The 42182-nt window shown below is 54.8% G+C and carries 43 protein-coding genes; 3 read left to right on the top strand and 40 right to left on the bottom strand.

Annotated features, from left to right (window positions below):
• Window positions 1–1119: 1119 nt before the first annotated feature.
• Window positions 1120–1887 carry a TraX family protein gene (locus M987_RS23365; RefSeq protein WP_014063906.1) on the top strand — a complete coding sequence of 256 codons (768 nt, stop codon included), beginning with the start codon at window positions 1120–1122 and terminating at the stop codon, window positions 1885–1887.
• 20 nt (window positions 1888–1907) lie between these two features.
• On the opposite strand, the gene M987_RS25145 is transcribed toward M987_RS23365, so the two are convergent.
• From M987_RS25145 to M987_RS23185, 37 genes are all read right to left on the bottom strand, one after another.
• Window positions 1908–2303, bottom strand: coding sequence for a DUF2767 family protein (locus tag M987_RS25145; RefSeq protein ID WP_245551581.1), 396 nt, complete (start codon window positions 2301–2303; stop codon window positions 1908–1910).
• A gap of 675 nt (window positions 2304–2978) precedes the next feature.
• A complete protein-coding gene (gene repA / locus M987_RS23355; RefSeq protein WP_014063903.1) occupies window positions 2979–4019 on the bottom strand; it encodes a plasmid replication initiator RepA in 1041 nt (346 codons plus the stop codon).
• Window positions 4020–4569: 550 nt separating this feature from the next.
• Window positions 4570–5358, bottom strand: coding sequence for a DsbA family protein (locus tag M987_RS23350; RefSeq protein ID WP_014063902.1), 789 nt, complete (start codon window positions 5356–5358; stop codon window positions 4570–4572).
• A 27-nt stretch (window positions 5359–5385) separates the two neighbouring features.
• Window positions 5386–10893 (bottom strand): conjugative transfer relaxase/helicase TraI, encoded by a 5508-nt coding sequence (gene traI / locus M987_RS23345; protein WP_014063901.1) that lies wholly within the window; start codon window positions 10891–10893, stop codon window positions 5386–5388.
• Window positions 10890–13448, bottom strand: a complete 2559-nt coding sequence (traD, locus tag M987_RS23340; protein ID WP_014063900.1) for a type IV conjugative transfer system coupling protein TraD — start codon at window positions 13446–13448, stop codon at window positions 10890–10892. Before traD ends, traI begins: the two co-directional genes overlap by 4 nt.
• Before the next feature lie 113 nt (window positions 13449–13561).
• Window positions 13562–13870, bottom strand: a complete 309-nt coding sequence (locus M987_RS23335) for a hypothetical protein (RefSeq protein WP_014063899.1) — start codon at window positions 13868–13870, stop codon at window positions 13562–13564.
• 61 nt (window positions 13871–13931) lie between these two features.
• Window positions 13932–14231 (bottom strand): hypothetical protein, encoded by a 300-nt coding sequence (locus tag M987_RS23330; RefSeq protein ID WP_014063898.1) that lies wholly within the window; start codon window positions 14229–14231, stop codon window positions 13932–13934.
• Between the two features lie 188 nt (window positions 14232–14419).
• Complete coding sequence (traT, locus tag M987_RS23325) at window positions 14420–15151, bottom strand: conjugal transfer complement resistance protein TraT (protein ID WP_014063897.1); 732 nt, start codon at window positions 15149–15151, stop codon at window positions 14420–14422.
• 184 nt (window positions 15152–15335) lie between these two features.
• Window positions 15336–15932 carry a hypothetical protein gene (locus M987_RS23320; RefSeq protein WP_014063896.1) on the bottom strand — a complete coding sequence of 199 codons (597 nt, stop codon included), beginning with the start codon at window positions 15930–15932 and terminating at the stop codon, window positions 15336–15338.
• A gap of 12 nt (window positions 15933–15944) precedes the next feature.
• Entirely contained in the window at window positions 15945–19370 is a 3426-nt protein-coding gene (gene traG / locus M987_RS23315; protein WP_014063895.1) for a conjugal transfer mating-pair stabilization protein TraG, read from the bottom strand.
• Complete coding sequence (gene traH / locus M987_RS23310) at window positions 19370–20731, bottom strand: conjugal transfer pilus assembly protein TraH (RefSeq protein WP_014063894.1); 1362 nt, start codon at window positions 20729–20731, stop codon at window positions 19370–19372. Before traH ends, traG begins: the two co-directional genes overlap by 1 nt.
• Entirely contained in the window at window positions 20728–20991 is a 264-nt protein-coding gene (locus tag M987_RS23305) for a hypothetical protein (protein ID WP_014063893.1), read from the bottom strand. The genes traH and M987_RS23305 overlap by 4 nt, the downstream gene beginning before the upstream one ends.
• A gap of 17 nt (window positions 20992–21008) precedes the next feature.
• A complete protein-coding gene (gene trbB, locus M987_RS23300; RefSeq protein WP_014063892.1) occupies window positions 21009–21620 on the bottom strand; it encodes an F-type conjugal transfer protein TrbB in 612 nt (203 codons plus the stop codon).
• Complete coding sequence (locus M987_RS23295; protein WP_014063891.1) at window positions 21610–21828, bottom strand: hypothetical protein; 219 nt, start codon at window positions 21826–21828, stop codon at window positions 21610–21612. The genes trbB and M987_RS23295 overlap by 11 nt, the downstream gene beginning before the upstream one ends.
• The gene (locus M987_RS23290; RefSeq protein ID WP_014063890.1) at window positions 21825–22313 is read right to left on the bottom strand and encodes a hypothetical protein; all 489 of its coding nucleotides are present in this window, start codon (window positions 22311–22313) and stop codon (window positions 21825–21827) included. The genes M987_RS23295 and M987_RS23290 overlap by 4 nt, the downstream gene beginning before the upstream one ends.
• Window positions 22314–22322: 9 nt before the next feature.
• The gene (gene traF / locus M987_RS23285; protein WP_014063889.1) at window positions 22323–23111 is read right to left on the bottom strand and encodes a type-F conjugative transfer system pilin assembly protein TraF; all 789 of its coding nucleotides are present in this window, start codon (window positions 23109–23111) and stop codon (window positions 22323–22325) included.
• Window positions 23112–24968, bottom strand: a complete 1857-nt coding sequence (traN, locus tag M987_RS23280; RefSeq protein ID WP_014063888.1) for a type-F conjugative transfer system mating-pair stabilization protein TraN — start codon at window positions 24966–24968, stop codon at window positions 23112–23114.
• Window positions 24965–25588, bottom strand: a complete 624-nt coding sequence (gene trbC / locus M987_RS23275) for a type-F conjugative transfer system pilin assembly protein TrbC (protein ID WP_014063887.1) — start codon at window positions 25586–25588, stop codon at window positions 24965–24967. Before trbC ends, traN begins: the two co-directional genes overlap by 4 nt.
• 10 nt (window positions 25589–25598) lie before the next feature.
• A complete protein-coding gene (gene traU, locus M987_RS23270) occupies window positions 25599–26594 on the bottom strand; it encodes a conjugal transfer pilus assembly protein TraU (RefSeq protein ID WP_014063886.1) in 996 nt (331 codons plus the stop codon).
• Window positions 26591–26914: a hypothetical protein gene (locus tag M987_RS23265; RefSeq protein WP_014063885.1), complete on the bottom strand. Its 324-nt coding sequence runs from the start codon at window positions 26912–26914 to the stop codon at window positions 26591–26593. The genes traU and M987_RS23265 overlap by 4 nt, the downstream gene beginning before the upstream one ends.
• A gap of 55 nt (window positions 26915–26969) precedes the next feature.
• Window positions 26970–27191, bottom strand: a complete 222-nt coding sequence (locus M987_RS23260; protein WP_014063884.1) for a hypothetical protein — start codon at window positions 27189–27191, stop codon at window positions 26970–26972.
• A 103-nt stretch (window positions 27192–27294) separates the two neighbouring features.
• Window positions 27295–28305: a hypothetical protein gene (locus M987_RS23255; protein WP_014063883.1), complete on the bottom strand. Its 1011-nt coding sequence runs from the start codon at window positions 28303–28305 to the stop codon at window positions 27295–27297.
• Window positions 28296–28574, bottom strand: a complete 279-nt coding sequence (locus M987_RS23250; protein ID WP_014063882.1) for a hypothetical protein — start codon at window positions 28572–28574, stop codon at window positions 28296–28298. Before M987_RS23250 ends, M987_RS23255 begins: the two co-directional genes overlap by 10 nt.
• On the bottom strand, window positions 28565–28957 hold the full coding sequence (locus tag M987_RS23245) for a hypothetical protein (protein WP_041162318.1): 393 nt from the start codon (window positions 28955–28957) through the stop codon (window positions 28565–28567). Before M987_RS23245 ends, M987_RS23250 begins: the two co-directional genes overlap by 10 nt.
• A 446-nt stretch (window positions 28958–29403) precedes the next feature.
• A complete protein-coding gene (locus tag M987_RS23240) occupies window positions 29404–29754 on the bottom strand; it encodes a hypothetical protein (RefSeq protein ID WP_014063879.1) in 351 nt (116 codons plus the stop codon).
• Window positions 29751–30386, bottom strand: coding sequence for a type-F conjugative transfer system protein TraW (gene traW / locus M987_RS23235; protein WP_014063878.1), 636 nt, complete (start codon window positions 30384–30386; stop codon window positions 29751–29753). The genes M987_RS23240 and traW overlap by 4 nt, the downstream gene beginning before the upstream one ends.
• Window positions 30383–30796: a type-F conjugative transfer system protein TrbI gene (gene trbI / locus M987_RS23230; RefSeq protein ID WP_014063877.1), complete on the bottom strand. Its 414-nt coding sequence runs from the start codon at window positions 30794–30796 to the stop codon at window positions 30383–30385. Before trbI ends, traW begins: the two co-directional genes overlap by 4 nt.
• Entirely contained in the window at window positions 30793–33399 is a 2607-nt protein-coding gene (gene traC / locus M987_RS23225; protein ID WP_014063876.1) for a type IV secretion system protein TraC, read from the bottom strand. The genes trbI and traC overlap by 4 nt, the downstream gene beginning before the upstream one ends.
• Window positions 33396–33572 carry a hypothetical protein gene (locus tag M987_RS24820; protein WP_014063875.1) on the bottom strand — a complete coding sequence of 59 codons (177 nt, stop codon included), beginning with the start codon at window positions 33570–33572 and terminating at the stop codon, window positions 33396–33398. The genes traC and M987_RS24820 overlap by 4 nt, the downstream gene beginning before the upstream one ends.
• Window positions 33569–34129, bottom strand: coding sequence for a type IV conjugative transfer system lipoprotein TraV (traV, locus tag M987_RS23220; protein WP_014063874.1), 561 nt, complete (start codon window positions 34127–34129; stop codon window positions 33569–33571). Before traV ends, M987_RS24820 begins: the two co-directional genes overlap by 4 nt.
• 50 nt (window positions 34130–34179) lie before the next feature.
• Window positions 34180–34584 carry a hypothetical protein gene (locus M987_RS23215; RefSeq protein WP_014063873.1) on the bottom strand — a complete coding sequence of 135 codons (405 nt, stop codon included), beginning with the start codon at window positions 34582–34584 and terminating at the stop codon, window positions 34180–34182.
• 48 nt (window positions 34585–34632) lie between these two features.
• Window positions 34633–35088, bottom strand: coding sequence for a hypothetical protein (locus tag M987_RS23210; RefSeq protein ID WP_014063872.1), 456 nt, complete (start codon window positions 35086–35088; stop codon window positions 34633–34635).
• Window positions 35089–35101: 13 nt separating this feature from the next.
• Complete coding sequence (gene traB, locus M987_RS23205) at window positions 35102–36508, bottom strand: F-type conjugal transfer pilus assembly protein TraB (protein ID WP_014063871.1); 1407 nt, start codon at window positions 36506–36508, stop codon at window positions 35102–35104.
• Complete coding sequence (gene traK / locus M987_RS23200) at window positions 36505–37245, bottom strand: type-F conjugative transfer system secretin TraK (protein WP_014063870.1); 741 nt, start codon at window positions 37243–37245, stop codon at window positions 36505–36507. The genes traB and traK overlap by 4 nt, the downstream gene beginning before the upstream one ends.
• Before the next feature lie 11 nt (window positions 37246–37256).
• Entirely contained in the window at window positions 37257–37838 is a 582-nt protein-coding gene (locus tag M987_RS23195; protein WP_014063869.1) for a TraE/TraK family type IV conjugative transfer system protein, read from the bottom strand.
• Between the two features lie 5 nt (window positions 37839–37843).
• The gene (traL, locus tag M987_RS23190) at window positions 37844–38146 is read right to left on the bottom strand and encodes a type IV conjugative transfer system protein TraL (RefSeq protein ID WP_014063868.1); all 303 of its coding nucleotides are present in this window, start codon (window positions 38144–38146) and stop codon (window positions 37844–37846) included.
• A 2-nt stretch (window positions 38147–38148) separates the two neighbouring features.
• Window positions 38149–38502 carry a type IV conjugative transfer system pilin TraA gene (locus tag M987_RS23185; RefSeq protein WP_014063867.1) on the bottom strand — a complete coding sequence of 118 codons (354 nt, stop codon included), beginning with the start codon at window positions 38500–38502 and terminating at the stop codon, window positions 38149–38151.
• Between the two features lie 196 nt (window positions 38503–38698).
• On the opposite strand from M987_RS23185, the gene M987_RS23180 reads away from it, so the two are divergent.
• Window positions 38699–39340: an Arc family DNA-binding protein gene (locus M987_RS23180; protein ID WP_014063866.1), complete on the top strand. Its 642-nt coding sequence runs from the start codon at window positions 38699–38701 to the stop codon at window positions 39338–39340.
• A gap of 37 nt (window positions 39341–39377) precedes the next feature.
• Here the strand turns inward: M987_RS23180 and M987_RS23175 are convergent, their stop codons facing one another.
• Window positions 39378–39764, bottom strand: a complete 387-nt coding sequence (locus M987_RS23175) for a relaxosome protein TraM (protein WP_014063865.1) — start codon at window positions 39762–39764, stop codon at window positions 39378–39380.
• Window positions 39765–40385: 621 nt separating this feature from the next.
• Between M987_RS23175 and M987_RS23165 the strand changes: the two genes are divergently transcribed.
• Window positions 40386–40925, top strand: a complete 540-nt coding sequence (locus tag M987_RS23165) for a lytic transglycosylase domain-containing protein (RefSeq protein ID WP_014063864.1) — start codon at window positions 40386–40388, stop codon at window positions 40923–40925.
• 28 nt (window positions 40926–40953) lie between these two features.
• Here the strand turns inward: M987_RS23165 and M987_RS23160 are convergent, their stop codons facing one another.
• Together M987_RS23160 and M987_RS23155 are read right to left on the bottom strand one after the other, a co-directional pair.
• Window positions 40954–41775 (bottom strand): DUF932 domain-containing protein, encoded by an 822-nt coding sequence (locus M987_RS23160; protein ID WP_014063863.1) that lies wholly within the window; start codon window positions 41773–41775, stop codon window positions 40954–40956.
• Window positions 41776–41791: 16 nt separating this feature from the next.
• Entirely contained in the window at window positions 41792–42085 is a 294-nt protein-coding gene (locus M987_RS23155; RefSeq protein WP_014063862.1) for a hypothetical protein, read from the bottom strand.
• Between the last annotated feature and the right edge of the window lie 97 nt (window positions 42086–42182).

Genomic DNA, 42182 nt, shown 5'->3' with positions numbered 1-42182 from the left:
CATCATGCGGCGGGCGTTTCCCCTGAATTCTGCCCCCTGAACCGGCTGAATGCCGTCGGGAACAGCCAAAAAACCGTCAACTATACGCCTTAATTCGGGACGCACAATAAGCTTCCGGACAGGACAGCTTTCAGGGACAGAAGTCAGGTGGCATATCTGCCCTGGCGTCAGAAAGGGAAACCGGTGAACCCGTCCGGGGAGGTCTGTCTCCCGTGACATCGCTGCGCGCAGGCTCTGGCCTCCCGCCGGGGGGAGCGCCCGGAGCCGGGAAACGTCAGGGGACGTGTGCAACGAGGCTGCTATTTTGGAAGCCCTCTATTACCACTGTGAAGCGATATATGGTGGGAGTGACGCTGCTGATAGTAAAATAGATCAAAGACCTGAAGACAATAAGCTGCGACTAAGACAGATGTTTGTCGGCTTCAGTCTGGAATGGACGATTTAGATATGAGTGCCTGACGAGTAATGACTCAGTGACATTGTTCGCACTAGGAAAACGATTAACTAATAGCAGCATCACTATAACGAACTCCGTCAATATTCATATCTGGGTTAATCTCCTTTTCATTAAATTGGCAGTCATGTTTCAGTCGGAATAATATATATGAAAAAACCTCACGCAGACTCAAAATACTATACCCTTTGCAGGGCATTACAGTAATAAGCATAAGTACCATTATGTGGATTCAGGACGGAGTTATGGTGTACATACTTGGAGTGAATATTCTCCGTCGGAGCTCACCTGTATTCATGTTTGGCATATACTCGGAAGTCATAGGTAAGGACAGGGAAATCGTGATCAGATAGAAAATCATGACTTATTATATGAAATAAACTTTCACAAAGAACAACGTGCCTTAATCTAAATATATTGCGTCTGCTGCCGATAATAATATCCTTGAGAAGAGGATAGCATGAACGATTTTCATATTTTAAGTCTTTGTATTCAGAATAAGGATGTGGCAGGTGCCATGCGCGTGCTGCGTGATAAATCAGAATTTGCCACGCGCAAAATTCTGGAAAAATTAAAGGTTCGCGTAACGTTACAGACGGGCAGGGCATTCTGGCATCATGTTCAGGGCTGGCTGCTGATGGCGTGCCGTCAGGAGAGTACACGTAATGAATCAAGTGGTTTCCGACCTTCTTCACCCCCTTCAGACACCAGGGAAAATCAGTCCTGCCGCCCTGGATATGGTCAAAATGCTGGCGCTGGGTGCCATGCTCATCGACCACGTCAATACCCTGCTGCTGACGACACCGGAACCCCTGATGTATGCGCTTGGCCGGATGGCCTTCCCCCTGTTCACGCTTATCTGGGCGATGAACGTGCAGTGCACACCAGAACGGCTTCAGAAGAGGGCAAACCGGCTGTGGATATGGGCAGCGTTCACCCAGCCTGTCTTCAGCCTGGCTTTTGCCGGACATCAGCCCTGGTGGGCACTGAACATCCTGTTCGTGTTCGCGGGCGTCACGCAGCTGCTTGCCCTTCAGTACCGGTACGGGAAAAAAGGACTAATGGCAGGCATTCTGCTCCTGGGCATCCTGGTCTGGCCGCTGAGTCCGGCCAGCTACGGGCTGTCAGGCCTGATGCTGGCCGGCGGTCTGGTGATGGTGACGGGCGGGAAGACACCTGGCGTGCAGCGCACGGGAGTGATCGTGTCCGGGCTGTCGCTGTGCAGTCTGAACGGGGTGTCGCATCTGCTGGGTCTGCCTGCCGACACGCTGCTGTTCGCCATGCTTCCCACGCTGGTGCTCCCCCTGATGGCCGTTTCACTGAGCATTCAGCTGTGTCCGGATGGCTGTCCACGCTTTATGCCCCGGAATTTTTTCTACATCGCTTATGCCGGGCACCTGCTGATACTGCTCATCCTGATGCATGTCTGGTGAGAGGTGCACAGCCCCGGGGGTTATCGTTTCCCCGGGATGACGCGCCCCCGCCACCGCCCCAGTAAATCAATGGCCAGCTGGAGATACAGGACCTGGTCTGGCTCCCATTTACCGCTTTCTGCCAGCTCGTTTCGCAGCACAGTAACGATGTTTTCGCTTGTGGAGTCGTGCCCTGCTTCAACCAGCGAAAAAACGATACTGCCCACCACCTGGCACATCTCATCATGCTGGCGCATAAAGGTGTCTGAATAGTACATACGTTCCCCTCCGCAGTGTGTATTTTCGACATTATAGCTCCGGGCATTATGCCGCTTAGCGGCATGGAGACGCCAGCAGGTGCTGAACTGATTGCTGCCGGTAAGGGGCGTCGTGACCGGCGTCAGCCGTGACGGATTGATAGTTTCTGCCTTGCCCATCCCACTCCCTGCAAGACAACACCCGCTTACAGCTGCACAGTACCTGATTTGCGCGGCCGGAGTGAGGCCGCCTGCGGCCTGTATCTCCGCGTTAGCGCCGTCAGGCGCTTACGAGCGTGTACGCAGTTCTCACCGCCACTTTTCCCGCAGCCACACCGGATTCTAGTTACAACATCCCTCTTAAAGCGAGGGTGTTCCGGCCCTTCGGGCCGGGGCGGCGTCGCTTTAGCAGGGGTCAGGTTTGTGCACGATGCCGGATTCTGGCCAGAACGGGGCCCGGCGCGTGCGACGGGAGGAAAATCATGTCGTTTTCTGAGCGCGCGGCCGTGAGGCCGCTGCACGCGAAGGCATTATCGTTTATCCACAGCGTGGCGGAAGACAAAGATCCACTCTGGAATGAAATGAACAGAGCGATAAAAAAAGGGGGTTTAGATTATTTTGCGGGTTTGCGGTTAATCCTTTCCGGAAAAGGTAAGTTATTCCTTTGCGGATTTCTGTGGAAAAAAGAAAATGGCCGGCGTTCTGAGTCATCAGCATGGTTTTACTGGGTCTTAAACCTTGGGGTTCAGGGAGGGAAGGGTAAAAAATGCGCGGATTTGCCGGAAAAAACCAGCACCAGAAGCCCCGGTCAGGGGCAGATGAACAGAGGATCTGTGAGTGCGGTACGCCGGTCTATTACGGCGGTGAAAGTGCCAGGTCCAGCTGGTACAGGTTCTGAATCGCCAGCTGCGTTAGCCGTTCCGGCGTACACCAGTACGCCTCATCATGAGGAAGTGTTTTGTACACCCATTTTTTCATGATATGAAGACGTTCGTCTGCCGGCAGCTTAATCAGGTTATTGGCACGCTTACGCTCAGCCCCTTTCTTACGGCGGTAAGTCAGCGCGTCACGCCGTTTCTGACCGGACCAGCACTGGCGGGCCTTATGCGGAGTGATCTCATCATGCTCGCTCATCGCACCTTCACGGATCAGCTTTTCCCGTTCTGCGCTGAGCTGCAGTTTCTTCTCCTGCTCTTTTTGCAGCTTCTCCATATCGACCCCCAGCATCTGAAAACCGGCAGGGGTGATATAGACGTAAACCGGGAGCCAGGAGCGGGAATCACGATCCCACGTGCGTTCTTCGGCAAGACCGAGAACGCCAAACCGGACCTGTTCTTCAATGAGGCGAGAAAGCCGTGACACGGTCACTTCTGTTTCGGGAATAACATTGCCCTTAGCGTCTTTGGCGCTAAGTTCTTTCGCCAGGCGCGAGATACACATACCCACAGTGTGCTTACCGCCATCACAGAAGCTGATGAGCAGTGGCCAGAGAGCATCAAGCAGACGCTGGCGTTCCGGGCGGAAGCCATATTTACGCCCCGCCTTTCGGCGGCCGGTCACATAAAGGGGATGACGCGAGATGTGGATGCGCAGTCTGGGCTTTCCAGTCACCTTGTCAAACATCACAAGCCGGTTGTAGGCATGACCCAGTTCTCCGGAAAGCTTTTTATAGTGCGCCGGGCGACACCAGACTGGAAATTCGCACTTGGCTTTTGTGGAATGGTCCCCGCGCGTGCGGCGCGTCTGTTTTTTAACCGGTGCAACGAGGAAGTTGTCCTGTGTTCCGGCATCAATATCCTGCCAGAAACGGATCTGTTCATCTTCCGGCAGTTCAGACCAGTGGACGGATAATGGAATGTCACTCTCACCTTTCGGGTGTTGTTTTCTATGGTGCATGCGTTATAATCCTGCACAGGTTGCGTGCTCGCTTGCGCTTTGCACCGCACCTGCTTTTGGACCCCCTGAATCTGAACCGCCCGCCAAAGTGGATAGATTTCAGGGGGTTTTTGCATTCAGGCTCCGGGAAATCCCCGTCACCTGCTCCTGAGCGTTTTCCTGGATACGCCCCATCCCTGTATGTTCCCGGAAGTCCGCATTTCTCCCGGATAACGTTTTTTTTGCCACCCGCCTGCCTCACCACAAAGCAGTCAAACGTCAGTTTGAGTTAGGTAACAAAAGTAATCTGAATCAGCAACCTGTCCCACCACAAGACGATCGCCGACGATCCGAATATTACCTGTTAGTTACCGCTTTTTCCAGATGTAAGACCAGATATCGTTAGTAGGGTAACGATTGATTGTATGGCGCTTCTGACAGCAGCGCTCGCCGCAGCATCAGGCCGGCAGGCCTGATCGAGGAAGCGCAAAGGTGCGGGAAGATAAGGTGGCGGGTACGCGCAGAACCTGAAAGACAACCTCTGGCGGGAGATTGCCTTCAGGGAGCACACTCAGTGTGTCTGAGTGGCCTTACGGATGGCAGCCTGAAGCTGCCCGGCGGTAACAGCCTGCGGAAATACCGTTATGGTGTCTGGCGTGGCACCACTGAGCGGCATGACGATGATCCCGGGCGTACCGGTGAGTCCCAGCGACTCTGCCAGGTTGCTGTTTTTCTCCAGCAACGCCGTGTGGTCATTTTTCGCCGGCTCGCTGACGCCGGCTTTTACGGCCGCCTCCCGGATATCTTCTGTCGTCAGGGCACCTTCATCGTGTCCGGTGGCGTAGACCGCATTATGGTAGGTCACATACGCCTGTGCCCCTTTCTCTTTCCAGACCGACAGACCCAGCTGTGCAGCCTGCAGCGAGGTGTCCCAGCGGCTGCCAAAGATGGGCCACTCCTTGAAGAAATACCGCACGTCCGGCTGCGCCTTCATGACCTTCTCCAGCTCCGGGGCGAAGTGGCTGCAGAACACACACTGGTAATCAAAGAATTCGATCACCGCCACTTTCGCATCATCCGGTCCCGCCACCGGTGTGTCGGGGTCATGTAACAGGGCGGCCTGATTTTCCATCACGCTGAGTGCAAATATCTTCTGCTGTTGCTCCTGTTGTCGGGCCTGAAGTTTCTGGCTGACCGTGACCAGTATTGACGGGTGAGCCACCAGATACTCTGCGGCGATTTCTCCGATCCGGGCTTCCTGCTCCGGGCTGAATACCGGCTGAGGAGCCGAGGCGTGTGCAGTAAAACCAAAGCTAATGTATGTTGTAACTACTAATGCCGCTAATTTGTTTGCTTTCATTGCTGAATTCTCATGTTTAAAGGGGGATTAACGCTCTTTCTGAATGGTACGGCTTAGGGTCTGTTCGTCATGTTCCGGCATACGCCCACGTTCGCCGGCGTCCGGCTGACGAACAATATCCCGTTCACTGTTGGCAAGCTGATTAACAATCAGTGATGCTGCATTTTGTTCTTTGCCTGAACGGGCAGTTTCAGGCAGGCTCTCGTGACGAAGTTCCCTTCCAGCCTCACTGGCGGCGTTACTGTCACTGGCAGCAATTTGTTTCAATACCCGACTGTCAGGTTTTACGGATTCAATACCATCACTTTCCGTGAGCATATCAGGCCGAATGTGAATAACATCCGGATCTGTATACATGAATTTCTCCTCCACATCTTTTGTCGCATTCTCCTGTAACAGTGCCCTACTGATAAGAGGCTCCTGTTGCTGGCGTCTGGCTTCTTCCTGAGCCAGGGCAGCTTTAAGATCCACTGTTTCTGACGCGGTTTCATTACGTTCCGCTTTTGCCGTAAGCAGGATGTCACTCTCTTTGGCGTTGATACGCTGAGCAAGTCCTTCCTCCTCGCTCCTGACACTTCCACCACTGACTTTCAGAAGGTAGGCTGAAGGAGGTTCATCGCTGGTCTGCAAGACCACACCGTCCTTTGGATGGTTGCGGACAGTATCGAGCGCGGCAGTCAGGTCACTGACCACAATCGTGTTTCCGGACTGGCTTCGCTGTAACACGGCCCCCCGGGCCTGTTCTGTGGCTATCATGCGGGTGTCGCCCTGCGTCATACGACCTTCAGGACCGGGAACCAGAGAAACCAGGGCAAGACCGGCACTTTTGCCATTGTTGTCATACACCGGCAGCGCCAGTGCCGGCTCCGGGAATCGACGGGTTGCCGGGATAACTTTCGCCGTCAGGGACGCCTCCTGCATACCCTGATGTCGCACCCAGGCTCGTCCAATTGCGGTTTTACTGACCGGCTGTCCCATTGCCCAGATGGCTTTTGCCTGCTTACGCTGCGTTTCGGGTGCCAGCGCATCGTGGGCCGTTTTGATATCGCGCTCCGGTGATTTGACCGCTTTAACCCACTTCTCCTTCCCGTCGGTGTAAATCTGGACGTGCTCCTTCACACGTGAAGTGGAGATATAGAACGCACGGCGGGTGGCCAGCGCCTTACGCCCTTCCTCCGTGCCCTCAAGTGCGATGACGTAATCGGTGCTCGCCCCCTGTGCCCCGTAGCCGGTCACTGCCCAGCCGTAGTCGATATGCTGCTGCGCCCGGACATCCTGCGGGTTGATGGTGACGCGCCCGTTTTCGCCCCTGAGACGGATATGCCCCGTCTCACTGACCGATTCCACCGTGTAGCGCTGATTGGCCATCTGACCCAGCTCCTTGTCGGTCGCCGTGTATTTCAGCAGGTCGCCGGCGCGGACCTCCATCTCGCTGCGGCTGAACAGCTGCACATCGCCCGTAATGAGTTGTTTTGGCGAATACAGCCCGATTTTGCCCTCTTCGTCACGGACAGTGACCGTGTTGCCGTTGCGGTCAACTGCCAAAACATCCTGGTAGCGGTCGCCGCGTTTCACCACCATGCCGGTCTGCCATGCCGCTGTCTTGTTAAACTCATGGCGGGTATGGGTGATTTTGTTCAGCACCGGAACGGTGATGGCCTGCTCACCCAGTTCACCCCGGCTGGCCATCTGTGCATGGATACCGGCATTCACCGCCTGACGGTCGGCGTTCAGCTGGGTGATAATAAGCGTCTGCGCCCGGGCAGCCTGCGTGCGTCCAATCCAGTCCGCCACAATATCGGCCACAGGTGTTTCCGTTTCCTGAAAGGGGCTGTCTGGCAGCGTTGCCCCTTCCGTTCTGGCCACGCGGTCAGCCGGCTGCGCCTCAATACGCGTCAGGGCGGCATCGATACGGTTATCAATGATGTCATGGACGGCACCACGCAGCTGCACATCCTTCTGACGGACAATCTGTTTCATGATGGCCACGTCCATCGGGCTGCGCTCCTGCACCAGCTTAAAGGGCGCACCCACATCAACAGATTCGAACTGGTCGATGTCTCCCATTGATACTGCCCGGCCCCCGCCGTTCGCTATCGCCTGGAACAGGGCCGCCGTGTCCTGGTTACCTGCCATCGAGGACTCATCGATAAGAAACAGCTGTCCTCTGTAGTCGGGTTTCTCACCCGCAGCCGTTGCCTGATCATGCTCCACGATAAAGGATTTGATGGTCTGTGCCCGGACACCCACATCATTCATCTCTTTCACGGCCTGGTGCGTCGGGGCAAGCCCCGTCAGTTCCGGTCGCACATCAGAGGGCAGCGTCTCCAGCGCCCCCTTCACGGCCTTCATTTGCGTGGTTTTCCCCACCCCCGCGTATCCCTGAATCCCGATAAACTGGTCAGTGGTTCCCAGAACAAGGGTTGTGGCCGCTTTCTGGCCGCCGGTCAGACCGTTCAGCACCGCATCAGGGACCTGCTCCAGCAGTGGCTGCTGCGTGTTTTTCCCCTCGCTCACCACGCGCAGAATGGCCTTTTCCATCTCCCAGGTCGCGCGGGCGACCAGCATGGGTTCGCCCCCGGCCGATACCTGAAGCAGCTCCCCCGTTTTAATCATCGCGCTAATCTCATGCCCCACAGAATCCAGATCCGGGTGATATTTCTCCGCCTGGGCTGCCAGCTTCAGTTCGCTGAACACCACATCGCGCTGGTCGTTGATGGCACGCCATACCGCCAGTCCGGCCTCCGTTCTGACATTGTCATGCAGGGAGCCAACGGCTTCGCTGACATCCTCACGGCCACTCAGACTGCGGACCAGTTGCACGGGTGAGGTGCTGGTTTTCATGCGCTGAAGCCGCGCTTCTGCCCGGTCCTGTACCTCAGCAGTAAACACTTCCGCACGATGGCCACTCTGTGCCAGTGAGTTCATGGTCTGCGTCGAGATATCCCGGCTGTTCAGTGCAGCCAGCACCACGCCGGTATCATTGTCCCTGCCACCCGGTGCCGAAACATAGGCGTGAGAGAGGTAAAGTGGCTGGTCCACGGGAAGCGTCAGGGTGGTGTCCCCACGTCTGACTTCTATCCCTTTTTCGCTGATACTGGTGACCTCCAGGCGGTCCTTTGCCTTCAGGCTGTGTTCGCGGTCGCCCGCCACGGCCAGCAGTTTCTCACCGGTGGCCACATTCAGGGTTTCGCGGTTGAACAGCCGCCAGTCAGCACTGACATCCCCGATTTTCGTCCGGGTCAGCACGCCATCGCCGTCAATCAGGGAAAGCACCCGCGTGTCCTCATGCACCCGGTCAATCACATACGATTTACGCGCTTTCGCATCACTGCGATCCTCAAGCACCATACCTGCGCGGTATGAGCCGGACATGCGGCGGGTTTTACTGTCCAGCCAGACCGGCTGACGTGCCTCAATATCCACCCCATCCCGCCCCAGCTGGCCGGCGTTCTGTAACGCATCACGCACCAGTCCGGTCAGCTGCGCCTGTTCCCGTTTGCCGACCACGACAGCGGTGACGTTTTCACTGCCGCCGCTCAGCTCAGCAAAGCGGCTGGCCAGCGCCTCATAGCGGTCACGTTTGATCGGGATGCTGATAACCTCCGCCTCCAGCCCTGGCGCAGGCTCCGTGCGGCGGGAACGGGATACTCCGGCGGACTCCAGCACCGACATGGCGTTGCCGTTCGCCTGGCGTCCCGCGCTATCGAGGAAGACCAGCTGTGCATCCTGCGCACGGGCTTCGCCCAGCAGGACCAGCGTTTCTTTCAGCCCCAGACGCTCGGCCCCTTCAATAATCAGGGTGCTCTGCGGTTTAAGATGAAAATCGCCGCTCAGGACATGCTGGCGACTGATGATCCGCTCGCGCAGGTCATCGGTTCTGGCCAGCGAAATGGCCCGCTCCACAGAGCTGGCCAGCACCTGCACATCGCGCCCGAGCGCGGTGGAAATCCCGGTCAGCTGCGCGGTCAGGTCACGAATGCCGGCAACGCCGGACGGGGCGTTCATCAGCACCAGGGCGTCCGTCTCCACAACCGCCAGCGCCGGCGGGGCATACTGCTCCGGTCGGGTAAAACTGACGACCCGGGTGGATTTGAGATGTTCCTGGCTGAGAGCCTGGATGGAGAGTTCATCCAGCAGGTGAATACGGGAGGTGAACACGCCCTTTTCACTGTCCAGCGGCACAATCATGCCGTCTTTCAGTGAGGCATCGATGGCGTCACGAATGGCCTGGATAGCCGGCAGCTGTTCACTCAGTTCAGCGGTGCTCAGCATCAGTTCCCCGAAGGTGAAGCGGGTCTTGCTGTCACTCAGTTGTGAGATGGCCATCCTTACCGCTTCTGCCACGTCCGGCAGCGGGGCCTCAGCGGGCACCGACAACACCGGCGGCGACGTCCTGCCGGGTGAAAGATTTTGAGTGAGCGAGGGGGATGACTGACTCGCGCTGTCAGGCTGTTGTGGTTCTGGCTGGTGCGCCGGGGTATCCCGCACCGCCGGTGCGGCGTCCGCCTGCGGACTTTTCTCTGTCCGGGTGGCCTTTTCGGGTTGTGTTCCTGCTTCCTGTTCAGCACGGGCAGGCATGGCTGGTGATACCCGTTCCGGCTGTGGCGGCGTATCGCGCTGCCCGGCATCACGCGGCACCACACTCTCCTGATAGGCCTTCAGGTCAAAGCCTTTTTCCTTCATTTGCCCGAGCCAGCGCTCCATCATCCGCAGGCGGGACGGATCGACCTTTGCGCGTCGCGTGTCTTTCGCGGCCACATCCCGGCTGCGCAGTGTGGCCTCTGCCCCCACTGCCCCCTGAATTTCCCGGCCCCGGGAGGAATATTCGTCCCTGACTTCTTCCGGAACGCCCTTAATCTCCCACATCCCGTGCTTGCCCACTTCTTCCACTTCATGGCCGAGCGCTTCAACCCGCTCGCGCAGCGCGCTGCGATAGATTTTCCCGAGGGTGACCTGGTGCTTCATGACGGTTTCGATAAATCCGGCATTATGGATATAGTCCGTGGCCAGGGCTTTCCATTTACCCGCATACTCCGTCATATTGGCAATCAGGAGATGGGTGTGCAGCTGCGGATCAAGATTGCGCGAGGTATCATGCGTATAGGCGGCCGCCACCATCTTGCCGGTGTGTACGATGGACGTAACGCCGTCTTTCGTGTCGCGGGCCGAGATGAGCTTCTCCACATAGCCAGCCGCCACGCGGACGGCGTGGTTATGCGCCTCGACCATTTCTTTATCGTTGCCGATGAGTGCCAGAATGGAGACGCTTTTGGGCGCGGAAAAGGTCAGGTCGTGGCCTGGCCGGTGAACATGTTGTCCGTTAACCTCTTTTCCGAGGCGCGAACCATCCGGAAGACGGCCTTCGAGCACGGCCGTCAGGTCATCGCTACGGACATTGCCTTCAAGGCCCAGTTCTTTCGCACCTTCCCCCATCCAGAGGCTCTGGAGGCTGCCCAGAAAATAATAGTTATCGGAATTGCTGTAGTAGCCGGCGGCCTCGCCGGCTGATGCTACGGGGGCGACTGACATCATAATTCAGGCTCTCTGTCGTCATAACGCTGGTCGTTTTCGTCGTAACCCGGATCGCCCGCATCACGGTGAAGTAAAATGTTCTCTTCTTCCTGCGCCAGCTGGCGGTTAGTCCGGTGTTCGTCCGCAGGCGCGTCAGGTGGCAGGTTCTTTCCGGCCGTGGTCACGATCAGTGCCCCGTCAGGTTGTGTGGCCACCTTCATCTCCAGGTTCATCGTTTCTCCCCCGCCGTTGTCCTCCGCTTGCTGATCACTGTCACCCGATGCAGGACGCTGACGCGCCCTGTGCAACATGCCCAGTGGCGATGCAGCAGGTTGTTCTGGCACGGAGTGACGGTTACGCAGGGTTTTCAGGGCATCAGGCAGTGAAGCGGCAGAGTCAGCAGCAGGTGCTGACGTTGTCGTGTCGGGGGATGGTGCTGGCGGTGTTTTCACCACCACTGCCTCTTTCAGTGGGCCGGAGGGGCGCAGCGATACAACGTTATCTTTTCTCTCTTCTGTGACATGGCCTGTCAGGGTGTTGTGATTCTGCATCTCCGGCTTCTCTGCCACAGGCTCCCGTTCAGGCAGCTGCTCTTGTTCAGCCTGAACGACACTGAGCGGTTTCTGTCTGGTGACTGTGGGTTTACTTGCTGGTTCATCGTGGGGTTTACCCGCCGGTTCAGACGCAGGCACCGCTTTGGTTGCAGTGTCGCCACCCTTTTCCATCAGCTCATCACCGGTCGGGAACGTCAGCCCGGCCGCAGTCGCTTCGCGCTCGATCTGCTGAATGACCTTCTCCAGCTCCGGACTGAGTGCGTCACGGATGTTACGCTCGAGCAGTCCTGGATGATGTTTCTTCATTTCGCGGTATTTCAGCTTCAGCCGCACCACCGGGTATTCACCCGGCAGACGCACGTAAAAACTCAGGTTCGGCAGCCGCATGATCTGTTCATAATCGACGACAGGGTTGTTGACCTTGTCCTTGCCGAGCGACACCCCGTCACGCACCTGGTCCAGACCGTAGCTGTTCTGCTCGCGTATCTCGCGCTTACGCTGATTACCCAGCTCCTCTTCCACCACTTTGGCCATCTCCGCACTCGGGGAGCGGCCGTACATACGGGTGTTCATCAGGTCGAAGATACTTTTGGCCAGCTCGCGGCCGTAGACGTGAACCAGCTGCGCCATGTTCTGCATCCCCAGAACGAAACAGCCCCCGAACTTGCGTGCTTCCGCCAGTGTTTCGGCCAGCTCCGGGATACGTTGCAGACTCGGTGTTTCATCGATAATGAACCACACCCGGCGATCGCTGTTCTCACCCATGCTCTGTAACATCAGCGTGGCCAGTGAAACCCAGAGGGAGATCAGCGGTCGCACGCTCTTGCGGTGACGGGCCTGCGTGGAGATAAACAGCCAGCTGTTGTCATAGCGCTCCTGGGTCATCCACTCCCGGATGGTAAACGGGGGCTTTGTTCCGTCATCCAGCCCCTGCAAGTAGCGCAGTGCTTTGGCGTAGTTGGTCACCACGGAACGAATGGAGATGGCCGTTTTCTCGATTTTCTCCTCGACCAGGTTTGCTGACGGGGTATTCGCCAGATAACCCCGGAGGCTTTTCATGCTGAGTGACAGCAGGGTTTTGAGGAACTTTTCGATGCTGCGATCCGGGTCAACCGACATGCGAATGGCGAGGTCGGCAAAGATGGTGCGCGAACTGGATACCCAGAACGGATCAGACTCCCCTTCCACCGGGATGAGACTGGCGGCCAGGTTGTCGTAATCCACCGCATCAATACATTCCCCCCACATCTGCCAGTTAGCGCAGCGTTCGTCGTGGGAATTAAGAATGAAGTCGGTATCCGGGTTGTAGTGGGTTTCCGTGAAGGTACAGCCGGAGTCGTAGATGATGGCCCTGTCGCCACGTTTGCGGATGTGGTCCAGAAGCCAGCGGATCAGGGTCGATTTACCGACACCAATGGTGCCGTGCATCAGAAAGTTCAGCACTTCGGCCATCCTGACCATGTGCAGATCACCCACGCGTAAATCGGACAGCTCACCGTTCTTGCGCAGCAGCCTGTTCACCTCTGCGGGTTTATCCGTCAGCTGCATCCCGGAGATGTACTGGTCTTCACTCTCCTTGCGCCCGATATCAGCAATGAACCAGGTCACTGCCAGAAACACCACCATACTGAACAGACCACTGCCGCCTGCCGCCCACTGAAGCTCCGTCAGGCACTGAGCGCCCATTGCCTGCATGTACGGGTCGGTAAAAATCTGCGGCAGGGTCATTTTGAGGACCATTGCCGTCGCGGTGGGGGCATACCAGTAGTGAACGTCGTAGACCTTCGGTGTGCCCGTTGCCGGCATCAGATCGATAAAGCTGCTGTTGAGGCTGGCGAACCACCACAGCGAGCCGTTATCGAGGGTTTCCTGCGGAACACGCAAGAGAAAGATGGCAGCGGTCAGCACGGCAAACAGGATGAAAATCCAGAATCCTATCCAGTTGTTCACCTGAATGAACATGCGCCAGCGATAGGCGGTCATCTGCCCGCCCTGGGTGAGGTTTTTACCTGCAAAGCTCATAGAGATTTATCCAGCCGTTATCACATCACCGGTGCGGTGATGTGTGTGTTCAGGAAATAAGGAGGAAACGAGGGGGTGCAAAAATGCGGTGCTGTGAACGGGAAAGCGTCGGATTATTCCATCTGGCTCAGCTCATATCTGGCCTGCTGGCACCCGTCTTCCCAGTCCTGTTCATTAATGCCCGCAGCAACAGAGCGAACTGACGAGGCCACATCAGCATAAGCTGCTGAATGCCATTCACCGGGAGCCAACCCATAAAGGGTGTATTCATAACCGGCCCAGTATGCAATGAGGGTGATACCCACACCATCCGGAAGTGAACCGAATACCCGAAGGTATGCCACCGCCATCAATAGCTCACTTTCCAGATGGATAAGGTGCAATAAACCGGTAAGATCGCCTTCTGTACTTTCAAAACGCATGATGTCCTCCCGTTAACATGCCCCGGTGACAGGGCTTGTTTCAGTTCAATATTTCTTTGATTCACGAACGTTTGAGTTGACTCGAAAACAAAGCAATAACACCAAAAAAATAAGCCGTGAGCAGGGAAACCAGAAGGCCACCGCACAGGAAAATAAGAAGAACAACAATCGTGTTCAGCTCACTGGCCCACTCAAAACCTGCTGATGACAACGCTGAGGTGTAGGTCTGAAGTAATGAACTCCCAGCCCGCCATTTCAGAAGCTCGACGCCAAATCGCTCCAGCAAATAAATGGTGCTGACCAGCGTCAGAAAGGAAAAGAAAAGCACGTTTACGGTACGGGAGAAGAATGTTGTATTCATCGAGAGTTCCTTTTTTGTTGCGTATGCAACGCTCGCCGCAGACAGGGCTGCGCCTGGCGCAGTCATGCGAGGAAGCGTAATTTCAGGGGACTGACAGAAAGCACTGACGCACCCTGCTCAGGAATGAACACGGTGAAAATCAGGAAGAAAGGAAGAACAGCTGCGACGGTCGTCGCAGCCGCTGGATATTACATGATACCGGCGATAGATTTGGCCAGCTGCGCTTCCAGTACGGGTTGCGCCTCTTCAAACTTGAGGTTCACTTTGTTGGCGTTCGACACCACACGGGTCTGGTATTTGGCACGGTTACCCTGCTCAGAGCTGGTCTGTACCTTCACGCCTGACGTGCCCTGTTTCAGGGCGGCGATATTGTCCGTTGTGACGGTCGCTTTGCTGCGTTCGGAAATCTGCAGATCGGTCACCATCGTATAGTTGACGTCCTCGACCATCGCATCCGCAGCCATGCCAATCAGGCCGCTTGCCAGCCCCACCCCCAGGGTCGCCCCCGCTGATGTGGAGTTATATGCCGTGATACCCGCCCCCAGAGCCGCACCCATTGCAGCGCCCTCATAACCACTGCTCAGGAACCCCTGAGACTGGCGAAGGTCCATTTTTTCAGCCTTCAGGACATTGGCCTGAATCCAGTAGTAGGCAGTGTCCGGTGAGCTGGAGACGCGGTAGCCTTTCGCGGCAAGTTCATTGGTGATCTGGGTTTGCAGTCCGGACATGTCCTTGTCAGACGTGTTGCGGATCTGAAGATAAACGGTTTTCTCTGATGACGGCTCCAGCCAGATGGTTTCACTCATCTGGGTTTTCACATCGAGATTACGTTTTTTCACTGCGGTGGACATGGCTCCACAACCTGAAAGCGCCAGTGAAGACGCGACTAAGCCAACGACTGCTAATTGTTTTAATTTCATGATTTCGTCCTGTGCATAGAAATACATCCCCGTTAGCGAGATATAGCTAACAGGTTTGTTATCGGCTGATTTAAAGAGGAATTTACATTAAGTGCTAGAATAAAAAGTCCCGAACCAACAAGAGGTATCGGGACTATTTACTTTTCGGAATTAAATTTCACTGAAGTTAGGCTTTTAATAAGCCCTATCGACTAAGCATTTTGTTAGCTGTTGACATCAATGATCCAAGACCGTAACGGGCGCTCTGAATTCCAAGATATCCATTAATTATAAAGATTGAAATGAACAAAACAGCAGGAATGCTTCCGGCCAGCAAGATCATCCAATCAGACCACACTCCAACGAATGACAACAAGGTGGCCCCCAGCCATAGCATCAGAGATATCTTCTTTACTGTAGATTTCATGGTGGCAAGTATTTTAGAACGACGCCGAATGTCTTCAGGTATAGATAGATATAACAATGCAGTTGAATAATTAATGAGTATAAAGAATATTGCAACTACGGTTGTCACACCGATGGACACCCATCCTCCATACCCCATAATTAACTGAGCCGCTTCAAAATAAAAGCTAATTTTCTGCCCTGAATTATCCCCTGTCAGAACCATTATGGCATAGAAAACAAACCACATGAGAATGACTGTAAAGAGCATCAGAGTCGGGTATATAGCTATAATTTTGAAAGCTTCTTTGGTCGATGAAACAGGGCGTTCATCACTACCTATCCCAGAGATAATCTCTGCAATTTCTTTTTTTGCATCACCATTTGTATATGCCATATACCCTCCGAATTAGCCCGCTTTTCTTGATCTCAGCTCTGCTAATCTACGTTTCATATCTTCATCATTTTCAGAAGGAGAAGATTCCCCCTGATTTGCTTTCTCTTTATTTAAACCATCAGAGAATGAACTTTTTGAGTTATGTAGTTCTCCCTTCAATATATCACTGGATGTTTGAACAGTGGATTCTTTTTTTCCAATTTCCCCAGCAGATTCGTTGATTTTATGCTCATTTTCAGATCTTTGTTCCGCAACACGGCGCTGTATATCATTTTGCGGCTCAAAATTTCGTCCCGACTGTTCGTGCAGTTTTATCTGATTTCCTTTAAAGGCATCCTGCATTGTATTACCGGAGGTTCGACCGCTTTCTGCTGCACCGACAGAATTATCACTTTTCACCCCATGCGTCCGGATAGTATCGGATTCATGTTCCCGAATATTCGCGGAATGAGATTCGGCCTGATGGGTGCGCTCAACAGAACCTGAACTCTCTGCCTCATAACCGGCTTTTCCGTTCTGACCACCATTAGCAGAGCTGGTATAGGTATTCACGCCATTATGCGGAGCTACTGTTGATTCCTGATGACGTGTAACTCCCGAATGAATTTCTCCCTGAGCAGAGTCGCCATATGAGCCAGAACCGGTATTATCGACACGATTCTGTTTATCAGATGCGTACAGGGTGCGCCCTTCTGATGCTGATGACTGTTCAGTTCTGTATTCAGCTCCAGAGCCCTCAGTTGAATATCCTGTCTTCCGGCTCCCCTCCGGCCCGCCGGCAACATCGGCCATTCCGCCGGTGACCTGATGACTGCCTGAATCAGAGCGGCTGGCCATACCGGCACCGTCTGACTCTGTAGTCACTGCGCTGTAACTGACTCCTCCATCTCTCGGCGTGTTGCTTCGTTGCTGCGGCTGAGAGTCAGGCTGCACAACATGCTCACCACTGAATGCCGCATGTTCTGCTCCGCTGGCAAGGTCTGAACGCCCCTGCTGATAATCACCGGTAATTTCAGGTTTCAGTCGTTCGTTAACGAACTCCATCGCCGCTTCACGCGCCGTTGGTGCGCTGGTCAGCATGGACTGAGCCTTGTCACCGTACTTGTTACCCGCCCAGTCGACAAATTCCTGAGTGTAGTTCGTATCAAGGCTGGCACTCCGGTTCTGCGCCATCGTGGCCATCCGGCTGAACTCATTGCTCTGGGTTGAACTGGTGGTGTACTGATGGTACTGGCTTTGTGCGTCATTAAGCGTGGCTGCCAGTTGCTGAACATTACTGCTTGCTGCATTCTCCGTATGGTTTGAACCATCTGTCACACGACTACTGGTAACCATATCCATACCCTGACGGAAATCATTAACCGCCTGGCTGTTCTGGTCATGTCGCATATCCTGATTACTGGAATGCGTCTCCTGTGTGCCATGAGAGCTCCCACTTGCTCCCTTAACTTCTGCTCCGCCATGAGCTTCCAAACTAACACCTGTAGCCCATTTCCCAATCTTGCCAAACGCCTGGTCACCAGTATTAAATTTAGCGCTGGCACCTGCATTAACGCTGCCTTCGACGGATTTCGACATCAACTCATTGTATGCTTCCTGCGTCGATACGTTGTTCGCTTTCGCATAGCTCTCCGCTGCGGACATCATCATGCTGGCACCGCGAGAAGCATTCGTGGCCTGGCTGTTTTCGCTGCCTTTGCTGAGACTGTCACTGGTTCCCGTCTGGCTAGACACCTGCGAAAGCTGTGACCACCCGCTGGTAACGCTGTGGTTGTAACCGTCGAGTGCCGTCTGGGCCTGTACCTGCGACTGCCGCGCCGACTCCTGGAATCCGCTGCTCGCCAGCTGGCTGAGTTTCATGTTCACCGGCAGGTTTGACATCGCCCCGGAACCATCGATAACCGTATGGCCACCGGCGGTCTGGGTCTGTGTCGAACCGTTATCCGCCTGCCAGGTCTGCTGGCCCTGACGCTGCATCAGGTTCGTGTCCATCTTGTTCTGGCTGACGTTATCCATCGACATGTTATTAAACGACCAGTTGCCGTCTGCCGTCGTCGCCGACACTCCTGCGGAGGTGAACGCGGCCGAACTGAGCACACTGCCCGCCACCTGAGATCCCATCGCCGCCGCCCCTTTCGTCAGATAGAACGAAAGCAGAGGGATGGACAGCGACAGATACCCGGCCAGGTTCGCTACATCAGAATGCTGCAATGCCACCACATTGGTATTGGCCAGTACCAGGGCAGTACCGCCGGTTTTGGTCTGCAACCAGAAGTTAGCGGCAAAGTTCAGGATGGCAAACATGATGGGCCACATCTGGAAGTAGATAAAACCGCAGATATACAGCTTCAGCGTGTTCAGGCCAAAAAGACTGTGGTTGGACGCCGCCAGCGCGATCATCAGCGGGAACAGACACACCAGGATCAGCATCAGAAGCGACTGCGCAAACGGCAGTGTGCGGGTAGCCAGCTCATTACCGGCGGCCCAGCTGAGCCGTTGTTTCGTTGCCGCGTTCTCGGTCGCCAGATTGAGCAGGTTCGCGGTGTCAGAAGATCGTGCCGCAAACCCTTTCACCCCCTGCCGCACCGCGCTGTTGGTGATGTTGTTTTTCATGATTTGCGAAGCACTCAGCCCACCGGCATAAAAATATCCGTAGCTTTCGCCCATCGCATTCGCCAGAAGGGTCGCCCCGTTCACCTTGTTGCCGAAAATTTTATTGGTCAGCATGGTGAAGGTGGCACTGGCCGGATTTCCTTCTGCATTGGCCAGCGTCTTTATCTGCGCGGCCGCCTGCTGGCAGGTCAGAAACTGACGGGTGGCATCCGTGGTTTTGAATATCCCGCGCAGCGGACTCGGGTTACTGGTGATAAGCCCCAGCGGGTCGGTGGAGTTCAGCAGCTGGTTCACGGTGTACTTGTGATTCAGCAGAATGTCACCAATCACGCAGTTTTCCACGTAATCCGGCAGCATCTGCGCCAGCTCCGGGTTCTGCGTGGTGAAATCACTGGTTTCCGCCACAATCTGTGAACCAAACAACATCCCGCTTTTGCTGTAGGTGACCGAGTCCGGTCTGGCCATCAGCATGTCGTATGCGGAAGTCATTTTGTAACCGATACTGGTGGTCAGCGACGCAATTGCCGCCAGCCCCACCGACACGTTGTCGGTTTTCCAGACTGCCGCCGGATCTGACAGGTCGATAATCTGCACAGAACGCTTGGGAACCAGCAGGACAGAGGTCAGGATCATGAAGATGGCCAGCCAGTGCACCATGACCATCGGGTTACGCTGTTTGATGAAGGAAAACAGGGCGGCCAGCACCCCAAAGGTGCCGGCAATACGTAACAGTGTACTGAACGTGCTCATCCCCAGCAGGGTGACAATGGCGTCCAGCGCCGTTTTCCACATCCCCCCGCCATAGATAGTGTAAATTTCAAGCATTAGTCACCCCAGCGGTAATTGCTCTGATAAGAGCCGGAAACAATGGTGGATACCTGCTGTTGCAGGTACTGCATGTTGCGGTCAATGCCATCCAGCGCATTCTGGTCAGCGGCCGACTGGAGTTTCATGTCAGCCAGCAGCCCCTGGGCGTGTATGACGTTGTCGCGCAGTTTCGCAGCGGCTTCTTCCGGGAAGTTTTTGCCGGCAAGCGACAGGCTCGCCTGTTTAACCAGCTCCTGGAGGTACTGGATCATCAGGTCCTGCGCGATGAAGTCAGCCACCTGCAACAGGTAAGTGGCGCTCATCCCCATACTCTGGGCGTTGGTCAGGTATTTCAGAACAGGCACCGACGTGGTGTTCACAAACCCTTTTTCCTGATCGGACAGCGCATTGTCATCGACCAGTTTGTTCTGCATCGACAGCATCAGGTTTTTGACCAGCGTGACCAGCGCATTGGATTCGCTGATGGTCAGGTTCACAACAACCGGCGTAAGACAGAGTGTGGCTTCATCGCAGCCGTAGACCTTTGCCGTACCGCCGCGCATCAGCACTTTAATCAGATCCCGGTTATCAACCAGTGGCGTCAGAATGGTGACGTCTCCGTCCTTGTTGAAGATGATTGAGCCAACCGTACTCATCACCAGCTCCTTCAGCGCACGGTCGTTGCCCAGCAGGCCGTTTTTACTCAGCGTGTCCCAGATCAGGTTCTTGTTTTTCAGTACCTGGTCTTTTTCATCGTCCCCAGCCTTGCTGGTCACCTTGTCACTCTGTCCGCCTACGGTGCAGCCCTGACGGGATGCCGCCCAGTCGGCAAACATATTGGTTTCGCCCGAAATGTCCTGACAGATTTTCTGTTGCGATACCTGCGTGACCGGCCACAACCCGCCGATAATGCCCTGCGCCGCCTGACACGAACTCATGTTCATGCTGTACACATCGTTGGCCAGTTTTTGCAGGAAGTCTTTTGCCTGCTTAAGCTCGGGCACCATCGTCTGAAGCGCCAGGTCAAAGGCATAACCGGCGGCGTTACTCATGATTTGTTTTACAAATCGCTGAATTTCTTCCCCGCTGATCATACTGAACGACCCCAGATAGGCATCGATACCGCCGCAGCCGGCGTTCAGGGAAGGCAACTGCATGGAGATGAGCTGGACGTTTTTGACGGGGTTTCGCAAATAAACCGAACCGCCGGAAAAGTACCCGGCCGCCTGTCCCTGCCAGGCCTGTGCCTGAGACACGTTGCCGCTGTAGCCCAGACTGCCGAAGAACCCGTTCAGGTCGCCGTTAACGTCCGCCTGCGCCGGCAGTGCAACCAGCCCGGCCAGAAAGACAACGCCTGCCGTTATCAGTGTCTTAATCATGCGATCTCCTCACGGGGTTTTCGGGACAGGGTCAGACGGCAGACGTACAGCCCGGTGGCCGTAAAAAAGAAGCCGACACTCAGCGAAATGAGCAGCAGCACCGGCACGTCCTGAAGGTAAAGGGTCATATCCGGGCGGGACAGTGCGCTGACCACGCTATGGGCCAGCGTCCCGTAAAACGCGGCGGATGCCAGCAACGTCATGCTGAACAGCAGCCACACGCGCTCGGCACGCGATAATGCATACGATGTTGTAGTCATGTTGAAGTCCGGTAGTCTTACTGAGGGGTGACCTGCGCACTTGCCGGCATCGGCGGCAGCGTTTTCGGGTCGACGTTATCCAGGTCAGCCTGAATCAGGCTCGCCATACGGCTTTCCAGCGTGGGAATTTCCATCACGCCCTGCGTCAGCGGGTACGCCTTCAGGGTGTTGACGTTGACCACAAAGGCGGTCGGTGTGGCGATGGGCAGACCATTGCCGAAGAACGTGACGATTTCATCGGCTATGGGCGAGTTCGGGTCCGTCTTGCGGGGGATCATCGGCGTCGGGAAAGACCCGTCCCCGCCCCCGTCCAGGGTGTACGGGTACACCCTGATATCGTGCTGGTCAGCCCAGCCTTTCAGCAGCGGGTCGAACTTCGCACTGTACTGGCAGTGGGCCTGCATAAAGAGCACCACGGCATAATCCTTCATATTGGCCTTGCGCCCGTCCGGCAGCGACATCAGGTTTACTGGCGCAGGTGCCGGAACGGCAGACGCTGCCAGAGCCGTATCATGAACTGGCGTTGCTGTCTTGGCAGCCTCAAGCAACGCCAGCTCTTCCCGCGCCCCGGCCTGAGCCAGCAGCGGCATGGCAATCAGCAGGGCGGTGAGTCCGGATTTAATGTTCATGGTCGGCCTCCTTGTTGTCCTGCGTTCTGTCATGACGTAACCAGCGACACCCGGCGTAAATCAGTATCCCGGCTGCCCCCACCCACATCCCGTTACATAACCAGAGCAACCCCTGCTGGGTATGCTCAGGAGACAGGGTCATCAGCTCGCTCAGTACGCGCGCCATCGTGCCCCAGAAAATCAGTCCTGCGACAAGGGATGTGTTCATTCGTGTTTTTCCTTTTTTTGTAGTACCAAAGCCGAATGTTTGTCTGGTGAAATACGCTTTTGGGCGACACGGGACAGGTAACGGGAAAAAAACCACAGATAACTGCCAAATATCGCCGCCAGAATCCAGAGGTTCCACAACACGGAATCCGTTGAGCGAACCCATGAATCGCTGTCCACGGGGCCACGCTCACATAACACTTCAGGCGGCGCTTTCTCTAACGGAGGTACAGGCTTTAACTTCTCTCCGGGTTTCGGTAGTGAGGGGCGTATTGCCATCTCAGGCTCATTAACGCACCCCATCACCTTGCCGGGAGGCACACCGTCAGTCAGGCCATGAAAAGTCGTCAGGAACTGCCGGGAAAGTGAACTGTCAGAGGCCGCGAACATCACAAAGACATACATCAACAGGGCCGGGCCGAGGACAAAGGAATACAGGGCGAACCGCCCTGCATCACGGATGAGGGTGAAAAGTGTATTTAGCATAAGGCGCTCTCAGGAATTCGGTTTAAAGCCGGTGGCCACGTTCAGGAATCGCTTCGACAGGTCATCCTGGGTCATGAAGCCGTAGGACAGGGCACGGTAGTTTTTGCTGGCCGGGTCGACCAGGAAAAGGGCCGGGAAGTGGGTGATGTTCATCGACCGCGACTGCCCGGTGTCCGGGCGGCTCTGAGGCAGCGTCGCCGCCACCTGGCCATCCACCGACACCGGAATAAGTGATATTCCGTTCGTTTTGGCAAAGTCGGCCACCACCCCCGCCATCTGCACATCAATCGGGTCACTGCCCCGGTAGAAGTAAAACAGACCGTACTGGTGCGCCAGCTGCGTCACCGCGTTCTGCCGCGACTGCTGGTCACGCGTCTGCACAAACGGGGCCATGCTGTTGTAGTGCGGGTATTCCAGGTTGTAATCGAGATCCGGGTGGCTCAGCTGCGCCGCTGCAAAGGACTGGCTGAACATCGACCCCCGGTCAGTCCAGAACTTCTGCCAGCGCAGGAACGTTGCCGTATTCTCTTTTGTCGGGTACAGGATGGCGCGGTTAAGCGCCTCCATCGTGTACCCGCGCAACACTTTTGCCTGCTCCTGCGCGGACAGCTTACTCATATCCGGCACAGCCTGGGGCGCGGGCTGTGACGGTTTTTTGGGCGACTCAGCAGGTTTTTTCGGTTCGTTGTACCAGGCCCAGCCGGTAAACGGATCAGCCGGTGTCACTATCTCTTCAGCCAGGGCTGACTGACCGGCAAAGGCCAGCAACAGCCCCCAGAGGACACATTTTCGTTTCATTTACTTACCCCCCTGCTGGTTCACCTGGGCGGCGATACGATCCTTGATTTGTTTCACCTGCGTACTGGTGTCAGGCACTTTCTGGTTTTTCATCAAATCTTCGTAGAAGTCCGCGAAGTTGATTTTGTCGAAGTCGATACTCTGCAATTCCGGCACCGTGATCCCCCGGCAGTCAGGACTGCTGCCGCTGCCAAATTTCACGCCCAGCTGGTCACGACGCCCCTGCTCCTGGATGATGCGGGCGAGTTTGCCGTCAAAGACGCAGTAAACATGGCTGGTCTGGAGACATACGCCGGCAACCTGACGATCGCAGCGGTCACCCACACTGACGGTAATCTTCTTGGCTTTCGCTTTGCCGATGGCCATCTCATCATCGTTACAGGCCGATAATCCGGTGTCCTGGCCCCAGCCAGAGTCCTTACAACAGTTGGAGAATCCCGCGAACGCTTTACGACAGCTCATCGCCTTACCGGTAAAGGCTCTGACGTTAATGGTGGAGTTCTGGTCCCTGACGTCTTCAGCAGCAGAGGCCAGGCCAGCGAGTTTGGCCACGGCAGTGTCAAACCCGTTATCCCCCGCCCCGTTGGTGTCGTCGCAGTCCCCTGACTTGCAGATATACTGGCCACCGCAGACCAGGCCCGTGGACGAATGCACCGTCTGGCACTGATAGATGTAGTCTTTATGGGAACAGGTGCCGTCAATGTACTCAGAGCAGGTTTCACTCGCTTTGGTACAGGCAGCATTGCTGGTCAGTGAGGCGCAGGTGCCGGTCGTGTTTTCGCTGACCAGATAGGTATCGGTGTACTGCCAGCAGTCGCTGTGAACCGTCTGTGTGACGCCATCAACAACCACCTGCCGGTCACCGCCTTTGATGGTGCAGACCGAGCCGGTTTTCTTTCCTCCCGGGCTGTCCGGACAGACAGACGGGGTCGTCGTCGACGGGACCCAGACTTTCACCGTTGTCACGATAGTGATTGTCGCCGTGATTTTCGCAAGGCCATCACTATTGGGGTATTTTGCCGACATGACCGACGACATCATCTGGTCTATATAGTCAGAAACATCATTTGTCAGTGTCCCGCGCAGCATCCCGTCAGCCGGGACAACCTGCTGGGCCACATCCACATCAAACGTGTTATTCACATTTTTCAGCTTCTTTGAGGTGCCGTAGAACGTCAGTGTGGAGCTGAAAAACGGGTTTCCGCTGCTGCTTTTTTGCGACGTGGTGATTGAACCTTCCAGCATGGTGGCCCCGGGTTCATCCAGCGGCAGCGCAAACTCCAGCGTGTTGTCATTCATTTTCGTGAAAACCAGCGTCGCCGGTGAGATAACCACGGTTTTCGTGGACACCTGGGTTTCATAATGGCCATCTATCTGCGTGTCGCGGGTACAGGTTTTTGACACCGCCACATCGGCGCTACAGGAATAGTTATCAAACGTCGATTTTGACACGGTCGTCTGTGTACACTGCTGGCTGCTGCCATCCATGATCCCGTCAGCCGTACCCTCCGCGTTCTTGCCGATGGTGATAAAAGGGGCCTTCGGATCAATGACGGGCGCCGGGTTTGTGGTCCCGGAACTGATCACCGACTGTGCAGCATCATTTCCCTGAAGGGCCGCCTGCCCTTTGCTGGCCAGCCCACCGTCTCCGCCACTCACGCCACCGTAATACCCCTTCTCCGGCGGGTTCGCGGTATAGCCCGGAATGGCGCTGGTCACCGTACCGGGATTTTTCAGGGTGTCGGTCCCGCTGGATGCCGTGCCTTTGCCAAAACTTGCACCTGCATCAAAGGCCGGATCAGCAGCACCGGCCAGGAGCGAAAACAGCATCAGCAGGGTGAAAAGTGATTTTCTCATCGTGCAGCCTCCAGTAGCTGGCGGGCCGTTGCGGCACAGTCACCGCTTTCAGCCACCTTCTCCAGCGCCTTTTGCAACGGCAGACTGCCCCGGATGACGTCATAGTGGCCCGGGCAGGTCACCACCAGGGCGGGCACCGTAGTGATCTGGTACTGGCTGAACAGGGTCGGGTCAATTTGCACGCCGGCATCTTTGTCCTCCTTGTTCAGCTCAAACATGACGGCGGCAGTCTGGCGCATGTCGTTGTTGACCAGACCACGTAACGTGGGCGGGATGTTGTAGCGGCGCGCATCCTTCAGCATGGGGAGTAACCCTTCCCGGGGAATGCCGAGACTCACAAAATAGATGGCAGGAAAGGTGTCCTTGTCCCCCATCGTCGTGGTCTGCGCAGCAATATTGCCCTGCAACCGGTTAATCAGATCCTGCTGCGGCTGCGGTAAGACAGGCAGCCCTGCGCCCGGGTCAGGCATTCCTTCTTTCATCGCTGCCAGTGCGTCCTGCTGCCCTTTGATCCAGTTGTGGTCGGAGACGGAGATATCAGTCTGCGCACTGGCCAGAGCCTGCGGTGCGAGCGACACCATGACGCTGATCATCAGCGCCCGGAGATAAGCGGTATTCATTGGCATGTCCTTAGAGGAAGACGCAGTTACGTTTGCGCCAGAAGAGGTAACCAAAGTTCTTTTTGGAGGACGGGGAATTGTGTTTCATCCCCCAGGTCTGGGTGATAGCGCCGAACGGGTGGCAGTTGGTTGCCTCGGGGTACATATTCACCATCTGATATCGCCACCGGTCTTTCGGAATAATGGGTGACGGATACTGGTTACAGACCGCGTTGTCAGCCCCGACAGAATTCCAGACCAGCCCCTCGCGGTGCATCTTGAACGCCATTCTCTCCCCGACCAGTAACGAGGTTTCCAGGGGTGAAAATTCGCCACTGGTGTAACCGGTCAGCGGATACATTGTCCCCTGGCTTCCGGCACACCAGAAAAGAGGGGCGAGAGACATGCCCGCGGCACTGGCCACCGCATCCGCCGCACAGGCCGCCTGAGCCACCACGTTGCCGAACAATGCGGCTTCCGGGTTAATCAGCATCGAGAGCGTGCTGTCGTTCCACAGCGGATCGACTTCCGACAGATAGGCAATATCCATGTCACCGGTCTGTAAACAGCCCAGACTGGTGATGATATTGAGCCAGAAGATCAATGGGTATTTGTACCAGTGAACGTGATAGAACGCGCCGGCAGCGGGCCGGTCACTCTGTCCGGACGTTCCGGTTCCGGTTCGCCCCAGGTCGATTTTGAACCCACCCATGTTGACCATCACACCCGGTTCACGCGTCACGTCCACCATCGCCATCGGCTCCCAGAATCCGATAGCCAGACCAATACGGTAGAGCACACCAACGGGGCAAATCTGGATCGGCGATGACGGGTTGGCGGTGTCCTTCTGCGGACCGGAGGCCAGCTGGATGTTACCCAGCGTCATCGGGAACAGACATTTCCAGCAGACGTCCGTGATGGGGTTAACCCACCGGCCGTCACCGGCGTTACTGGCGGCGGAAGCCTGCACCGGTGTCCAGGACATCAGTACCAGCAGCAGACCGGCAAGCCATGTCAGTCGTTTCATTTCACCTCCCGCAGCCAGATACAGACCGGACCGTCTTCCGTGTCATGAATGGAGCCAATAAACCAGCCGTCACCGGCAGGCGCTGAGGGTTGCCAGTCACTGATGCACGTGCTCCCTTTTTCCCAGGCCGCAATCACATGCGGGGGAGCATCGTTTTCCATCCAGCGGGTGGCACAGGTCAGGTTATGCCGGTGCATCCAGTCGCCGAATTCAGCCCGGGTGGCTTCATCGCTGGCGGGCTGAAAATAGTGCGGAGGTGTCCAGAAGCCGTTGCGGTCACGGGTAACCGTCACCGGCCTGATATGTTCAGGGTGAGTCATGGGGTATCTCCGGGAGTGCCGCAGCCACCGGACGGCGGGAGGGCTAAAGGGATGGTTAGTGCGTTTCGGATTTGATTGCAGCTTCTGTGATGAACGTCAGCCGCTCTTCTTTGGTCATACCCTCGAGGGCCAGAAGGCCGGCCCGTAAAACAATCGAGGGATAATAAAGGGGGTTCTCTGCAAGAATCGTTTTCAGTCGCAGAGCCGATCTTTCATCATGCCGGACGGCTGAGATAGTGACATTCCGGCCCTTTGTACATTCAGGGTCTTTTTTCATGGCGTTACCTTGTCGGGGTTAATCGGAAACCGTGAGGACATTCAGGCTGAGGCGGAGCGCAACGCAGTGAGCACCGAACATCCTGAATGGCCGCGCGGTTGTATCAGGGGGGTTTTTTTGCGGGCGTCACAACGAAAGCATAACCGCTGTCATTTTCGTAGAGTGCACCGCTGGCTTCACCCTGCTCTATCCTGCGGCCGGCCTCTTCAATATAGAAGGCCAGGGTACTCTGGGTATAAAACCGCCCCCCCTGTGCCCGGACAATGAAATGCCGGTATTCTGACATCCCCGCCGGGGGAAATTGTCCTTCAGTGATATCGTCAGGAACATCATTTCCGGACGGCGAATTAAACCAGCCTGGCGCCACCTTAACCTGCCGCTGGGCAGCGCCATAAAACAGTTCACTGCTAATTACACCACCAGGAATACGTTCCGGTGTTTCAGGAAATGTACGCTGTTTTTTCACTTTTTCAGCCACATCGTTGATGATTCTCACCACATCCCGCGTCAGGACAGACTGTTTTGCACTGACAGTTATGGTGACCTGTTTTAACGGAAAATTCGTCGGGACGAATTCCGGTACCGGTTTTGTGATGTACCACCCTGCACTTTCACTTCCGCGAATAAGCACACTAAGCCACATGCCTGCATACCCATCGTTCACCGCCGCGTCTTCACTGTCTTTTACCATCTGCTCAGTCACTCTCGGCGTCATCTCCAGCAGACGCGCCCGGAAAACCCTGCGGCTGAGCTTATGCCGGTCTGCCTCTGGCAATATCCAGCGCTGTGATTTATCCCTCGTCAGTAGGTAACCGGCTTCAGTCAGGCCTGTCTCCAGCTCAGCCAGCATCACCTGATAGCATTCCCGGTTAGCAAAGGCATGAACCGCATCAGCATGTCGGGCACCGCCAAATTGTGCCGGCGGGACGGGTATTCCTGGTCTGGCTTCCCGTGCCAGGCGTTCACGTCGCGCCTCTGCCAGGTATTGGATCACCAGCCAGCCGACCAGTAAAATAATCAACACCATAAAGCCACCCAGCCCCTGCCCCATACTCAGGCAGTAAAACACATCCTGCTGCCCGTCAGGACTGGTTAAACAGCTGATTAGCGCCATACGTTCATCTCCTCCATTCTTTTACGGATAAGACTGACTAGGTACAGGGGAAACGCCTCATCGCGTTGTTCCGGCACCGCCGGCAACAGACTGTTCTGCGCGCACCACTGATGCCATGCTTCAGCGACCAGCACCGGATGCCAGGATTCGATTTCGGGATAGAGCTGACAGATCTGAGCGACAGCTTCATCGCAACCGTCCAGCTCAGCCTGTTGGTCAGCCCTGCGGGGCGGCGTGGCCGACAACAGTGTCGGATTTATCAGTGACATCCGGCGTTCTCCTGGGCCTCACCTGCAAACAACCTGTCGAGACGCTCAGAATGCGACATCGTCTGGCCCTTTTTACGTTTCGCCCCGTCTTCTGCCCGCATGTTCTCCAGCAGGAGATGAACGATAAAGTCAGGGAATCTTTCATCGCGTTTTTCCGGCTCCTGGGTATCCAGCTGGTTCTGTCCGCACCAGTGAAGCCAGGCTTTAGTCACCAGTACCGGTTGCCAGGAGTCAATTTCAGGGTACAGCGCCTTGAGCCGTTCAGCGGTTCCGCTGCGGGTCACGGTCGCTGGTCTTTTTCGGTCCTTTTTTTGAGGATGGCGTGGTGCGGATACCACGTTACGGAGAGTGGGAAACAGGTCACCTAACGTCGTTGCAGTCATATTTGAGTACCTTAAATGGGTTTTACCGTGCATCATCAGAATCCTTGCGGACTGGCTAAAACTTGGGAACGGTAATAATGGGGAAAACGATGGACAGACTCAGGCGTATACAGCCAACTGATAATCAACTTGAAGCAACCCGAAATCTGGTGAGGGATTTAATTGCCTCCAGCTCCTTGTTTGCACTTCTCAGCACGGGCGCGAGATCATGTATTCCAGCGACGTCTGTCGCTAATTATGTTTTCCTGACATTGTTGATTATTTGCTTCGGATTTGTACTCGCATGGGCATCTTTAATTACTGATTTAAACTTGCGACAGATAGCAGGTAGTGGTTCCACACATCACAGCTTTCCGTATTTCTTTCTTGCTATCTGTTTCACCGTTGTATTTTTTGGGCTGACTTTTTTGCTTCTCAAAAGCTTCTGGTAAGCAACTGGAGTTATCTCATCTCAAAACCATCCAGATGGGAAACCAGCTGGCACCGATCAGCACCAGACACAGGATGTACATCAGGAGATAACCCGGCACTGAAGGTATCCTGAAATGCACTCTCAATTTCCTTGTCTCTTTAGCAATAAGGGGGGCGTACCACAGGGAAAGCATGAGTCCGGCAGCAATCAAAAGGCCGCTCCCGTCCCTGTCGAGTGGTATGATCTTAAGAATGCAGCCCTGAATAATCAGGGTGAATACCGCGCACTGGACTCCCTGCCAGCGCAGATCCGCCGGTAACCATGCTGTTGTAATCGCGCAACCTGCGATACCCGTTATACCGGACAGGGCCAGCAGAAATATCATTTCCTCTCCTCTTTTACGGGTATCTCTTCCACCTTCATCACACGGCCATCTCGTGAGATACGCGCCGGGATATGTTCAAAACCAAACTTACGGGTCAGTACACCGGACTGGTCAAAGTAGATACGCTCATTCAGGGCATCACTGCTTTCCCTGATGTTGCCTTTCACCAGGATCACCTTAACGTCCGTCTTTCCGGCGATTTGCTGTCGGGTCCAGTTCACCTGCTCCCTGTCATCGCCATCGATAAAATAGAGCACCTGACTGAAAGGCACCTTATCCAACGGGTTAACCGTGTCCCCCTTAAGCGCCACCACGTTTCCCTTCATATCGGTGATGGTTTCTTTCACGGTGAAGGTCGGGTCCCAGGCAAAACTGCGGTACGTCACCGCTTTACTGAGTCCCTCAACAGGGGCCGGACGAACGGCGTGTTCTTTTACCCGCGCGGTCGCCTCCTCCCGTAACCGGTCAAGTTCCCCGGTCTGCTCCATTCCCTTCAGGCGGTTCTGGATAAAGGTCAGCATGTCCTGTTCGGCAGGTTCGAACACGTTGCCCCAGGTCCCGAGATCTTTGGCACCACTGCCAGCAGAGAGCGTCAGCAGTATCAGGGCCGTCAGCTGAAGTCGTCTTTTCACAGGCCCCCCTGGGTTCGCCGGGCAATGTCGGCGCGGATTTCATCGGTAATGTCACGCTGCGGACTCATCACCGCCGGTTTCACCAGGATGATTGCGTTATGCGAAGCCTGCCAGGCTCCCAGGCTGTCCGTCAGTGCCGTATTAAAGCGGGCCGTCAGGGCTTTCGCCCGTCCCTCATCTAGCTGCAACTGCGCGGACTGCTGCATAAAGAGGTCAACCGTGCCTTTCATATCGAACACCACCACCTCCGGTGTGACGGCTTTTGCCGTCACCCAGGCCACGCCGGTCATGGTCAGCAAACCTGCCAGCCCCAACAGCCCGCCCCTCAGCCAGCGGGATGTTTTTCCGGCCATCACCACCCCATCCCGGACGGTATCGGCGTCGTATGTTTTGTCGTTTTGTTCACTCATGCTGCGTTCACCCATTCTTCAAGTTCACGAAGTTCGTCACCGAATTTCTTCTCGGCCAGCAGATAGGCCGCTTCTTCCGCTGACGCCCCGGCTTTTTGTGCATTCTGCATGTAGGCAAAGTCTTCACCGCGCGAACTGAACATGGCGCGGGTCACAGGGTCGACAAACAGACGATGGAACGAACTGAATTCACCGGCGCTAATCAGCAGTGAGCTGTAACCGGTCTGTAATGCGGGCTGGAAGCCACGGATAACTTCTTTTTCCATGTCCGAGAACTGATCAGGGTTATCGGCAAGGTACTGTTTAAAGGCCTTCGCATCCTGCAACAGGGTGATTTTGGTGGAACTGTTGTTCCAGGCCGCTTCCGCTTCCTTACTGGCGCTGAAGTCCTTGATACCCTGGGTGATGGTGATAAACGCGCCACGGTGGCGACGCACGGTACGGTAGCCTGTTTCGATAAAGCGTGCCGCGTGCGGGTTGGAGCCGCCGAGCAGTCGCCAGGCCTCGTCGATGATGCAGACTTTTTTGAGGTCGCGCGGGCTGTGGTACATCTTTTCCTGAATCGCCAGAATGAGCGAGAACAGGATTGCCGAGAGCAGCTTCGGTTTGTCTTCCAGACTCAGGAGTTCCAGCACAGCAAAACGGGTTTCGCCATCGAGCGTCGGCTTGTCTGCATTGAAATACTCCCCGTCGGCACCCCAGGTACAGTATGTATCGAGCAATACGGCCAGCTCAGCGAGGCGCGCAATAATCGTCGGTTTGTCCGCAAATGCCTCATTCACTTCATTACTGGTCAGGTAGTTATGGACGTCATCGATACGCGCCTTGTTCCCCTTTTTTTCCCACGCGTACATAACCGCTTTTTGCAGGATAGCTTCGCAGACACCATCCAGCGGCTGTGTCGGGCTGGCCAGCACCGTCAGCAGACGCACAATCCCCTCTGCGGAGTGGTTGATGTCTTTGACGTTGGCGAACGGGTTAAATCGCAGCTTCGAGCCATCGAGATACACCCCGCCGGCCTGGTGGCAGTAGTTCTTGTAGCTGTCCCCCATGTCGATAACCCAGGCGTATCCGCCTGCGTTCAGCACATCGCGCAGAATCCCCTGCGTCAGAAAGGATTTACCCGCCCCGGAAGTGCCGGTGACTGCGATGTTGAAGTTGGTGCTGCCGTTCTCTTCACCAAACATATCGAAGAAGGCCACCTGATTACGGTAGGTCGGCAGCGGCATTCCCACGTTGGACAGCTGGCGTTCGGCCACCACCGGCATCAGACTCACCGCATTCCATGACTTGGCGCGAAGCGTAGCCCCGGTCATCTTCAGGTCTTCCCACATGCCTTCCTGCATCACGAACGGGAAACCGGCCAGCCAGTTACGCATCTGCTGGTAATGTACCGTCACCATCTCCAGCTCGTTCTTACGGAACACGTTGACGGCTGCCAGCTCGCAGGCCTGCGCTTCAGTGTTGTTGTCCGGGGCAAACAGGGTCAGGTTGAAGTAGGTACTACAGAGCGCAATTTCATTGCTGTTCAGCTGTTCCCTGGTGCGCCGCCATTCCTCAGCGGCCTTTTTGGTGCCAGGGAAGAGTGCGGCATACGCCGAGTTGGCTTTCTTGGAGAGGTCGGTGTCCTTACGAAAGGCCTCACCCTGGCTTTTGGTCTGTTCTTCCAGTTCGGTCGTCCAGGTCAGCATAAACGGACAGGGGATGCCGAGGTCCGGGAAGCGCAGGTTTTGCAGGTTGTCAGCGCCCTGCCACAGGGCAAAGCGGCGCGGGTTTTTACTGAGCTGCATGTTGATAATGCGGCAGGAAGATGCCGGCAGGCGTGTCCCGCGCGTGTCTATCGTCTCAGGCAGTTCAAGACGGATATGGGACGGGTGGACCTGAAGGTCAACGGCAGGATCGACAATCTGCCGGTTAAGTTTCTCGTCCTCATTATAATCGCCGGAGGACGTCAGTACCTGTTCCTGCCGGTAATTCATCAGTTCACGTATCGCTGACAGAAAAGCGTTCACGTCGACGTTCTTGCTGTCAATGCGTGCCGCCCCCAGGGAGACGCGAATGGTGTTACGGAGCTGAACCAGGTCGTCAATCACCCGCTGCGTCTGGGAGGCCCGTTTCAGCGGCGTGCCGTAGACAATGAAGATACGATAGTTACGCAGGTACAGTGGATACTCACGCTCGTTGGCCAGACCATGAAGCGCGGAGCGTTGCCAGAATGCCCGGGTGATTTTATTAAGGTGCCCGGCCATCTGGCCTTTCCACATGTCGCTACTCACCCCGCGATCGATACGCTCCCCGACACACTTGCTGGCCGCCAGAATGACGGTCACCGGTGTTTTGCGGGGGAGCTTCTTGCGCAGCATGTCATCGAGCGCGGCCATGACCTGCTCGTTCGCCCCCGGCAGGGGGGCGGCTTCCATAATGAAACCCGCTGAGCCGGCGTTAACGAAAATCTCATTCGCGTCGTCGTAATAGCGGTACGGCAGAGCCGCAACGAGGGACGGATAGTCCCAGGTCTGGGAGAGGTTGTTGCGGGCAGTGGCTGCCCCGTCTTCCTGTTTCCCGTTGTTCAGCATGTCCATCAGGTTTTTGATAAAGCTCATTTGCGGCCCTCCGCAGCGGCCCGGATAAGCTCCAGGCGTTGCAGTCGTTCATCATCAGACTGGCGGGAAAGGGGCTGGTCGTTGCCCCGGCTGAACTGCCAGTCACCCTGCATTCCCTGAATCGCCGCGCGCTCATCTTCCTGACGAAGGGGTTCACCACGGAAGTCGGTCATTCGCCGCCCTCCCCGATAACGCGATAGCTCTCATCCCAGTGGGATTTGTTCTTCACGAACTCGACCACGGCGGGCTGGTGAAAGTTATCGTCCGTGTCCACCCAGGGCGCAATCCACAGACGCTGCGTGGCATCAGGGATACGCTGAACCGGGACGCGGCCTGCGGTGTTAACGGGCACCGGCGTGGTATGCGTGGTGCTGACCAGCGGCGTTACTACTGAGCCGGTGGTACTCGTCCCTGTCGGGGCAGTTGCCAGCGGGCGCGGGGCAATCGGCTTAGCGGCGGCGGTTCCGGTTGCTGCGACGGAAACAGGACGCCACGGATTCACTTCCGGCGCTGTGTTACGCAGTGCCGGCAGGGTTTCACCCGCAGGCTTTTTTGTGGCTTTGTCGGTGCTCAGGTCGTCCAGACTTTTACCCTGTGCGGCCAGTTTGTTGGCCTCACCGGTAGTCAGGCACTGGTCGGTGGCGGTCTTGTTGCAGTCGAAATCAGAATTCAGACCGGCGCAGCCGGTCAGTGCGCTGCACAGCAGTGCAGCGCCCAGTAGTGTTTTCATGGGATAACTCCGGTTGGAAATTCAGGGTTATTTGTGGGGGGAGTGCAGGTTTAAGGCTTATGAGTAGCATTGAAGATAAATACGGATATTACCTGAAAGGTAAAACTGAACTTAACGCAGGTAAAAAACCACTCCATCGACAAAAAATGCAGGTTCATTTGAATGAAGCCAATGACGATTATGGAAGCTGCCGCGATGAGCCAGGGCGCGAGTGCTCCTACATACACCCACTCCATTGCCTTTAAATCGTAAAAAACGAATCCGCTGAACAGCGTGATAAACACACTGGCGAGAAGCCAGATGCGCCATGCGACAAAGTTCTTGTCACCCAGCCCCTTCTGGTTCAGCACCGCCCATACTGTCATTTCGATGGCAAAAATCAGCACCAGAATGGCAAGGTGGCGAAAGTCATACAGCGTTTTCAGCGACAATGGTCGCTTTTGGGTTTCGGCCATAACGAATCCACTTTCAGAGGGTTACAGGATTGAGAAAATGTTTACGGTTCATTCGTCTTTTACATCGCGTCGAACAAAACCGTAACCCAGAGCCGTTTCAGGAGCGTCCAGCAGGTCGGCATTCGCTTCACGCTCAGCTTCAAGCCATGACCTGACATCGACATGTTCCAGCTTCCCTTTCCGGAGAACAGCGGCCCGTAATGTTTCCCAGGCTTCTCTGTCACGCGGCTCATATACCCGAAGTTCCTTGTCGATAACCTCGTCCCAGCCGCCTGGCGTATTCAGTTCTGAAATCAGAAAAATGGCTAACACACTCAAAGGTGGCAGGGAGTACAGACCATAAGGGAAATGCTCGTAATTCAGCACTGTGGTAACGAAGACAGCTGTCAAAACAGCCAGCAGTATCCCGGCAAGCTTCTTGCTGATACATCCCACCCTCTTACCTTCAGACCATGCTTCACAAGCCTGTTTTATGGTCTTCAGCACCGCAATCCGGTCTTTCATATCTGTCTCCTTATTAGTTGATGGTGTCACCGAGGCGCAGCTGGCTGGCCTGGCGGAGAACATCATCAGGGTTGATGTTGCCGACGGAGGTGGTGCTGGATGTGGTGGTCTGGCTGGCAGGTTGCGGAGCAACGGCGTTCTGCGCGGCGTTACCGGCTTTTTGCAGTTCTTCCTTTGCCTTTTCGTCTTCAGCGTCTTCCAGGGTTTCGAGGCGGAAGCCTTTCTGGAACACAACCGTAACGAGGTTGCCGGCACCGATATCAATCACCGGGTGATACTGCTCAGCGCGTTTAATCCAGTACTGACTCAGTGTGTCGGCCGCCTTGCTGGCTCCCCCACCTAAGCCCTGTTTAAACACGTCACCGGCACCTACGTCAGCTGTGGCACCAAGTCCCACGGATGGTGTGGCGGCAGATTTAATCCCTTCACCGAAACCGGACAGGAGGCCTGCTGCACCGGCGTAGCCGACAATCATGCCGTTACGCATCACCGGCTTGCCGCGCACGCCGCCTTTACCCTGGTAGCTCACGTGACCGTCAAATTCCATGTCGACATGCTTGCCGTTTTTCAGCACACAGCTGATCGACTTTGTTCGCACCACCCCGCGTTCGCTGGAGATATCCCCCCAGATTTCACCCACCACAAAGCAGCCATCCGCGCTGTACTCTTTGTTGTTGGGCATCTGGATGCTGCCCAGAAGGCGAATGGTGACGGGCTGTGTGTTCTGCTGACCGGTGACGCTGGCGTTGGCGTCAGCCCCTTCAATCATGATGGCGTCAGAGAAGGAGCCGGACGGAATCCAGGGCAGCTTTGTGGGCTTTTTCTTCAGGCTGTCATAGTTAAATTTTGTGGTAGACAGACCGCCTGTCATGCGCTGGCCTGATCCGCCCGGATAGAACCCTGCGCCCTGCCCCATGTTTACAGCACCAGTGGCGGCCGGTGTGCCTGTGGGGGTCACAGAGTATTCGGGCGGACGGGCCTGACCGGCAGCAACGGGACCGGGGAGTGGTGTTCCGTTCTGACCGGCAGGTGGTGTCTGCTGGCCAGCGGTCGGGTTGCTGCCGGGGGCTTTCGAGAGCTGGTCGTTCAGGCGCTGAATTTCTGCGTCCTTGTCGGCAAGCTTCTGGTCGGTTGCGAGTTTGTTCTGCGCAAACTGCTGGGAGAGCGTGGCAAAATTTTGCTCGAGCGCAGAGGTCTTGGCCTGCTGTTGGGCCAGTGCGGCATCACTGACCTGCTGGTTGAAGGCTGCGGTCACAACGCCGGTCATGTTCGGTGCGGCAGCCAGGGCGGGTTGCTTTTGCTCCTGCTGATGCTGCCCGTACCAGATGACGCCGCCTGTCGCTGCGGCACCGCCTGCGATAACCGCCGCGAGGATGGTCAGCTGCTTACGGCGCGTTTTCAGGTTTTCGTTCAGATTCATGGGCGGGTGTCTCCGTCATCTGAAAACACAATCCAGGCATAGCCTTCGCCGCCGGCATAAAGCTGGTTCTGCGAGAGCATGACGGCCCTGACGCCCTTGCGCCAGAAGTCGCGCTCGCGAAGACTGCGGGTAATGTTGCCCGGATTGCTCATCCGGAAGCGCACGATGCGCAGATGGTTGCCGACGAACTGGCGTTCCGGTGTCAGGCGTACATCACTGGCGGGTGTGTATGCCGGCATCCGGCTGACCGGGTATTCCAGGTAGTCGTCAGGCACCTGGCCATTGACCACTGCGCGGGACAGTGCGACCAGTGTCTTTTCATAGGTCTGCCCTTCTTCCCATGCTTTCGCGTCATCGTTCTTGCGAAGTGGTGGTGACATGGGGGTGAAGCGCAGGGTTTTGCCGTTGCCGGGCTGCGGTTTAACGTTCAGGCTCAGCGATGAGCCGTGGTCAGTCTGGATAAAGAGGGTGAAGTTCTGGCCGACAAGTGGGGACAGGATAAGCGCCCCGTCATCGGTCGTGCTCTGGTCGTAGGCACCGGTTGGTCCGCTGATGCTTGTGATTAATTCTCCGTCGACAACAACCTTGCTCGGGTTGGTGTTGCTGAGAGTGACATTAAAGGCGGCGTCGTTCTCAAACGGAATGGCTGCGGGTGCGGAGGCGGCCCGAAGGCCGCCAGTAAAGAATCCCGCTGCCAGAAACACAGCAGCAGCTGCCGGTGAAATGCGAAATTTCATGGGCAGTCCTGTCAGTTGGTGGTGGATACCGGCTGGAGTTCTTCGAACGAGTGGAGGTTAATCACGCCATTCACATAACTCAGTTTCAGTCGGTAGATTTTTTCCTGGGGTTTCAGGAAGGTGGTGATTGCACCGTTAGTGGTGGAGGACTTCAGCGTACCGCTGAAGTCCACGGAGCCATCGTTATTGACCCGGATTTCTTTCGTTTCGAACTGGGTGGTAATCCCTCCTTTTTTGATGCTTTCGGCTTCAATATCCAGGGCTTTCTTGAGTGCATCCCGGTCAGCTGAGGGGACGTATCCAAGAACCATTTTCTGGTTATTGTCGATGTTTTCCGGGGTGACGTTCAGACGCCAGTAAATAAAGGAGGTGGCGAACTGAGTCATTCCGGTTGCATCTGCGCTGAGTGCGTCAGACACAAAAGGGCGGTTATATGTCATTGGGATGGTGATGGTTTTCTGGGTGGTGGCGAAATGCCACGCCAGCGAACCGGTTAATACATTCCCCGCAGCCATAAGAATGGAGAATGCGGAAAGTCCAATAAATGCATAGCTGAGTTGTTTATCCCGTTCCCCTTTAATTTTTAATTTCATGATGGTTACGCTCTCCAGTGCCGGAAACTTGAATCAGGTATCTGGCGAAAAGTCACTTTAAAAAGGATGGATGGCAGGTGCCAGTAACAGAAATTAAGCAACCAGTATGACCCCTGCCCTTTCTTCAGATATCTGACCAGAAGCCAGAGGATTCCCGCTATTACGGAAAGTTCGACAGACATATTGTTGAGCACCCCCAGAACAACGAGGGGTGCTGTCACAATTAATTCATCTATCGGCAGACCTAAATAACGCTCCTGCTGATTCAGGGTTTCCGGGAAGTAGTATTTATCCTCTTCCCCGTTCATCGTTAGCTCGCGATGCTGAAAGCAACACGGGTAAAGATGATACAGATGACGATACCGACAAATACCAGAGGGGAGCGGGCCTTAATATAAATAAAAAGACCCATAATGATTTCTGCAATATAGAACCATTTGACCAGTGATGAGCCGGAACCAAATGTTGAACTGACGGTTGTGGCCTGTGATGAGAGAAGGTCCGTACCGGATGCGAATGCCGGGTGTGTGACCATAAGTGCAATTAAGAATGCACTCGCTGTTTTTAAGTTAAATTTCATCTGGCGATTTTCGCGAGCCTTACGAAATAAAGACGCTACCGCCCATCCCTTACCGACGTTAAGGGCACTGCCTTTGGTTGACATGCTTGTTTTCTCCGGAAGTAAACAAAAGTGATGTGCGTAAGTTGTTGTTTACGCGGGCACAATTGTCCCATAACCCTAAAAAAAAAAACTGTGACGCATGTCACACTTTTTCGAATCATTCGGATTTATCTGAATATGTAAGTGAGTAGGCTTTGTTGACCGGAAAGTTCTGAAATGGCTTACAGGATCTATAGCTATGAAAGTAAAAGAGAAAATGTGGGATGGTCGTGGCCGTCCACGAAAGTTCCAGCCCGGAGAGGCTGTGGAGTGGCGGCTGCGCGCGCCGGATAATTTGCTTATGGAGCTTCGAATATGTGCGAGGGCGAGTAACAGAAGCGTAAATGAGGAAATTATCGCAAGGCTGTTGCTCTCCCTTAATTATCAGCCCGGGAGGGCTGTAATTAAAACTGTGGAAGGCGAACGGCTCATTGCACTGGCGGTCAGGTTCGAAGAGTGGCTCGGGAATTTACTGAATGAAGTGGATGGTGAAGCTGAAGAGAAAAATAAGGTTCCGGTGCGCCAGGAGCAGTTGTGGATGTGGCGTGAAGGTGAGCGTGTGTTACTTCCCGGTAAAACTACAGGCTACAGTATGCGTATTCCGGAGAATCTTGCAGATGAAATCAGGGCCATGTCTAAGATTCATAACCGTAGCCTGAATGACGAAATGCTCACCAGGTTAATGAATACACTGGGGTATTTTACAGAGCGCTTACTTGACCAGAATGAGGATGCTCAGGCGCTGAAAGTGTTGTGTATGGAATTTGAGGTATTTTTAAAAGAAAAAATCACGGAAGTGGAAAGGGAAGACCTTCCGTGGGATGAAGGTGAGTCTCAGTGATCGACAGGGCCGGAAAAGTCCGGCCTGAAATCAATTATTAATCCGTCAGGAAGTGGTCTTTTTCCGCCTTATCTTCTGCATCGTTAATCGAGCTGATATTGGCATTTATCAGTTCTTCCAGCTTCACTCCAGAATCTGGTCCCTTCATCGTGACAAAGATATCAGAGACAAGTGCGGTGAGAATCATAATACCTTCACGTGAGCCAGAGACTTTCTTTATGAGGTCGCGGCGGAATCCATCGAGATCGAAAGTTGAGCCCTCTTCCTTTGATTTGTAGACCATCAGTCCGAGTCGAACTAATTCGTTGACTATTGATGAATAGTTCATGTCAGACGATGTTGCGCCTTTCTGTAACTCAATCTCAAGAATATCATTTATTTCTCTGTCAATTTTATCTTTAAAGTAGATGTTCTTTCTTGGCATGATATTTTCTCGAAAATTTCATGCAGTGCCTGATGCGGCACTGCAATACTACTAATATGTCAGTTCCCGGAGTTACGTCGCTCTGTAACTTACTGAGGATTCTTGTAAATCTGGCTTTTGGATGTGTGCTAATCCGGCACTGTCATGTGTGTGCATCAGGCACTACGATGTGTGTGCATCAGGCACTACCCATTTTTAAGTTACTCTAATTATTGAATACACACAATCCCCACACTTAACAGTGCTGGATTAGCACACACTACAGTGCTGGATTAGGCACTGTAGTGTGTGGGGGTTAGGCACTGCAATGTGTGCTGATGCACACACCTTTATCGTTCACACAGCATAATTCCGCATAATATGAACAGATATACCTATGAATTAAAAGAAAAAATCTGCAAGACGAAGTCTTGCGTGGGGTGTGATGTTTTAAGGGGTTAGTAAGGAGCGGCTGGTAAATACGGTGGCATGGTCCGCTTTCATTATTCCAGCCTGGGGTAAAAGCCCCGCCGGAAAGCGCTCACGCGCGTTTGTAGTGAATAAACTTGATTAAGACGATCTGGCGGGGTATTTTTTAAAGCGGCTCCCATTCGTGCGTATATTTCGTTAAAAGGCCAGATGATGAAAATAACATTGTTACCCGTTGCTGTGCTGGCCGTTTCACTTTCGGCGGGCGCGGCTCCCCAGATGTGTTTTGACCAGGCAGGAAAAGACTACCGTATTGATCCACTCCTGCTGATGTCAATTTCAATTAAGGAGAGCAGACTCCGGGCAGGTGCGATTAATGGAACAAACCGGAACGGGACAGAAGATGTTTGCGGGATGCAGGTGAACAGTTCTCATTATGGAAAGCTTAAAAACTTTAATATTACCCGTGACCGGTTGTTAAATGATCCCTGTATCTGTGTCTACACCGGCGCCTGGGTTCTGGCGCACAACTTCCGGTCATATGGTAAAAACTGGGATAGCGTGGGAATGTATAATACCGGCCCCTCAAAAAAGCTCATCACTCAGCGCCGGGCATATGCCGAAGATATTAAAAATATATACCGCGTCTTGCTGGCAAGAAAAACGATCCTTTCTCAGCGTCTGGATCAAGGTGGGGGGATGGTAAATGAAGGGAAAACGGCAGAGACGGCATCACTGAATAACACGCAATAAAAAGCCGCTCATCAGAGCGGCTTAATTTTCAGGCCTTCAGCTTTGCAAACTCCTCAGCCATTTTCCAGAGAACCTGATTTAATTTGATATCACCATCAATTCCGGTGACCTCGCGCGTTCTGGTGGGCTTTCCTTTTTCCGTTCTGCCACGGATACCACCCCGGATCACATTTTCCTGCACCACGTTAAATGTGGTCCATAAATCCTGTCCCTTGTCGAGGACGCGGCGCGGGTTAATAATCTGCTCTGGTGTAATCGGTGCTGGTTTTCCGTCATACTTAATTTCCAGAGCCGTAGCACCCAGCAGGCGCTGCTCAGGTAACGTGAGCTGAATGCCTTTCATCAGATCGATATTTTCATCAACCGCGTCAAATGTTTCCAGCACTGTATAAGCGCCCTCGATAACCTGCCCGACAATATCCCCTTTGTGAGGCACACGGATTTCACCAAAATCTTTCCAGGCTACCAGACCATTAGAGCAAACCTGGCGAAACATGCCGGGGATCATTTTATAGCTGCTTGAGCCATCATGGCTGTTCAGCAGAATAATTTCCGGGACCTCTTTTCCGTTAATCTGGTCATGGCGACGCAGGCGAAGCATATGCTTTGTAAAGTCACGTTTATCCTGGTCACGTGTACGTGACTGTGTAGCAAAATAAGGCAGAAAACCTTCATCACGTAAACGGTCAAGAATAACGATCGTTGGAATATACGTATAGCGCTGTGAACGAGAATCATGTTTTTCTTCTGAGAACGCGCTCGGAACAATGCGCTGTAATTCGTCATTCGTCAGCGGGCGATCTTTACGGATTGAGGTAGGCATACGATAACGGCTTGCGAAACTAACCATAATTATTGACTCCTGATTAATGAGTAAGTGATGAAGAAATAACGCGGTGAAAATTATCCAGCGGCATTGCAGCTGCGACCGGGCGACCGTCGATAACCCAGACAGAGATATAATCCGGGCAATCGTCATTCATTAACGTCAGCTCAGTGGCATTCGCTGGCGGTGTAAATATGGCCGGTTGTGGCTCCCCTTCCGTTGCGGCAAGGACCCAGCAAAACAGATCCGTGAACTGGGCCACGGTAAGGTTTGAATCACATCTTCCGGTAGATTCTTGAGCGGCGGTTTTGACGTTGACGTTTCGTGTGTGCATCCTGGTTTTCTCCTGTGGTGATGGTGTCCATCTCCCTGGTGAGTTCTCTCGCGGCAAAGGGCAAGGGGAGCAACGGCGAAGGGAGGAAGGAAAGGGG

The organism is Enterobacter soli ATCC BAA-2102, assembly GCF_001654845.1.
Lineage (GTDB): Bacteria > Pseudomonadota > Gammaproteobacteria > Enterobacterales > Enterobacteriaceae > Enterobacter > Enterobacter soli.
The sequence above is the reverse complement of the archived record's forward strand: the minus strand, read 5'-3'. Positions and strand labels throughout refer to the sequence as shown.

Excerpts from the sequence above, each read along its gene's own strand:
- M987_RS23365 (WP_014063906.1), top strand. The coding sequence starts at position 1,120 with ATGAATCAAGTGGTTTCCGACCTTCTTCACCCCCTTCAGACACCAGGG.
- M987_RS25145 (WP_245551581.1), bottom strand. The coding sequence starts at position 2,303 with ATGGGCAAGGCAGAAACTATCAATCCGTCACGGCTGACGCCGGTCACG.
- repA (WP_014063903.1), bottom strand. The coding sequence starts at position 4,019 with ATGCACCATAGAAAACAACACCCGAAAGGTGAGAGTGACATTCCATTA.
- M987_RS23350 (WP_014063902.1), bottom strand. The coding sequence starts at position 5,358 with ATGAAAGCAAACAAATTAGCGGCATTAGTAGTTACAACATACATTAGC.
- traI (WP_014063901.1), bottom strand. The coding sequence starts at position 10,893 with ATGATGTCAGTCGCCCCCGTAGCATCAGCCGGCGAGGCCGCCGGCTAC.
- traD (WP_014063900.1), bottom strand. The coding sequence starts at position 13,448 with ATGAGCTTTGCAGGTAAAAACCTCACCCAGGGCGGGCAGATGACCGCC.
- M987_RS23335 (WP_014063899.1), bottom strand. The coding sequence starts at position 13,870 with ATGCGTTTTGAAAGTACAGAAGGCGATCTTACCGGTTTATTGCACCTT.
- M987_RS23330 (WP_014063898.1), bottom strand. The coding sequence starts at position 14,231 with ATGAATACAACATTCTTCTCCCGTACCGTAAACGTGCTTTTCTTTTCC.
- traT (WP_014063897.1), bottom strand. The coding sequence starts at position 15,151 with ATGAAATTAAAACAATTAGCAGTCGTTGGCTTAGTCGCGTCTTCACTG.
- M987_RS23320 (WP_014063896.1), bottom strand. The coding sequence starts at position 15,932 with ATGGCATATACAAATGGTGATGCAAAAAAAGAAATTGCAGAGATTATC.
- traG (WP_014063895.1), bottom strand. The coding sequence starts at position 19,370 with ATGCTTGAAATTTACACTATCTATGGCGGGGGGATGTGGAAAACGGCG.
- traH (WP_014063894.1), bottom strand. The coding sequence starts at position 20,731 with ATGATTAAGACACTGATAACGGCAGGCGTTGTCTTTCTGGCCGGGCTG.
- M987_RS23305 (WP_014063893.1), bottom strand. The coding sequence starts at position 20,991 with ATGACTACAACATCGTATGCATTATCGCGTGCCGAGCGCGTGTGGCTG.
- trbB (WP_014063892.1), bottom strand. The coding sequence starts at position 21,620 with ATGAACATTAAATCCGGACTCACCGCCCTGCTGATTGCCATGCCGCTG.
- M987_RS23295 (WP_014063891.1), bottom strand. The coding sequence starts at position 21,828 with ATGAACACATCCCTTGTCGCAGGACTGATTTTCTGGGGCACGATGGCG.
- M987_RS23290 (WP_014063890.1), bottom strand. The coding sequence starts at position 22,313 with ATGCTAAATACACTTTTCACCCTCATCCGTGATGCAGGGCGGTTCGCC.
- traF (WP_014063889.1), bottom strand. The coding sequence starts at position 23,111 with ATGAAACGAAAATGTGTCCTCTGGGGGCTGTTGCTGGCCTTTGCCGGT.
- traN (WP_014063888.1), bottom strand. The coding sequence starts at position 24,968 with ATGAGAAAATCACTTTTCACCCTGCTGATGCTGTTTTCGCTCCTGGCC.
- trbC (WP_014063887.1), bottom strand. The coding sequence starts at position 25,588 with ATGAATACCGCTTATCTCCGGGCGCTGATGATCAGCGTCATGGTGTCG.
- traU (WP_014063886.1), bottom strand. The coding sequence starts at position 26,594 with ATGAAACGACTGACATGGCTTGCCGGTCTGCTGCTGGTACTGATGTCC.
- M987_RS23265 (WP_014063885.1), bottom strand. The coding sequence starts at position 26,914 with ATGACTCACCCTGAACATATCAGGCCGGTGACGGTTACCCGTGACCGC.
- M987_RS23260 (WP_014063884.1), bottom strand. The coding sequence starts at position 27,191 with ATGAAAAAAGACCCTGAATGTACAAAGGGCCGGAATGTCACTATCTCA.
- M987_RS23255 (WP_014063883.1), bottom strand. The coding sequence starts at position 28,305 with ATGGCGCTAATCAGCTGTTTAACCAGTCCTGACGGGCAGCAGGATGTG.
- M987_RS23250 (WP_014063882.1), bottom strand. The coding sequence starts at position 28,574 with ATGTCACTGATAAATCCGACACTGTTGTCGGCCACGCCGCCCCGCAGG.
- M987_RS23245 (WP_041162318.1), bottom strand. The coding sequence starts at position 28,957 with ATGACTGCAACGACGTTAGGTGACCTGTTTCCCACTCTCCGTAACGTG.
- M987_RS23240 (WP_014063879.1), bottom strand. The coding sequence starts at position 29,754 with ATGATATTTCTGCTGGCCCTGTCCGGTATAACGGGTATCGCAGGTTGC.
- trbI (WP_014063877.1), bottom strand. The coding sequence starts at position 30,796 with ATGAGTGAACAAAACGACAAAACATACGACGCCGATACCGTCCGGGAT.
- traC (WP_014063876.1), bottom strand. The coding sequence starts at position 33,399 with ATGAGCTTTATCAAAAACCTGATGGACATGCTGAACAACGGGAAACAG.
- M987_RS24820 (WP_014063875.1), bottom strand. The coding sequence starts at position 33,572 with ATGACCGACTTCCGTGGTGAACCCCTTCGTCAGGAAGATGAGCGCGCG.
- traV (WP_014063874.1), bottom strand. The coding sequence starts at position 34,129 with ATGAAAACACTACTGGGCGCTGCACTGCTGTGCAGCGCACTGACCGGC.
- M987_RS23215 (WP_014063873.1), bottom strand. The coding sequence starts at position 34,584 with ATGGCCGAAACCCAAAAGCGACCATTGTCGCTGAAAACGCTGTATGAC.
- M987_RS23210 (WP_014063872.1), bottom strand. The coding sequence starts at position 35,088 with ATGAAAGACCGGATTGCGGTGCTGAAGACCATAAAACAGGCTTGTGAA.
- traB (WP_014063871.1), bottom strand. The coding sequence starts at position 36,508 with ATGAATCTGAACGAAAACCTGAAAACGCGCCGTAAGCAGCTGACCATC.
- traK (WP_014063870.1), bottom strand. The coding sequence starts at position 37,245 with ATGAAATTTCGCATTTCACCGGCAGCTGCTGCTGTGTTTCTGGCAGCG.
- M987_RS23195 (WP_014063869.1), bottom strand. The coding sequence starts at position 37,838 with ATGAAATTAAAAATTAAAGGGGAACGGGATAAACAACTCAGCTATGCA.
- traL (WP_014063868.1), bottom strand. The coding sequence starts at position 38,146 with ATGAACGGGGAAGAGGATAAATACTACTTCCCGGAAACCCTGAATCAG.
- M987_RS23185 (WP_014063867.1), bottom strand. The coding sequence starts at position 38,502 with ATGTCAACCAAAGGCAGTGCCCTTAACGTCGGTAAGGGATGGGCGGTA.
- M987_RS23180 (WP_014063866.1), top strand. The coding sequence starts at position 38,699 with ATGAAAGTAAAAGAGAAAATGTGGGATGGTCGTGGCCGTCCACGAAAG.
- M987_RS23175 (WP_014063865.1), bottom strand. The coding sequence starts at position 39,764 with ATGCCAAGAAAGAACATCTACTTTAAAGATAAAATTGACAGAGAAATA.
- M987_RS23165 (WP_014063864.1), top strand. The coding sequence starts at position 40,386 with ATGAAAATAACATTGTTACCCGTTGCTGTGCTGGCCGTTTCACTTTCG.
- M987_RS23160 (WP_014063863.1), bottom strand. The coding sequence starts at position 41,775 with ATGGTTAGTTTCGCAAGCCGTTATCGTATGCCTACCTCAATCCGTAAA.
- M987_RS23155 (WP_014063862.1), bottom strand. The coding sequence starts at position 42,085 with ATGCACACACGAAACGTCAACGTCAAAACCGCCGCTCAAGAATCTACC.